The following is a 57,671-nucleotide window of genomic DNA, read 5'->3' as shown; positions in this document are numbered from 1 at the left end:
GTATGGTCAAGCAAGCCCTCGTAAACATGACCAATTTGTTCGATATCCAGCGCCCGAAACGAAAGGCGGCGCGGTTCCACCGTTCCCCCGACGCGGATTTGCAAAACTTGCAAAGCTTCCAACAAATGCAAGACAATGCGATTATTCACCGGAATCGGTTCCGCAGAGGCTGACTTCCACTCAGTTCCCAGCGCCCTTCCTTCCAAAAACGGGAATCTATCCGGGTCAAACAAACTCCCCCCATAAGCAGGAACATCCAGCAAATCGTGGCGAATCCCCCCAAAAACGGCGCGAAATGTCGCCAACAACCGACACCAAGCATCGCTGCGACGTTCCAACACTTCCTCGCCAAATTTATCCGCATCGCTGCGTAACTTCGCCGCAATGGTAGAAACGGCATAATATTCCTGATAAAGCGTTTCTCCCCCCGGCGAAGGAATCAACTTGCGTTCCTCAGCAGCAAACAAAAACACCAACCGCATCATCACCGTCAGCGCCGCTTCATAAAGCTGAGTTTCCGAGATATTTTGTAAAAGACTGCGATTTCTATCTTGGTCGATGCGGTCTAACGCCTGTACCAATACTTCCACCGCCCGCCGTACCTGATACCCCAGTTGGTCGGTAACTTCCTGTTGGTCGGTGATACTCTGAGTTAGCAAGGTTTCCAGCGTCTGGGAGTCATCCACGCCAAAAAACCGCCTCACCCCCAACAAACTGCGAAACGCCCGCAGGGTTAAATGTTCTTCCAACCAAAGGGTAGCGTACCAAGAAATAAAACCCGTCGTTTCCCCTCGTGGCGCATTGACTAACATCCAATGTTCGCCATTCGTCACCAATCCCAACCGCACGTTAGCAGCGTGCAATAATTCCATCATCCGAGTCGCCGGACTCGCTTTCCAACGTTGTCCTGCCAAAGCTTTCTCTAAATTTTGTTCTGCCGGTACAATCTGAACTAACAGTCGAGGTGTCCCGGCGTTGGGTGTGCCTTGAGGATTGACAATTACCCAGTCAGGACGGAGAATTTCGCCATGTTGTTCAACCGTAACTTGCAATCCCGGTGGAATCCGCTGCCCTTCTAAGAATACCTCATCGGGCAATTCCAAAGTCTGCCGCAACACAAATTCCACCCAAGCGCGATGAATGGCTTTTTCAGGACGCGCCCCCAATTGATTATCCTGCCATTCTTCATAAGCTAACCGTAACAGCTTCAAATGTTCTGGGTCATGGGCATCTAACCCACTGGGAAAAACTTTCAGCAATACGGGTAAACTTAAAAAAGGCCCGGAAGCTTCAACGAGGGATAACCATTCAGCGTGATGACGTGCGGTAGACATGATGGGTAATGGGGAATGGGTTTTTATTGCTGTTGAATGGCGCTGACTAAGATACCTAAAATTTTCTTGATATCCTTAATATAATATTCGCTTAAATCAATCGAAATTACTTTATCCTGTAACTTTAAAAATTGCCAAATCGTGCCGATGGTGATGACTCCATAAATACTTTTGATTTCATTTCCTTGTCGTTCATTAAATAACTGTGCTGCTACCATTTCCGCAATACACTGCGCCAACCCCGATTTTAAGTTTTCATTCTTCGTCTCCACCAGCGTAATTACCGGGGCGCGAACAAATAACTGTTCTTTCGATGAACTAATGATAAAATCACAAAAGCCATTTAAACCTTGTTGGACATCAACGGTAAAGTCCACCCCCGAAAATAAGCTAATTTGACCCTTAAATTTGCGCCTAATCTCTAACAAAACTGGACTAATAATCATTTCTGAACGGGCTTTTTCCGTATTAATCGCCACCGCCAAATCAACATTTTCACCTAGAATTGTGGTCAGTAAATCGCTACATTCTGCTTCCGGTACATCCGCAAACATTCCCGACGCTTCGTTTATTGTCAATCCAAACCGTTGACTTACTTCATTTAACTTAAAATCGCTGTATGCCATTTGCCTCACCTCCGTTTGCACTAAAGTGCTTACTACGAACTGTTTGTAGTAGGCACTTTAGTGCCTCATAATTAAGTTGTTCTGCATTTAAATTGCATATTTCGATCCCATATCAAAACTCGTCAAATCCTCTCCCCCTCTCCCCCTCTCCCCTTCTCCCCCTCTAATACCATAAACAATCTAGGTGCATAACAGCTTACCTCCCAAGTTTCTGCGGAACTAAGTAAGTAACCGCCAAAGGAAACAATCGCGGCGTTGGATTAGCAAATCTCGCCCTAATTACCGCCGTTTCCTGTTCAATCTCGCCAGGAATTTGCTCAATCCTCAACTTTAAACTATTGACATTTCGCTCAAATTGTGCCTGTTCCTCCGTATTAAATAACTCCAATTGCTTAAACTCCGGTTCATCAAACTCTTTTTCAATACTAAGCTTTAACTCAGTTAAAATAGCCGTAATATCCGCCACCTCCTTATCAGCGCGGTTTTGCAAATCCCGTTGCAAACTAGCAGTTCTATCACTCATCCGCCCCTGCAAACTCTTCAGCAATTCATCGGCATAATTCGGCCAAAATTCGGCTAATTTTTGTTGAATGCTATCTGGCGCTGCTGCTGGTAAAACTGCATTTAATGCCCCTTCCAATTGCTTCACTTTCAACCTGGTAAATTTGCCATCCTTCAACACTCCCCCCGCCGCAATCACCTCTTCATGTAACCGCTGTTGGTCGCTTCCTAAAATCACCAATCTACCATAAGCAACCACCGCCGGAGTTTCCAACCCAGAACTAGCAGAAACTAACCTCGCCGTCACGCGATGCAAGCATTTTCTTTCCTCCCCAGACCACACCTCAGCCCGCAACAAGCGCAAACACATTTGTACTAACCGATGATTCAAATGTGCTAACACCACATTATCTTTACCCTGGGCTAATTCCGGGTCAAAAACAATGGGGCGAATCTCTTTTGTATGGGGATGGGCTAACCCTTCGCTACACATTGCCCAACTGCTTTTTAGGGCGGGTAAATAAAAAGCTTTTCCCTTTAAACCTGCTATCTGAGTTTCTATCAGTGGCGGTTGTTCTGCTAACTCTAACCCAATTTTTACTACTGATTCTATATTATCAGGGGTTAACCGTAAATTCTGGCGAGTTTCGTTTAATTGTTCCCGCAATTTATCAATTTGTTCTCTCACTTTGCGCTCAAACTTTAACATCCGTCGCACAGGTTCCGATTCCCGTTCAGATTTGCTAGTATCTAAAGTAGTCCGATATCCTAACATTGCTTCTTCTACTTGCTGGGCAATCACCATGCCCACTTTACCCAAATCTTCTCTGATATTATTAACTTTTAATGCCGCCCTCATTAAAAATTCTAAATCACCTTCTAAATCACCCGGTTTAGTTCCCGTTACCGAATTTTCTTTATAATCTTTTCCGACAAAATGATAAACTAAAACCTCCTGAGCTTTTTGTCCGTGACGGTCAATTCTGCCATTCCGCTGTTCCATCCGATTCGGATTCCAAGGAATTTCATAATGAATCAATTTAGAACAATAATTCTGTAAATCTAACCCTTCCGAAGCTGCATCAGTTGCCAGTAAAATCCGCACAGGGGAAATATCAGGGTCGGTTTGAAAAGCGGCTTTAACTTTTTCCCTATCTTCCGAAACCATCCCGCCATAAAGAGTCATCAATCTGTCTCCTTCGATTAATCTTTCGGCTGCTAATAAATTATACAACCATTTTTGAGTAGCGCGATATTCGGTGAAAATAATAACCCGTTGATTTGACCATTTCCCATTAGGTTTGATCTGAGTATGAATCCAATTCAATAATTCTTGAGCTTTGGCATCCGGTCGTTTGGCGGCATCTTCAGCCCATTGTCGCATTTCTTGTAATAATTGTTGTTCTGCTGCCGAAAGTGGGCGAAATAATCTGCTAGTATTAGTAATTGCTTCATCGGTTGCTTCTTCGTAAACCGCATCATCGGCAAATTCTTCTTCAACTTGCTCTAATTGACGGCGTAAAATTCCCTCAGTTGGTCGTGATAAAGTGGTAGCAGTCCGGCGACGGGCTGAAGTTATAGATTTTTCGTGCTGGGCTAAGGTAATCGCAAAGGCTTCTGGGGAAGAAAACAAGCGTTTCTTTAACAGTTTTAAAACAAATTCTGTGGCATACTTTTCTGTATTATCTGCCACACCTTTACAACGTAATTCGGTGTAATGTTTTAACGCAGAGTGCGTCCTCCGTTCGGCGGCGGGATAATCTACTAAAATAGGGGCTAAATTCCGTACTGGAAATAAAGGCGAACCATCCCAGTTTTGCATTTCTTGTTTCAGTCGTCGCACCATGACAACTTGCAGTTGATTTTTGTCAGGAGAAACACCCCTAGCAAATCTTTGGGAGTCTAACAATTCTAATAAGGCGGTGAAACTTTCGGGATAACCGTTATGGGGAGTCGCGGTTAAAAATAATTTGTGTTCAAAATGAGGAACTAATAATCTAATTGTGGTCGTTCGGAGGGAGTCAACTGCATATTTTCCGCCGCCGGATGGGGCGACGTTGTGCGCTTCATCGACAATCAGCAAGTCAAAACGGCGGGGATAGAGGGGTTCGCCTTCGGCGGGGAGGAGTTCGCGAAAAAGACGCAGGGGGCGATCGCGCTTGATAAAATCGATCGAGGTAATCAACCTGGGAAAATGCTGCCAAGGATTGACATGAATTCCGCGAGAACGCCGTAACTCTTTCATCAAGTTACTATCAACAATCCGAAAATCTAAACCAAATTTATCCCGCATTTGGTCGCGCCATTGAATTTGTAGCGCTGAAGGGCAGATAATCAAAATACGACGGCAACGATGGCGAATTGTCAACTCCTGCGCGACTAATCCTGCCTCTATGGTTTTCCCTAATCCTACATCATCAGCAATTAGTAAGTTAACACGGGGCATTTGAATGGCACGCACAACGGGGTCAAGCTGATAATCTTCAATATCAATACCGCTACGAAAGGGAGATTGTATAGTACGAATATCAGCAGTTGAAGCGCCCCCCCAGCGTACCGCATCCAAAAAAGCGTCTAATTTAGCGGGTTCATCAAAACCTGTAGGTGGCGGTAGTTCCATCCGTTCGCGAATAAAAGCCCCAGGTTCTAATTCCCAGATTACCTGTAATTCTTCTCCCAAAGCATCATCTTCCACAGAGGAAAGCATCACCAGGTTTTGCAACTGCTGTAACCCTGGTAGCATGGGATTAACAGGTATGGCAGTTGGACGTATGTCGGTGACGACGTATTGGCGCGATCGCACTTTGACTAACTGACCGAGTTCTGGAATTGCTCTAGTTAAACTCATTACCATCCTCTGGGAAATTTTGACACTACTTCCGTCTGTGTGGCACTGTTTTAAGTTGGTGCAACTTTTTTGGTGAGATAAAGTGCGATCGCAACCTAACAATTTTCTCAGCTTTTAGTCCCGTATTGGTATTGTACTCCATTCTCTTGTTATATAATTATTGTCATCCCCCTTGAGTATGATTAAAAAAGTAGCACATTTCAAGGGCGATCGTCTTGTCAGACCGCAAGCGAGTGTAGCCAGCCACAGGCATCGCCCTTAAACTCTAAAAGTGCCATTCACCAAATATAAAATGGGTTCACTTAGTAACAAAAACCCGGTGCTTCGCACGACTACAACTCACGTACATAAGCTGATTGTGCGCTCGAATACTGTCGCGGTATTCTTTGAAAAATTGAGCTTTTTGACTAGGACAAACCTGAGCAAGATACAGCAATTTAGTAGCAACTTTCCTGCCGATGTCACTGCTATCAATTCCCACCTCCGTGAAAGTAGAGCCTTGAGAATTGTGAACAGTAATTGCCCAACAATTTCTCATATCGGCAAAGATTTCACAATGATTGTACCATGCCTTCCATAAGCTCGGATTGCTTTTAGCATTTCGCAGTAATCTACTATTATCCTGTTGAAATCGGCGAACATCACTTTCGTGCAGAATATAGATTTGGCGTTGGTCGCCTGCATCAGTTTTAACCTGAAGATTCCAGGCTTTATAGCCAGAGTACCTATCCTCTTGAAATTCGGCAATTTCCACTTCTGCTGATGTGGGCAGGATGACGGTTTTGCCGTCGGGAGCAATAACGGGAGCTTTAGCAATCAACCTCTCTCCAATAATAAATCTGGGAGCATTTTTCCCGTAGATTTTGGCTCGGATTTTGCTATTCCAGTAGGCGACGCGCTCGTTAGTGTAGCAGAGGATGCGAAAGCAATCAGGGTCTTGAGGGAAAGTAGAAGAGAACTTTTTTAAGGCGTATTTCAGCAGCGTTTTTTCTCTGACTAAGAAGGCTCCGTTTTTTTTATCAAAGCTGAATTTGGAGAAGGGTTTGAACGCCTCTTTGCTCTTGACAGCCGTGCGGCAAGCTGTTACGAATTCTAGCAGGGGGCTGCCCGCACCTTGCCTGACGACCTCTGTTAAAACGGCTTTTTCAGGCACGCTGAAGGATTGAGATTTTTTCTCTTCTATTTCGCCATTGTTAACAGGAGGCAATTGTGCGGGGTCGCCCATAACAATAAGCTGCCGATTGCTGCCGATGAGTAAAGCGCTAGCAATTCTTTCTTGAATGATATTCCAGAGTTCTGTTGTCACCATACTGCACTCATCGAGAAAGATGGTGTCGTACAGGTGAAGGAAAGAAGGAGAAACTTGTTTGAGGATTTTATTTTGCCCCTGTTTAACTGGAGCTAATCCTAGTAGTTGGTGGATGGTCATAAAGTCTACTCCTATGAGTCCTTTTTCAGCAGCCATCCGTCGCAATACGCCTACAGCTTTATTGGTGGGAGCGGTGAAAGCGACTCTCTTTCCGGCGCTGACTAATTGTTCTGCTACCAGGTTGACAAGGGTTGATTTTCCCGTACCTGCATATCCAAATAGCCCGAATACCCGTTTAGAACTTGCTACAAATTGTTCGAGGAGTTGGAGGGCGTTGTTTTGTTGAGAAGTTAATTGAAAATTCGGTTTTACCAGTGTTTGAATCATAGGGTTGGTTTCTTCCACTATCTTTCAAACACTAATCAGCGGTAGCTGAAATTTACACAATCATTAATTGATGGAGACGATAATAATAACTCTAACAGGACTTACGCATAACCGCTATATGTAGGGGTGAGCCGTAAGCACCTTACCGCTACCAATAGTGTATTTAAACACTTGGGGCGTAAGTCTTGTATAATTTGTTCTGTTGATTTGACTGTTACTCAAATTTTCCCTAGTTAGGACTTATGCACCCATCAAAAACTCTCCCAGTTATCAGTTGGATTGATAACTAGGAGAAATTGTGGATAAGCGGAGTTATTAATCTAATGCAGGTACTTTGACTAATTCGACTTCAAAATAAGTTTTGCCCATCAATCTTGAGGCAAAACTGGCTGTTCTTGACTATCAAAAATAATCACAAATGTGCGATGTTTAACCAACCGGTGCAAAACCCGCAGATGCTCATCTGCATCGTTTCTCTTGCGAAATCGCGCCACAACAATACGCTGGCAATTAGGAAGTAAGCGAATTAAGCACCACGGGTGCAACTTCTCAAAATAGGTCATTTTAACCTCCTGATAACAGTAACAAATTGTGTTTGTGTTTGATTACCTGCCATTACCTTAATTGAAACAATATTGTCGAAGACAGGTCACGGTGATATTGACAATTGACTATATTTGTGCTGAAACCAGCTCAAATTATTTTTTGATGCTGAAAAGGCTTGATGTATTTGACACTCACTCGGCCTGAAGGCGCGAGGATTCTTAAGATGTTTCCAACTTAATATCCCTGTTTCCAGGGTTCCCAAACTCCTCACGTTTGCTCAATCGAGCGTGAGGATATCTTTTGGGCGTTTAGGCGCTAACGCCAGGTTTCGCGGAGTCCCCGCGTACCAAATTCAAAGCTCGATCGCGAATAGTTTTTGCTGCACCGATATCGGCGTGTTCGTGGTATCCGCATTCAGTGCAGATGAACTTTTCGCCGTCTCGATTAGACTTATCGATATGACCGCAGTTTCGGCATTCTTGGCTGGAGTGTTTGGGATTAATTTTAATTGCGACCTTTCCTTGCTTTGCAGCCAGATACTCGATCTTCAAAATTAATTCGCCCCAACTGGCATCAGAAATAGAACGGTTTAGCCCCTTCTTTCTTGATTGCCCATTTTTCAGGAATCTACCTGTTTTTTCGTCAATCTTTACTCTACACCGACGCATCAGTTTGAGTCGATGTGGGGTATTATCCCCAGCACCTCTCAGTAAGATCTGGACGTGCCCGTTTTCGTGCATCCAGCTCCCGATATTCTTAGGGAGTGACCCTTTTGCCCATGTGTAAATAGTCATGACAGGATTTATGTATTGCTAGAAAATTTTCAGGTTTCCAGTGATCATGGTTTCCGTCGATGTGGTGTAAATGTACAGGTTCATCACTTATAAATTTCATTCCACAATGACCACATGAATGGTTTTGCTTTTTGAGAGCTTTAGAGGTAGCCCCATTATATAACTTACTATTGCGTTCGCTCCAGTAGGTTGAATCTCCGTCATAGGGGGATTTGTTCCCTTTGACGTTGATGTGTTTATTTTCGGAGTAAGGAACTGTTGGAAATGCCTTCTTAACAAGCTTAACGCTTGATTCTCTGGTATTTTTGGTTTCCTGGTTAAATACCGTGTATGTTCTGTGATTTAAGAACCAAAGTGAAAATCTTGCTCCTGACATATCGCAGAATCTATGGTAATTTCTCCATCCTCTAACTATTGGCGCTAGCTTTTCGGCTTTTACCTGAGAACCATAATTCGAGCAATTAACGATGTTCTTTACCTTCAAACGGAACTTTTTAAAGTTATCCACAGAGGGGTAGCTTTTAAATCTTCCGTCGCTTAACACTTTGAAATGCCAGCCGAGAAAGTCGAAGCCATCTGTCGCGGCGGTAATCTTGGTCTTTTTAGCACTTACCATCATTCCTCTTGCTGCTAAAAAATTATCAATTTCGGCAAGTATTTTTTCTGCATCGTCTTGAGGTCTAAGCATTATCACCATATCATCCGCATAACGGATTGATGTTTCGACAATGTTTGACGCTGGGGTTTTGTCCGTTATTCTAAATCCATCCTTATGGTATCTGTGAATACTTTCAATCCCGTTAAGAGCGATGTTAGCTAAAAGGGGACTCACCACCCCACCTTGAGGAGTTCCTTGTTCCGGGAAATCGGGGTTGACCCCAGCTTTTAGGCATCGGAAGATTCCGAGCTTGACACCTTTGGGCGCAATCAAGTTGTCCATTATGGTGGTGTGACTGATCCTGTCGAAGCATTTTTCAATGTCGAGTTCGATCACTCGTTTTTCCGTTCCATTGCAGTAGCTTCTTAGATTGTTGAACAGGATTTTCTGTGCATCGTGCGCGGAGCGTCCAGTTCTGAACCCGTAGCTGTAGGCATGGAATGTTGCTTCATGTGCTGGTTCTAAAGCGTATTTAGCGAGGCATTGCCAAGCTCTATCCGCGATAGTTGGGATTTTTAGCATTCTTGCTGTCCCGTCCTTTTTAGGGATTGGGATTTGCCGTAGTCCTTGATGATGCCAATTACCTGCCGACTCTTTGAGTATTGTTTCTAGGTCGAAACGTCCTGTAAAGTCCAGGGATTTTACACTATCAATACCTGCTGTTTTCTTGCCAGCGTTTAGCTGTGTTACTTGTCGAATTGCTAAAAATCTAGCTGCTTTGGATTTCAGAATAAGTCTTTGCAGAGACCGCGCTTTCCGCTTGTTTCCTGCTTGAACCGCTTTGAACACTCTCTTTTGTAGGCGAAATAAATCTTTGCGGAATTTCTTCCACGGTAGATTCTTCCAAGATTCACTGGTATTGCTACTGTGCCTAATCATGCTCTGCTCTGTTAAGTGTTTTCTGAATACCTTGCGAGAATTACTTCGCATCCTACCCGACTTGAGAGGGTTCCGTATCTCATCTTACCTACATGGAAATCGACGTATCCATGACTCTCAAGTCGTTTTTATTCGTTCCCTCAGATGATTAATTGTTCCGTTAGGTGTAGCCATTTTAACTATCAGAAACCCAGGATTCTGAACGCTATTCTGGCAAGATGCGTCGGGTTTTAGCTCTGATGAGGTCAGGGTTTTTTTAAGTTATGCCCTGCCTACGTTTAAGTTACTTTTCTAGGCTCGGTTTCACCGTAGGAACTCCCTGTTAGCACCAGTGTCAGCCCATAACAGCCGTCTGATTGCGCCTTCCAGCTTCACTCTCCAAGAATTGAACTTGGTCGGTGTGGGCAGATAAGGAGTCACGCATGAATCTTGCGGGAAGGACTTGCACCTTCATCAATCTGAGAGTTCAGTGCTCAACCTAGGGGTCAAGTTTCACTGGATTAGTTATTTACGGATTGATTACCGAGATTCACTAATCAACGAATCGCACTGCCGGAAATATTCAAGTCTTCCAGGGCAATCGCGTCAACGCGACGGGAAACTATTTTATTAGCAACTTTCCATTGGTAAGCTTGGCGTTGATCGCTAATTTTCTGATGAAAAAGCCCTAGTTTTTTAGCCGCTTTCTTGCGGTTATTGCTCCCTTTTGCTTTTCTAGTAACCCGCCTCTGCCTGATTTTTAAAGTGCGTTTAGTTTTTTTGGTGGTTGAGAACTTGGGATTTTCAATTTGATCGCCATCTGAGAGATAGACTAATTTCGTAATTCCCATATCGCAGCCAATGACTTTAACGACACCCTTAAGAGGTTTTGTGGTGTAATCAGGGATAGACTTATCCTCGATACGGATAGATACATACCAGCCATTTTGTCGCCTCCTCACCGCACAAGCTTTAATGGTAAAACTACCAGAAATTGGGCGCGATTTATGAAAACGCATCCAACCCAACTTTGGCAAGTAAATTTTATTACCCTGTATTTTTGCCCCCATCACAAAAGTGAAAGAAGTAAAGTTACTGCGGTTTTTAAATTTAGGAAAACCACGCCCCTCAAAGAAATTTTTGTAGGCAGTGTCTAACCGTTTGACGTTCTGCTGTAGAACTGTTGAATCTATCCCTGCAAACCAGGGTCTAGCTGCTTTCAGTTCGGGCAAAGCGGTGATTTGAATGTCACCTGGGTTGCGTCGAGGGTTTTTGACTTTCCCCTCTTTATCTGTTTTGCTTGTTTTCCAAGGCTCTCCGGTTGCACCGTTTTTACTGACACAACTGGTCAAGGGGCAGGCTTCACTTTTTGTCCTAATGTCGCAATAGTTACCTTGAATGAACTGTTGACTATATTGAGTGATTCTGTCACTGAGACACCAGTTGAAATGGCTTCGTAACATATCGACCCAATTGGACATTTTTAAAGTCTGTGTTTGATTTGGGCGCAACTTGTATACATAGTTTGTTAACAAGTTTAACTCCTCCTTTTTGAGCTACTGTTAGTATATTGTAGGACAACGTTCTATCTGATGTTGTCACATATCTTTATGGAAAAGATTCAATGTTTTTACTTCTGCTAACAAAGCCGTCCTATAAGGACGGGGTTTTAGACCCAATTTCTGTGATAAAATCAAAAACAATAGTGGCGCGTCTATTTGGAAATGAGGCATTAGAAATCTCCTCAGAAACTCGCAGGGGAGAAGGGGAGAGGGCGAGAGGGGGAGAAGGGGAGAGGGCGAGAGGGGGAGAAAGAGTTTCTTTGATCCATAACGGGTGCTGGGCCTCCGTGAAACGCTTTGAAGTTTATCAATTTGAGAAAACACGGGCAATTGTTCAATGCACTAATTTCAAGCAGACGCGCCACTACTAATGCACGCTCTTATCTTCAGAAAGCCGACATAGCAAGGTTGCCAGTGCCTCTGGAATTTCCTCAAAATGTTCCAGCAGAAAGTTCATTACTGCCAGATGACGCAAATCGACAGCGGTAGGAAACCTTCGGCTCTTATCCCGCTTAAACCAACCCCGCACTGTAGAATTAGAACGGGAACAAATAAAAGCGATTTCCTCATGAGTCACTCCCCATTTAGCATAAAACTGCTTCGGCGTCATTCCCAATTGGCATTGGCTGTAAGCTGCAATTAAATTGCGCTCTCTATCTGTCAAAGTCTGCGGCTTTTTCATCCTCAAACCCCTCCAAATCTTCCTCCCGCGCCGTATCAAACTGACACCAAGCTGCGCTCTTGGAATTAGCAGCCAGCCAAATTATGTAGCACCACATCCAACAGCACCGGCGCGGTTCGCAGTTGTAAAATTTGCCAATAACTATCCCCCAATCAGCTTCTTCGCCAACACCCGTCCAGCGCACCATCTCGCCGCACTCAAAGCGCGGCGTATGAATTTTTGCAAAATTAGCAGGCAATTCGATTGAAGGTGGCATCCCCTTCAAATCTCTTAGCGGCAGCGCCGAAATCAAATCTCGACTTCCTTTTAAGATTGACATAAGTTCATAGCTGTGAATCGATTGCACTTGACTTTTTTTGACAGGTTTTCAGGCCAATTTCTTGATCAAGAAATTGCGGCGCGATATTCCCCTAAATCAATCAACTGAAATCAAGCTGTGTAAATTCCTTTCTCCGGCATAATTGCCCAGTTTTGAAGTTAAATGCTAACCCGTGACCCGGGCAGGTTCCTAAATTAGGGTGCTTGGTATTTGGCAAAAGTTTATAACCTTTGTGGGGGCAAATATTACCAGGCAGCAAGGAGCAATTCGAGTAAGCTTCCTCCAAGCGTGGCAAGAAGTTGTAGTCGGCTGAAAGGATTGGTATATTGCGGTAGCACAAGCGCACCACTTGTTTTATTTCGATAACTTCACAAGCTAATTGAACTCGTGCTTGCCAATCTTCACCAGTTTCCCCATCTGTGAAGAATAAGTTGATAAGTCGGTCATGCCAAAAGCGAAAGTCAAAGTGATAGTGGAGCGGTTCAAACTTGAGAATTTCTGCATCAGAGTGCGGTCGCTCAGGAAGTATAGGAATCCAGAAAGGGATGATTCCCCCTGGAAATCTTGATTCAAAACTGGGAGGACACCAGCTTTTAACGCATTGTACAAGCGCTCTTTCTCCAATGGCTACTACTTGATTCTGTGTTTTATTTTTGTTACGGAAATAGGCAGAGTTTTTGGTCATTAATTAGTGTTGCTAGGAATTGGCACTAATACCAATCTCTCTCATAGTTACAAGGAAAGATTGCGTTCGCTTAATGGTAATGATTCTGTTGTCAAAAAATTTTAGGGATGCGTTGCAAAAATCTTTGCAGTACAGAAATCGCTGTCCAATTACCTTTATTAGCAGCTTCGAGATATCGCCGTAGCAACTCTTCAGTTACTTGTTGGTCAAGCCAATGCGCCAATTCCACTAGCTCCTGCTTTTGTTGTTGATTGTGTCCTGCCAACAACTCAAACATCCCCAACTTCTGGAAAGTGGAAATGTCAAAGTTTGCCAGTTCTTCCTCAATCCTTTGCCGTTGCTGTTCAACTTCTTCTGGTGACAGAGTGGGCAGCGGCGGGTGCTGGATATTGAGAAATTTCTCTACTTCTGGGTAATCTCCGACATACATCTTTTCTTCCCAGCGATCGCACACAATTGCATGGGTGGGAAATTCATCATCGGAACCGAGGTGGTATGGTTCCAGATCGAGGGCAAGAGCGGGATGTTCAGTAAGTGGCTCGTACACGGCATAATAACTGAAGGTCCCTAACCCTCTACCATCAGTCCAAGTAGCTTTGCTGCCCATATAAAACATGGCGAAGTATCGGGAATCACCAACGATACCCACCATTTCTGGCAGCATGGGCGGTAGTGGTACTGGCAGTAAATTCAAGTTGTGTCCGTTCATGGCGAGATAGCATCCCTCTTTGAATTTTGTGTGGTTAATTGAAAGGGAGCCAGTTAACTGAAATAGAAGTCAATCCTAATTCTTAACAGCTAACTGGCTTTTTTGAGGGCGATCGCCCGTGATGAAGGCTTTCCTAGGTGAATGCGTTCGCTATTGTTAAGAATGGATGAAACTTAAATGAGCAGGTCACTCCCAATAGCGGCGATAGCCGCTCTTTGACCAGCCCAGTAGGAGCGTGCGCTCCTCTTCGAGAGCTGCGCTAACGACGTATTTACGTCATCCTAGGTGCTCGCGATCGATAATCAACAAGATTTATTGTCGTGAGCGGTTGAAAAAAATCAGATCGAGCGATCCTCTTCGAGGGCTGCGCTAACGTCGTCAACCAAATTTCTGGTGTTTGAGAGCCTTCTTCACCACGCTCCTACTGGGCTGCCGCTCTTTGAGTGCGGCCAAACCTGTCTTGTACTGATAAATTTGTCAGTTCAATCTTCTGACTATCAATGAATGAATATCCCTAGATTTTTACAAGGGCTTTTCGCCCGAAAATAGCTTAATTATTTGATCTTTTTTTTAGTGATATAGTAGTCGCTACCAACCAAAATTACCCCAAATATCTAACTTTTAAGGGGTAAATATTGGCGGTTTGTGGGTGTAATGACAATCAGGATTCCGGTGTATTTACTGCTGGTGTCGCACTGATAAGTACCTTCTGGTTGTTGATTGGTGGAGTCATTTTTAATGATTTGGGCATTTCCTAGTAGTTGCAGCAGTAAGTATAGATCTATCCACCCTTTGACTGGTTCCGTCAGATAGTTTTTATGGAGTTATGGGGATTACGTCAATTACAGCTCAAGAGTCAGGAAAGCTTATTCACACCTCACTCTCGAGCAGGCGGCTCAAATCAGTCAGGAGTGTCGCGGATAGCAGTTGCCTTTGTTTTCGCTAAAATACGTTCGGGAAGAAATGGGTAGCCATTGCTTCCCGAGCGTCCAAATATCGCCAGAAGGCAAAGAAGACTTACGGGAGAGCCCTTCAACTGTTCAAACAATCTGGCGAACCAAAGTCGCGATCGCCTCATTTCAGAATCCCGATCGCCTTGACAAGCTGTTCCGGCTGCACTTCTAAATAGCGCTGGAGGCTCGACAAATTTTTGTGACCTGATATCTCCATAATTACCCGCAGCGGCACCCCAGCATTGCTCAAGTTCGTGAGTGCTGTCCGCCTCATGGAATGTGTGGAAGCTCCCTTAATTCTTACCCGTTTGCAAGCTTCTTTAAAAATCAAGTCTGCCTGAGAGCGTGTCAAAGGCTTCGTACCCTCTCGCCCCGGAAACAAAAAACCCGCATCTGGATTGTAAGCCAATAAAAACTTAGCCAACATGGGATGTAGCGGCAGCGTTCGCGTTGCTGACTTGCCCTTAGTTGTCGCTTTCCGCAGCGTCACCACACCGCCAACAATGTCCTGAGTTGTTAAAGCTAACGCCTCTGAAATACGACAGGCACAATAAAAAGTCACAGCAAACAAAAGCCTATCCCTTGCTGTAACAAAACCCCGGTCGAACAGCCTAGAGATTTCGGCGGGCGTCAAAATCTTAGCACGCCCGTTGCCTTGAACCTTCACGGCGCAGCCCTCCAAAATGAAAGCCCCCTTATTATTGGACGAAAGCACCCTTTCGTCAAGTCTGCCGAAAAGCTTTTATCGCTTGATGGGACACTTGCGGGGCGCTGCGCCGAGGATGCCTCCGCCCGCGCCCTTTATTGCAGTTAGATTGACTTTTATTGCTACTCAACTGACTTAAATTCTCAGGCAAATTGATAATTGGCAAGGTGGCGATCGCGTCTATGAGGTCTCGGAAGGTAACAGGTTCAAGGGCTGCCATAACAGCACGATCAAATAAAACTGGCGCTTGTAATAATTTGATTATACTATTTTTTGATTCACTTTGCAAGTTGTTTTGCTAGTTTTGTTCTCCTTTAATAAAAAATTAGGATTTTATTGGAAAATCGCTTATTCTGGTCAAAAGAACTGCCCAAGCCTTCGTAAGGCTTGGGCATTGTTATAAGTTTCGGAGGGTAAACGAGTACGCTGGTTGGTTGAGAAACTTTTCGTTCGCTGCTAGGACACTGAACGCGCACTTTCACCTAGTTCGGAAGTAGCAGATGCTTGAGTATTTGCAATCACCGCTTTGGGAGCAAGCTTGAGGATGATAGGCATCACAATTAGGGGAGAATTTTCCAGCCGATTTTTGATTTGAGCCTGCAACCATTCAATAGAGGAATCAGAGCCGTTAACTTTTTGCTTGAACCCCAGTTCTGGCGCAGCAGCTTTGATGGCGCTAGCAATTTTGCGAGCTTGCCTAAGTGAAATTATTGAAGTATTAACGGCCGGAACTGAGGTTGTGCTTGCGCCTGAATGTGCGGCAAAATCAATTGGTTTTGCTGGTTTGTTTGGTGTTTTTTTGCCTGTGGTCTGATGGCGAGTGTGATGGGATCTGGCTGGTTTCTCAATTTCAATTGTTGCTCCATTTACGGCACTGCCAATACCATCGGATGGTGTTGCGACTGTTGACACATTTACTTGGGTTCGATTGTCTGTGAGTTCTTCTTGGGCTGCTTCAGGTTTGTGCAGGAATACTGAGGCTAAGCAAAAGAGAGTGGTAAAAAGGAAAGGGGGAAATAGTACATCGTTGATAGTTTGGATAGTCATATTAACAGAAAACTCCCAATCAAAATTTTCGCGGTAAGCATTGCTAACCTTTTTTAGATTGCAACAGTTGACAACATGGTGCAGCATGGCTACACGGGCTGAAAAAACGGATAATTAACTTCAGCCTTTTGGATGATTAACTGAGGAGAAATACACCTCCTCTGATAATTAATTCAAAGGCTCCGACCTGCTGTACGAGGATCTAAGCGGTTTCAGGAAAGCGAAAAGTTGTGTTTTCTTTCTTTGCGATCGCCTCGCGCGTGACGGGCGCCAATGCGAGGGGACAGTGGCGGGTGAGCGTTCAGTCGCCACAATTAGCACTCTCTGCGGAAAGTGGTTTCAGTAGCTCGCTTTGTTTGTAGGCCGGGTGCGGGAATTGTTAGTTCAGCTGTCTTCCATTCCGCGACGGTAGGCGCGGAAATAAAAGTTAATCAAACTGCTTTCGTTATGGGTGAAGTGACAATTACCGAACTTATGTGACAAGTAGCAAGCGCGAATCAAGCCAATGGAAAAATTTCCATCATCGATTTGCTGGTCAGCGTCCTTGCGAACTCAGCTTTTAATAAGTGGCGATCGTTGTAGGAAGCCAGTGACAACTCCCACCGCTAAACGGAGTACCGTTCTAGCGGGAGCTTCTTAAACTCACGAATAAGAGTTCCTGCTTCACTGGCTGTCTACCGACTAAGCCTCCACAGGCAGCAAACGGTTGTCCTACCGTCCGTTTGAAAACATTAATACTCGCGTTTAAATCTCTGTCTATACTGACTCCACAATTAGGACAATTATGAACTCGAACAGACAAATCTTTAACAACTCTTTCTTCACAATTTAAACACTCGATACTTGTACCTCTAGCGTCAACTTCTTGACAATGCTTGCCGCGTCTTACCGCTACTGCTTGCAAAATATTCAAGAATGACCGCCAAGCGACATCAAGTATCGATTTAGCTAATCTGGTTTTAGCCAGTCCTTTGATATTTAATTTATCGAAGCCAATTAAATCGTAATTTGCACATAACCAATGAGCTGCCAAATAATGAAAATCTTTCCGCTGTCTAGCAATATGCAGATGCAATTTCGCTACTTTATTTGTCTGTTTTTGGTAGTTTTTAGACCCCTTCTCAAGTCTTGCTAATTTGCGTTGTTGACGGGCTAGAACAGCTTGAGCCTGGCGATAAAACTGAGGTACAACAATTGCTTGACCTGAACTAGTGGTCAAGAATTTCTCTAAGCCAACGTCAATTCCGCAAGCTGATTTAATTTCATCAACAGGTAAAGGAGAAGGAACAGTGTTATCTTCCAGAGAAAAACTCACGTACCAACCATCAGCTTTACTGATAATTGTGGCTTGTTTCATCTCAAAGCCATCAGGGATTGGACGGTGTAAGATAACTGGTATTTCACCAATCTTGGATAGCTTTAAATTGTTGCCAATTAAATGCGCTCCAGCTTTTGGGCTATTGACTCTAGGAAAGGTAAACGAACAAATGTCGCCTTGTTTTTTAAACCTGGGCTTACCTCCTCTTTTGTCTGATTTATCGGGAATTAACCAACGCTTCCAAGCCTTGTCTAACCGCATTAAGTTCTGCTGTTGGCAGTCAGCGTAAATGTCTTTGTATTCAGGAAATAACCTTTTAGTTTCTTTCAGGTCAGCAGCTTGTGAATAATAATCGACTTTTTCGGGGATGTCACCAATCGGCTCACCGATCAAACTGCAACGGTCAATTTGGCATCTGGTGCGACGCAACCAATCCAGCCTTTGACAAGCGGCGTAGTTCCAATGACGACGCAACAACTCACCCCAGTGGCTCAAGGTCGCCACCTGCTCGGCTGTTGGTTGCAATCGGTACTGGTAAGAAAGGCGCATAAAATCATCATATGACCAAGTTAAAAAAGTTGAAAACCAGGCTTCGATTGACACCTAATTGGCGATTCCTCGCCCACCCCTTCGCTGCCCTTGAGCGACGAAGAGTCAATTTACTCAGGGGTGGGACTCGTCACCGCCCTCCTATCCCCCTCACCGCCAAGTGCTATCCCACCAAGAGCGGGAGTACCCCGGAGGTCTAGATGGAAAATTTTCCATCATCGACAAGCTGACCTCGGCGCGCGCGAGCGCGGCCTTCCATCCCACAGAAATGGAGTTCAACTTGGACAGTCACGTTGTCTAACACGATCCGCAAATTGCCTGTAGGCGTCATTATTCCGTTTTTCGGCTACGCAAGTCGTTACGGGGAACTCGCCTCACTTTCGTCCAGGGTTGGGCGTTCGGTCAGTTCAACAGTGGGGCAAGGTTGGTCAGCGGGTGTTTTGGAAGTCTGCGGCTCGGTGGGTAGAATAGCGGGATTGGGCAGAAGATCGGGGCGATCGCTCACTGTGGCAGCCTCCTTGTCACTATTGCCCCGGACGCTAGACGCGCCTGGAGGTGCTAGTTCCGTACTGCCAATGCGGTCGGGCGGCGCAGTCGGTTTTGGCACGCGATCGCCATAAGGCGGGTCGCTATCCAAGTCTGAATCGTCACCTGGATCTAACTCACCCTCCCATTCGCTGTTGGCATCGTCACCTTCACCGCCTAACTCGTCGGAAATTCCGACTTCGTTCCGACTATTTTCCGACAAGTTTTCATCGCCTACAATTGGCTCTGGCTCAACCTCTGAAACCTCATCAATGTCTGAATTCCGACAATTCCGACACATTTGAACAGGTGGCGATTCCTCTTCTATTTCTGATTCGCTCACCGTCGGCGCTGCGGTAGCAGGTGGCGATTCCTCTTCTATTTCTGATTCGCTCACCGTCGGCGCTGCGGTAGCAGGTGGCGACTCCTCTTCTATTTCTGATTCACTCACCGTCGGCATCGCAGTAGCAGCTTCCGATACCGAGGCGCACATGGATGATGCCGGACTCACCCATTCATCTTGTAAATTGCCGGAGCGCCGCGCTGGAGTGTCGGAATTGCCGGAATAGCGGGTTAAAGGGGGTTCAACGTTAACCCTGGCAAGCGCTTGGGCCATTTCTGGGATGCCGGAACTTTTGCCGGAATCTGTCGGAATTCCGACGCGGGTTTTAGATAATGGAAGCGCTCGAATACGGAGGTCATTTCCCTTGCCAGAGAGAAGTGCATACCCGTTTTCTGTGAGAACGGCGAAGTTGGAGCGAATTTCAGCTAATGTGGGTTTGCGCTTGCACCGCTTGAAGACGCTGTTCTGGACTTGAGCGGCTGAAACCTCCTCCCCCTTCCGCAGGGCATAGGTGTAAATTAAGGAGAGATGGGCTCCGGCCGAATCGGAGGCGTGGTTATTCGTTTGCAAGATGCGGAATTGCCCGATGCTGAACTTAGCCGCCGCGATCGCCCGCTCTAAGGTATCGAGGCCGACGCGCAGCGGGTCTGGCTTTTCTTCGTATTTCAATTCCATGCAGTGCAGCAGGAGGGCTAACCTCAAGGTTTGAGACAGCATTTTGCCCAAATAAGCAAAAAATGCTGGCTCTTCAAATTCCACTGCTTGTTGTTTGCGCCTGACTTCTTCCCACCACCGCTGCCACCGCAGATGAGCCTCGGCCGTAAACGACAGCAGGACGGGAGGCAATTCTCCACCTTCACGAGCGGCAGACAACCCCGCTAGCTCTCGGAGATCGCCGTGGAGCGATCGCAGGTGGTCGTACAATTCTTGCAATTCCCCGGAGATTGCAACTTGCGAGTCTGACCAAACTGCAAAGTTATCAGGAGTTGACGGCACCGCTATTAAAAAGCGGCTGATTAGCCCGTCGCCGTCATCGGGGTCGCTAAACAATTGTTGGACTTTGGATAATTGAGTAGCCCCTGTCAAATTCAAGCACAAATCTTTAAGTTCAAAGGCATCTTTATCGTCAGCCCGTTCAAATTCAATATCTGCGGGCGAGTTCCACATTTGTAGCAGGATTTGCCGAGTATCTCCCCCTTTGTCTTTATACTGATCCAGCTTCAACAACCGCACCAATTCGTCGAAAACCCAAGCGCTGCCACTCCTGACCGGGAGTTCGCTCATCCGCCGCAGAACGCCTTCGGGACTTCCTGCTTCAATAAGTTGTTTGGGCACGGAGGGAGGCATTGAAGCTTTAAAGACTGCGGGATTTGACGGGCTATTGTTGAGTTTTTCTTTCTCTTGAGGAGATTTTTGTTGCCACGCTTCCTCTAGTTTTCTTAGCTGTTCTTTAAGCTGTCGATATGCGGATTTGGCTTGCTTGTAACGCTGTTTGACACTGCCAAAAACGGCTCGCATTGTCTGGCTTTTGCCAGCCGAAGCTAAAGCAACTACCATTGTCCAGAAGATAGGATACTCTACCCAACTGTCGGCTATTGTTGCTCCTTCTTTGCCAATCATTCCAATATGCCCCCCCATTTGGCTACCACAAGCGGAGAGGAGGTATTGGTAAATGTAAATGGGGTCAATGCGGTCAGAAGTGGCTTTAGTCAAAACTGCTTGGGCTAGAGGAGCGGGCAGAATTTGAGCGATGTCTAGTTGCTGTTGGCCGTAAGTGAGGATTTTTTTGAGTTTTTGAACTTCTTGTGCGCGAGTTTCTCCGTAGCTGATATGAGTTTCTATTTCGGTGGCTAAATCTTTGACTCCTTTCAAAGGAAACCTTTCACAGGCGGATAGTTCAATTAAAGCGGCTGTCTGTTGGGGCGGATTGATTTCACTATTAATAATGTCAGTGACGCGATTGTACAAGTAGTGATCGCTGTTGGATCTGTTGACACCGGAGCCGTTAGAAGAGGAACCAGGATTAGGTTCGCTGCCGCCCGTGCGATCGCTCTTTTGGGAGTTTTGGTTATTAGAATTTAGTTCGCTAGCATTGCTAATGTCCTGGGAGTTTTGAGTTGCTTTCTGCTGTCCATTTTTTTGACTGTCGGCTGCATTGTGCCCCTTAAATGGTGAAGTCCACCCATCCTGTTTCGCCCAGTGCGCTAGCGTGCCGATGCCCACCCCGCTGCTTTTGAAACTCCTCCATTTTTTGTCGCATTCTCCCGGCTTGTATTTGGGGGATTGGCGGCTCCACTTGTCCCATTCATAGAGGAGAGAATCATCGATGGAGTTGAGAACCATTCCCACCACGCACCATTCGTCGTAGTTATCGGCGCGGGTCGGAGACAGAGCGGCTAGGTAGGATAGCGCCCAATCGATATCAGTCCACTCCGGTTCTGGGCGGTGAGTGCGGTGTAGGTGTCGCCGGCGGGGGGCGGGAGCGGTAGAATTGGCTTCAGCTTCTTCTAGAGCTTTTTCTAGAGGGAGGAGTTCAGAATTTTCTGATTCCCCCAGCGGTTCGGCCAGCATTTGTTCAACGAGCCACTGCGGGGCTAATGCCACGCTTGTTTCATCGGGAGCGCAGCCTTTGAGCCAAATGTACTCGCCAGTAGTCGGGTGGACGCTGGGAGGCAGGCAAGATTGTAACCCCGCCCAGCGCAGTTCGAGCTGTTCGCCTTTGCCGTCGTCTTCGATAGCGCCTGTGGGGAATTTTTTGGTGCGGATAGCTCCGGCGTATTGTTCTGGGACTAGGAATAGGTATTGGCAGCGGCCGGGTCGATTGGAGGTAAATGCGACGGTGTGGGGTAATTCTTCGCCATCGGACAGTTCAAGGATTTTCGCTCTAGCACTAGCTCCGTCTTGGTCTACTGCCATTAAATAGTAGGTGATCCCGTTGGCTGCGATCGCAGTTCCAGTGATCAGCCCATATCCTTTGGGGTAGCAGCGGTATTGAGTGCCGTCGGCTCTATCTACCATTTGTCCAAGAGTTACAGCTTCTTTCATTTGGGCGGGACTGAGCGGTTTTTGCTGCCAGCCCGTGCCTTGAGGGACTTTCTTGCCGTCGAGCAAGCAGAGTTGCCAGTCTTGAGGAATCCGCGACAAGCCTTGAAAAAGACGAATATTTAGATCGCTAGCGGATGAGTTGTTAGGCATGGAAAGCTCCTACACTAAAGGGTTTGCGGGAGCCGGAGTTTCAAGCAAAAAGGGTTTAGATGTTAGAGTTACCAGAACATATCTGTTGATTCAGAGCTTCTGATTTGGTATAATTGAAGGACTAACACTAAAATTTTTGGCTCCCAAAGGGGCTAAAAATTTCGGCAAGGACTAACACTAAAATTTTTGGCTCCCAAAAGGGCTAAAAATTCCGGCTCTGAAAAGGGTTAAAAGCTTCAACTCCAAAAAGGGTTAAAAGCTCCGGCTCTGAGAAGGGTTAAAAACTCCGGCTCTGAGAAGGGTTAAAAGCTCCGGCTCTGACTAGGATCGGTGGTCATAACTGTCAAAAGACCCCGGTTATTTGATTTGTAAGAAGCGTTCTGGTTAAAGAAAAACGTTCAGAATGGGGATTCTAAGGTTGTTTTTCTGACTAACTGTTCGCTTTGAGTCATCCAACAGCCTCACTTGCGACTCGGCTAGAGTTTAGAGTGAGGCAATATTTTTATCAGAAAGGGTATACTCTCAGAAAAGCCAATTATTGGCTTGTATTGGAATGATGGTCATAAGGTTGACCATAAACTATCTTATAACCGATCATAAATTTGATCAAGTAAAGATTTGTTAAAGTTAGGTTGAGGCCTCACCCTCAGTTACTTCTACACCTAGGGCAATCGCATCTAATTTCTGCTTGACGAAATACCTTAAATGTGTAGTTACTTCAAACGAGGGATTTACGACGGCCGTTAGATAAGTTATCCTGGTATAATGTAGGCCGTCTAATCACCTCTGTCGTTACTACGAAGGCTAGTTGGAAACTGGAATGTCAGCAAAAGTAGAAGAAAATGTAGTAGCAGATAGTCAAATTCACAAACGTCTCGGTCAGTTAATTACGGCGTTGGTGGAAGATGAGCGCGTGGGTAGCTCTAGGGAGTTAGGGAGACTAACTGGAATTGCATTCAACACGCTGGCTAACTGGTGCGATGGAAAAGCCGATCCAAGGCTGCAAAAGTTAATGCAGTTTACCTATGCAATAGGTTGGTCGATGACAGAGTTGATGCAGTTTGTAGAAGGGGATGAAGACCCCCACGAGGCGATCGCTCGTAAAAAAAAAGCGCAACAGCAGAAGTACCGAAAAGCGTCTTAACAAGAGAAAAAGATCCATTTATTGAATATTTCAATGCGACGGTGACAGCCGAACAAATCCAGAAACGCGATTTGTTTTTAGAACGTATTAAAGCTGATTTATTACCGGACATAACATCCCGCAAAAGGCTTTATGTCTTGTTAATAGACAGCATGGCAGTTAAGGGTATTTCAGAATTAGATATCTTTGAAAAAATTTCCATTTCAGAGAAATTACTGTCAAAGATTCGGAATCTCGACATGGAATTTCAGTTCGGTCGTTCCTACTTAGAACAGTTAGCGCCCTATCTTTTTCAAGTGGAGGATTGGGAAGAGTTAAGACCTGTTTTTAAGGTGCCATACATCTCTTATCAGGGGTGGGTTGATAATCTTATTGAAGACTTGCAATACAATCGATCGATATGCAGATATACCTCTAGCTTACGAAATCTTTAATAAACCAGAAGTTATATAGCCTTTCTCGCTTTAGTGAGGTACAAATTTTACCTAAAAAGCTTGACTATGTAAGGGTTACAGCCTACCTCAGCATACCTCATCTTTGTGAGAAAGGCTATACAGCACAGTTTCGATGTTGAAAGACGAATGCCAATGGACAATGCTAAAGAGGGTGCATTGATCATGCGTAAATTACTAAGGTTTACGTGGAATTGAGTTTAAAAGATTTGAGTTGGAGGGAATAGGAGGAGAAGGTGTTTGTGGTATCCCAAACAATAATTCACGACTAATTCCTAGCTGCCCTAGTGAAATAACAACAGACATTGATAGATTAGTTTTCTCAGCAGCTTTAGCAATAGCTGTGCCATTTCGAGCTAGAGCGATGAACTCTCGAACTTTGAAGACAACGGGGTCATTGGGAGGCGTGTAACCTCGAAGGATGGCAATGTCTAATCCCCGTTCGATGTCGCTGAGCGCAGCCGTTCGATTGTCTGCTAAAGTTACGCTTGGCTCCTGCCCAGGCACTACCGTAGAGATGGCAATGCCATTATTAGTAGGTTGCCCATTCTGGTGAACGATATTAAAGGTATAAAGGCGTTCAATTCCTTCTGGAGAGCGAGTTTTAACGAATAGGTTAGTAATGTTTGCTGTTGTAGCGCCAGGGAATTGTAAGGGTTGAATTGGTTGGACAAATATGGTTCTAGCTTGGTTAGTTTTTAATTCAGCATCAGTGTTAAAGACAGCCCTGGAAGGATCTGCTAACCGGATGTAAATAATGACTTCACCAGTCTGGCTAAAGTCAATAACGCTGGAACGGCCAGACCATACTTGAAGGTTGGTAGTTGTATTGATTGCTGCATCTCTTCCAACAATTTTTAGCGCTGATGTTTGAGCTTGCCCAATATTAACTGTAGTGAATACAGTGGCAATTATTAAGGCAGGATAAATTAAAGCCAAACTAATTTTTCGAGTGAGTTTGTTCATGGTTATTTTACCTCCGTTATCTTTGCACTGTGACAAAGGCATTGACAAATACTGAAACTTGAGTTCCTTCTGGTACAATCGCTACATTTCCTTGCTTTAAAAGTTCTTGGGCGTTGCGATCCGATCTTTCTCGCAGCCGTTGGGCAGTAGGTGTAAAGAATCCCTCTAAAGCGGCGGCTAGGATGTTAGGTTTAGGCGAGGTTGTGGTTTTAACAGCCGTACTGCCCAAAAAGCCGCTTTGCTGGCTGAAAGTTTCTTGGGCTGGTCGATTGATTATTTCTCCTACCCGCCCCAAGCTGCCAAGAATTCCTACTAAAATATCAGCCTTGGCTATTTCAGAACCTCTGTCAAATAAACTGTCGGCAATGAGAGGTTGGTTATCGGTTCCGCGAACGATTAAGTTTCCGGGAGGAATGGGTACTTGTTGGATGCGGCCAGCAGCATCGGGGTAAACAAGCGCTACTACGCTTTGAGAAACCAGTCGATTTCCGCGCGTGACATTTTCTACTTGAGTGATTAAGACGGTGCCAGATGGTAAGGCGATCGCCCCGTCAGTTGCCATTATGTCTTCGGTCAATTGGACGGCAAACCTTCCGGCTGTCGGGCTTTGACCTGCTTCGTCCCAAATCATCGGCACGATTACAAGAGCTTGACCCGATGACCCGATGGCTATCTCTTTGATTGTTGTACTGTTTTCGGTGGTCGTGCGGTTGAGGATTCCAGCTTCTCCAGGGGTCATTCTATTGGCGTTTGCAGAGGAGCCCGGAACTCCAATTGCGATCGCGGGTATCTCTTGCATTGGTGCAGCAGATTGTGGGCTTTTTGGCGAACTGACTAGCACTGGCTGCGGGTTTTGAGAAATCGGTGGCATCGGCTGCTGTTGGGGCAATGGCACCGGCGCAATTGCTACTGCACTGGGGAGCGATGCCTGTGCTGCTACTGGCGCAATTGCTACTGCACTGGGGGGCGGTGTCGGTACTGGCATTGCTGGCGGCACGGCAGGGTAGCTTGCCGCTGTCATCCCCGGCGCGATCTGGCTAGGGAAAGTTGCGGAACTAGCAGAAATACCTCCAGCATTTAGCTCTTTAACTGCTTGACTTCTGCTTTGCCCCAGAGAAGCTAATTGCGCCCAGCGCTCGTAAGGGTCTACTTTTTCTGGTGAGGGCGACGGGGGTGGTGGCGCAGGTCGAAGTGCCAGCAGTGCGGGTTGCGGCACAGGGCGCGGTAATGGCGTCGGACGAGGGCGAGGCGGGGGCGGTGCAGGCTGCTGTGCAGGGCGCGGTAATGGCGGCTGTGGAGGAGGAATGGTCTGTACCGTCCTTGGTGGCGGATTAAAGTTTTGAACCGGTCTCGGGGGTTGAGACCTTCTAGCGGCTGGTGCAGGTTTTGGTGCAGGCATCGGTTTGGGAGCAGGGGTCGATCGATTTTTAGGTTCAGGCGGCTGAACTTCTAGCGCCCGCTGCTGATCTTGAAATGCCAGCCGACTTTTTAGTTCTCCTGACTCGTCTTCAGAAACTTGAGCAGGTTTAGGGTTCGCCGTCTTTGCCTGTTGGCGGACGGGCTTAGGAGCAAAGAACACAAACCAAAAAAATCCCAAGATGCCGAGAACTGCGCCAGTACCCATTAATACTGAAAACGTCCGAACTTCGGGCTTCTCAGAAACAGAACGGGTTTCTGCTCCTTCGTTGTCCTGTTTAATTCTGTGTTCAGAGGTCAATAATTCATCGGTTTCTCCGTCATGTCCAGCTAATTCTCTTTCCTCCTCACGGCTCAACGGCTCAACTGAGCGCAAGCCGAACGTCTTTTTACCATTGCTGCCAGCGCCATCAGGAGCGTTAGCTGCCTGAAAACTGTTAGAACTGTGGGAAAAGTTATTGGCTTCATTAGAGGAGTTGTTGCCATTAAAACTGTGGGAAAAGTTATTGGCTTCATTAGAGGAATTGTTGCCATTAAAAGGATGGCTAGTTGTGCTGTTAGGTGGCGTATTGTAGGAAACTTCTTCAATTTCATCGGGTTCGCCATCAAATTCCTGTCCATTTTGAAGTTCTTTTTCACTCATGTTTTTATATCCTCTTATTTGGACTTTGAGCCTATTATTTGGGTTGGAATTCAGTAATTTTGTTGATTTCTAAACCGGCCGAGCGAAGGTCGTAAACTTTCTGTTCAAAAGCTGAGGCTTGGCTACCTAGTGGCGGGGTTTGGATTTCTACAGCTTTGATTCTGAAAGTGCGATTGAAAGGAATTCTTTGATCGATTCCTGACGTGCGATCTACAAGCAACCGGGTGGCAATCATGTCAATTTCCCATTCGCCGGGACGGACTTCTCTGGGTTCGGATAAAAAAGAAATGATGACTGTTGCTCGCAATTGACCCGTAAAAACTTTATTGGGGACGAGTTCTGCTATGTCAGGGAGGGAAGCTTTGCCAAAATTGGGTTCTAGGAGTAACGAAGCAAAATAAGTGCTGGTAGGAACTCGTTTAGAATTGACTTTAATCCCTGAATCTGTATCGTTAGTTCCCGGTATTTTATTGTCCCAGTTGAAGGTTAACTCGGCCCAAGTTTTGACAAAGTTTTGGATGACTGAGGGATAACGAAAAAACCGATCTCGTTCCGCTACGTAGTAAGTCTGACCGTTGATTAGCTGGACTTGTGTTGTTTTCATAGCCGCTACTGAGTTGATTCGGTAGGCGATGAAGAGGTGCAGAATGAGGGAGAGGATATTTACTCCAGTTAGGATGAGGAAGCACAATGCCAGTAGATTTTTAGCTTCTGGCAACAATGCTGGTTGTGAAAATCTTTGCAGCTTCATAAAACATTTCGGTAAGTGTGAAAAATCGGTACTTTTAAGAGTGACATCACTTAAATCCTTTGTTCATTGCCAAATTAGCGGCTGCTCCTATGGCGTTGCTCAAAACATCAACGAGTTGTTTGGCATTGCTAGCAATGCCGTTGTACAGAGCAATTCCACCACCACCAGCAATTAATAGAGCTAATCCGGGTGCAAAAATGCTGATTAAAAAGAGAAAGGCAACATCGCTAGCTAATTCGGCTCCAGAATTGATTAGCACGGTGGCTGCTAGTCCGACGACGATGTTGTATCCAAGTTGGACACCAAATAAGCTCAAGAATCCAGTTGCCCAAGCCCAAATAGGCCTGCCCTGTAAGGGAAGTAGGGACAGCCCCATTGCGATTGGGGAAAAGAGTGCTGTTAGTAAAAGCGCTGCTTCAAGGATGTTGACAAACGCCCATTGGATGCTGTACAAGATGAATCGAATGATTGGCACTGCTTTTTCTCGAAACACTGAACCGGGGTCAGTTATAAAAGTTGTGGCATCTTGAGCAGCACCGAGCAAGCTATTATTCCACAGGGTTTCACCAAAAGCCCGCAGCGCTTGCAGAGGGGCAGAGCCGGCGGCTTGCCTTTCAGCTTCGCTAACGATTTTCTGAGCAGCTTCTTGCTTGGAATTCCAGCAAGTAACCAGTTCTTCTCCGACTTTATTTCGGCATTCACCGTAGAGATTTTCTAGTTGTTGGCGGCCGATATTGCTGATAGTGACGTTAGCGATTGCGTCCCTAAATGTCATTTCTCCTAGTTGCGCTTCTAGGACACTCTGGACTTGTCTGTAGGCAAAACTTCTGGTAAAAATGACGGTATTGGCTAGCAATTTGCCGTTAGCGCCGAGGAACAGCATGATGACGAGCGGCCAGACGAACAGTGCTGCTAGTTCTGACCATGATTGTTTTTCGATAATGTCTTTCCCGCTGCTTAGAGTTAAGAACAGGATGCTGACGGCTGCTAGGGTGATGCCGAGGGATACTAAGCCGACCCACAGCCCAGAAGCGATTGGGTCAATAGTGCTAATCCAAACTTTGTCCCAAGATTCTGAGGTAGTCTTAGCTAGGTTAATTGACTCGCTAACGATGTCTAAGGCTGACCCTTCTGCGCCACTTGTTGTTGGTGTAATTTGTGCTAAGAATTCTATCATTTGTTTCTACGAGAAAACTTCGACTTTGTATTGGACAACACTGTCTGTATGCACGCAAATTAGGCAGATAATTGGGGATTCAATTTAACTGCTCGGAGCATTAATCGGGAGCGACGAACCTGTTAGTTGAAATCGGGGTTGTGCTGCTGCCACTCGGTTTTCCCAAGTAGCCGCCGCCGGGGAGCATCAGCATTCCCGCCTGATAGCTGGCTTGATTTCCAGACGCAGTGCTGCCTCGGCGCTCTCCCGTGTTGATCGCGGATATTTCCTTAGCAGCTTGCGACAGCAGCACGTTATTAATGGCTCGATCTGTGCGAGCTTGCTGAGCTTCCTGTAAATTTCGCATCTGGACTTGTGCGCTCAATGCGGTCTGTTGGGATAGGTTTTGGAGAATTTGTTGAGTAACGTCGAGGCTCTGGGATTCTTCGCCCAATTGGACGTTTTGTTCGGTATCTTGGCGAGTGGCTTCTAATACTTGGAAGCTGTTGTTTTGAGCTTCTTTGCTGAGGGTTGCTCCGTCAGCTATGCCGATAGCGGCGCTGCGCTGAGCTTGAGCGTCTAAGTCAGACATGATGTTATATGAACCTTTGCCGTCTAATTTGCTCGATTTAGTTTCGAGTAAATCTGATAGTTTTGTTCCTTCTGTCTGGGATGTTGGAGCTTTAATAATTTGGCTGCTGACTTGGCTCAAATCAGGAATTTGGATAGCTCCGAGAGAGGAGGAAAGGAGTTCGTTTAAGGAGCCAAATAGCTCGTTTTGCACGAACCCTTGGATGTCGCCGATAAAATCGTTGACTTGTTTGAAAACATCTGCAATGGGAGCTAAGAAACTTCCCGCAGTTGGGGCTGGAGCTTTCACAGCCGCTTCTTGTGTACTTGGCAGGAAAATGTTTTGGGCTGGAGATTTCACAGTCGCTTCTTGTGTACCGGGTACGAAAACGCTTGGGGCTGGAGTTTTTACAGTCGTTTCTTGTGTACCGGGTACGAAAGGAGGAGTTGTTTGAGCTAAACTTGGCCTGATTTGAACGATTAATTCCCAACTGGCTAACAGGGAAACTGCTGCTAGTTTTGTAGCAGGTTGCTGCATTAATTGAAGTTGATATTTCATGGCAGTTATTTGGGGATTTTTGCAAAAACTTGAGACTTGTTACTGCGAACGTCGGATGCTACTTTTGGCTGAGCATTGCCAGCTATGGTGGCAATTTCTAAATTTTGACCAATGTGGTCGAAGCCTTTTCCTTCTTTCACCGCTGCAATGTATTCTTGGGTGAAATGCTTTAGCCCTTGAAGCTGCCCTTTGAGGGTAGGAGGATATTGAGCCATGATGCGATCTCGGGCTTCTTTTTCATTTTGATTGTTAGCAACTGATGCCAACATCATCTCTCCGGGGTAGAATCGCGATCGCCAAAATCTTCCTCCTTTCTCAATTAGCCAGCAGGAGTAGAGGTCAGCAGCTCTGGGTAGAAAAGATTCCGTTGCATTTGAACTGATAATTTGCGGGTCGTACCCCAAATATTTGTGAGCGGCTGCTACTCCAGAATTGGTGATTCTGCCGCTAATTCGGTAGACCATATTTTGTAGAATTTGCGCTCCTGCCGAACATTCGCAGATAGCATCAAAATCTTGGCTCAATAGCAAGACGGCTATGCCATCTTTTCTACCAGTGGCGCAGAGTTCACCGACAACTGATGCAAAACCATCTTTTTTGAGTAGGACGCTCAATTCATCTCCAATAAATAAGCTTTTGGGGTGAGAAAGAGCGTTGCGGATGCAAGCAGCATGGGCGTTAATTGCCATTAAATAGGCATCTTGTTCGTTAGAAAGTCCCGATAGGGCGAAGAATTTAACAGCCGGTTCAGGGGAAAATGTGCTGGGCTGACCGATGGCTTTTCCTAAGCGGGATGTTAGCAAAGCATTTCCTTGGCTGAGGATTTGATTGATGGCTAGTCTGTCTAACTCCTCAAAGGACTTAAGATTGAGCCTTTCTTTGCTGCAAAACCTTAGCAAGTCTTGGAGAGTTGGTATTTGCTGCCATTCGGGCGATCGCCACCCTCTTTCAAATGCCTTGTTGTAGCGAGCGATGATTTCTGGATCTCTGAGGTACATATCGAGCATTCGTAGGATAATCGAATCTACCCGCTGGGCTAAGTGGGGATTGTGAATTTTGCCCATTGCGATCGCCACCACAGCTTTGCGGATAAATTCTTTCCAAGATTCCATCCGCCGTTCTCTTTCAGCTTTGTCGAACTTGCGGAGGTCTGGCGGTTCTACTAAATTGCTAGACCCTTGGCTGATATCGTAATATGCGCCTTGGTCGCCCAAAAGTTCGATCGCGGTTTTGAAGGTACTGTTACCTCCGCTGCTGATGTCCATCCCGACAACAGGGATGTTATTAGCTAATGCTTCAATGGCAAAACGCCACCCTAAAATGCTTTTGCCCGAACCCGATTCGCCAGTAATTAAAGCGCGGCTAATTTGGCTGTAGAACAAGTCAATAAAAATTGGCTTGCCGCCTCGATGGGTGATAAATTCAACTCCTTTTTTATCCAAATCGCGGGGAACTGTGAGGGGCAGAATTCCAGCGGCAGTTTCAGTGTCGAGGGTAAGGCGACGTTCGCTCAAAAATGAACCGCTATGCAGCAACCATTTCCAAGTAATGGGCAGGCATTGCAGCCAAATATCCCAGGCAACGTTCCGCTCGCGGATGACTTTTGCAGTTCCAAAACTATTAGAGAGTACGTTGCAGGCTTGGCTCAATTCTTCCGCTGTGTTTCTGTACACTAAAAAGGCAACGGCTGCATTCAGGGGTACTGCTCCTTGGTAAAGCCGGCGCTGGGCATCGAAAGATTCCTCTTGTTTAATTTCAGCGCCAATATCGCGCCCTTGCCCTTTAGTTACAGCTCTACTACTAGCGGCTTTTGCTCCTTTTGCTTGTCGGGCTAAGTTATCATTAATTACGAGGGAATTTCCGGCGCTAATTTCTACCCAAGCTTCTGTATCGCGGACGTAGCTTGAGGACATCACCTCCCAAATCCATTTCAATTGCTGGCGGGTATTAATCCAGCCTGCGGGCGCGTCATACATTGTCAGGACAGCGCATTCTTTTCCCTTTCCCGTTAGATAGACACGGTTGTTGCTCTTGCGGTGTTCGGGGCAGGAGGATACGCCATTCGTTCCTTCAATTAAAACTGTACAAATGTGTTTTTCAGTTGTCTTAATTTCGCTGAGTTGATAGCCAGAAGGCGTTTCTTCAAGTTTAACAATTTGAGGGATTTGCGGTGGTTTACTGCTGTTAAATCGCAGCCACAGCCACTCCCAAAGCTCTGACGAATTCATGGGACTGATTTCAAGTCCCATTTTGGTATTCAGGAGAATTTCCCAGCGGAGGAATCCTTGTTCAAAAGAGTTGAGGATCAGCTTCGTGTAAAATTGCTCTCTGTAAATTCGCGTGTTGCCCGCAATGGTTTCCACAATCGAATCGCACAATTTTTTGACCCCATCAATGGCTTTGCCAATGAAATCCCTGGAGATGGTTTCACCTTCGTTATCGGCCGTCCAAGTACAGAAAGCAATTTGCTCCCATACCTGCCTGGTACCTTGATGAGTTTGTTGGCGGAGGCGGCGCTGTTCATTTCTGAGCAGTACAGATACGGGTTGGAGTTCAGCGGTGTCAGCTAGTTGTTCTAATTCTTTTTGCCGAGCAGCATCGCTACTGTAACAACCGGTGCAGAAAGTGATTTTTTCACTGGGTGGGATGTCTTTCATTCCTTCTTCAAGAGAAGCTGCAAATGCCGATACTTCGCTCCTAAATAGTAGGTTATGAAGTCCTCGGAGGCGGAATCCAAATACCAGTTGGTAGCTAGTTCCGTTATTGAGGAGCATCCCAGACACTTGCCTGCCATCTTTTTCAATTTCCACCAAACAGCAGAGGTTGATTTCATTTTGGAAAGGCATAAATTTGCTCCTTCCACCATATTGATTGGGTACAATTTTGGGCTTCAATTTGATTCGGATTTGCGAATCGTAAGGTTTGCCTTGGATGCTAGGAGGGCGCAGGGAAGAGATGGGAGAAATATAGAAGCTGTCGCCGCTACACCACTCATCTCCGGGGGGCTTGCGGAATTTGTCAGTAAAAAGGTGGGGTTGATTTCCTGTTAGGAGCCACCAGCTTACAATCAGCCAAAGCGAGACAGTGAAGAACCAACCCAGTCCCAGGCTAAATAGACCCATCGTCAAGATGTATGCAATGGCGGTTAAGAAGCACCAAGGTAGAATTTGATTGGCAGGGATGAACCCGATACTTGCTTGTTTGCCCAGGATTTTATTGACTCTGATAAAGTCTTTTTCGGGATCTTGCAAAGCCATTGGTGACTCCTTTTTCTTAGTTCCAAAAGGTCAAACTTGTAATCACTCCCAGCGGAGGAAGGTTGGGAACCAAGCCGGCTGTAGTACCGCTGCCGTCGCCGACGAACAAGAAGGTAACAACGTCTATGGCAATTACAATGCCGAAGGCGAGGGCAATTTGGGTGACAATTGGCCGCCAATCATTGCCTTGCTGCGCTTGGTTGTAAGCGAATAAAGCTGCGGCGGCTACTAATAAGAGAAATACGCCTCGAATGGCATTGAAAATTAAAACGATGGTTGATTCGTCAATGGCTGTTCCTCCTCCGGCGGCTCCCGCTTCGGTTGCGAGATTGGTCATAAATGCTTGGAGACCGCTTAGAAAAATGGCTTGGGCTGGGGTTTGAAAGTTATTCAGGAACATTGTTACTGTGATGACGGCAACGGTTAAGTGCCAGAAGCGAATTTTGCTGCCCAGCAGTTTTTCGAGGATGGGAATGCTGCGGGCAATTTGCCACAGTCCGAAGAACACCAGAGATGCACAGCTAAATACGCTGACAAATAAGGGCTGGACAAGAGTTAGATAAATGGTTGCCATTAGGCAAATTGCGATGAATGCCAAGTCAGCATTATTTAGCTGGAATTTACGCATGAATTTGCTAAAATTGCTGCGGCGTTTGTGGGTAATGCCTTGGTTAGCAACGCTGGTGCGATCGCCATGAGAGCGGTAGTTGTTGTTCAAGTAATCGTTTTGCATTGGGTTTCTCCTCAAAGTAGTTTAAGCTTGCAATTCGTCGCGGTCTTCTCGCGACTGTTCTTTGCGTTCTGGCGAGGTATAGTTGTAGTTTTTAGATGCTTGAGAATCTCTAAATTGAGTTTTTTCTTTCTCTGGCGAGCCGACTACAGCCTCCATTTCTTCAACAGCAATGTGACACTGCCGAACGTCTGGCGGCTTTCCTTTGACCAGAACGGCATCGAACACTTGTGCGTCACCTTGGCGGGGGTCAGTTCCTATCAGTTGTTTTGACCCGTCCGGCAGATCCAGTATTTCAAATTCGTATTTGACTGCTCCTGGAGTGCCGTCTTCGCGGCGCGATTCTTTCCAAGGAAACACTGGATCTTTTTCCCCGTTAAAGCGTTTGGGGAAGGTGTCCTGAAACTTTTCAACTAAAGCCTGGGCAGTTGCTAGCTTGTTGTATTCTTCTTCCGACTGAGGCAATTTGAAAATGGCTTCTCTTTCTTCTGGAGTTAGCTTGTCCCGATCCGGCTCAAATTTCCAGCGTTCGCCATTCTTGGTTCCCGAAAAGATTTCGGTATGATCGCTGCCTTTTACGACAACTTTAACTTCGTTGTTTTCAGCAGTTACATTCAAGCTGCCGCCACCATCAAAAGCAATACCCGATTGGGGAGGCTGCCCCGTAGCGAAAGCATAATTGACTAAGCAATCTGCTACAGTTTCTCGTTGCTGCTGTACTTTTGTTTGAGCTACCATTTTACTAAGAAGATCCTCTGGTTCGCTTTCCTCCTTGTCGATACTGTTAGGTGCAGTAACTGTGGGCTGAATTTTTTGACGAGTTTCTGGCACTTGTGAATTAGGATTAAATTCTGATTCCAGAGGCATCTGAACGGTCATTTTATGTTCCAGTTTGTCAACGATGCTTTCAAGGCGATCCAACCTTTTTGAGAGGTTGCCTAAATAGTCTTGAATTTGGTCTAACTGTTCGCTAATGCTGGTATCTTTATCGAGCTGTAGAGGTCTAGATTTCTGGGAGTTTGGGTTGAGCTTGCTCTCTAGCTCGCCAATTTTTTCGCCAATTTGAGCTGCCTTGGCTTCGGGATTGTTGATTTTAACTTTCTCGGTGCCCTTGGCTTCAATGTCGCGATCGCTTCTCTGAGGCTGGCTCGTTTCCAATTCCTCTGGTTCAGTTGCAGCAGGCGGTTCTAATACCTGCTTAGCCCGTTCAGCAAGTTTTTCAGTGCGGGTATCTATTGCCTCTATGCCCGAAATGACATCAGCGTGTTTAGCACGAGTCGCAACTTGGTCAGCGCGATCGTTTAATGAGTCAATTTGTTCGAGAATTTTTTCGAGTTTTTCTGCCTGTTCCTTTTCCCTCGCTCGTTCAATGTAATCAATTAGCTCCCCAATACTCTTTGCTCCAAGTAGACCCATTAAAGAGGCAGTTTGAACGGTTAAGCCACTTACGGTTAATCCGTTAATTTCGCTTCCCATAGAAGCGACACTTGCTCCTTGGCGATCGGTTTCTTTTAGAACAGTTTCAAGGGTGTCGAGTAAAGGATATTTTGCTTCGGGCTGTTCAGCCACTTTTTGCTTTATTTGTCCGTTATCATTCTGATTGTGAACGCTGCGATTTTTAGATATCTTGCCCAATACACCATTGGGGATAGGAGCATCATCATCATCAGAAAGTAGTTCTTCAATATTATCTTCTTCCTCCTTTTTTTGCGTTCTGCTGGTAGCATTTTTAGAAGCTACTGACTTTCCTAGCTGCCGTTTGGACTGCGATGACTTGCGAGTTTGCGTATTTTGGCTGGGAAGGTCTGCATCTTCTTCTAGATCGCTTAAGTCATCCTCCAATTCATCATCTAGTTCTTCATCAAATTCTTCGGAAATGCTGTCCTCCTCTAAATCATCAGTGGCATCCAGCCCGATTAAGTCCATAATTTGGGATGGAGTATAGTAATTGTTATTGTCTTTGGTTTCAACGTCAGCCTGTTTCAGATTTTTTACTAAATAGACACCGCTGGTTCTTTGGCTGGGGTCTTTAGTTAAATAGAAAACAAAGCCAGACACTTCACCTTCTTTTCCTTCAGTAACTAAATCCATGCTGACACTAGCTTTGTGATTGCCAGATTCATTGATTCTGTCGGGTCGTTTGTTGAAGGATTCAACGAAGTTTTTGAAATCCTCCCAGTCCTCAATGTCGCCTTCTTCTTGGATTGTTTCTATGGCAGCATCGAGGGTTTCCTGAATGTGTTCTAGCTTTTTGACGTGCTTGGGATCTGTGGCTGTTAGGACAGACCAAGTACGCTTTGGGGCAGAAAATTGTCTTTTGGAGTTTGGCTTAGTTGAGAGTTTGGCAGCCATTTTTTCTCACCTCCTACGAGGAAATTAGATGCGACCGTTAGGTTCGATATTGAACTTTCAGCAGTGCTTTAGATTGTCAAACAGTAATACTTCGGACAGTTTTTGATGATCAACGACAGAATAAGGGTTTGAGGCTAGTTAGGGCTAAGGAAAAATCAACCATTACAACGATTTTTTCCCAAGGTGTCCGAACTATTGAAACAGGACTATTGGCTAGTTGCGCGATCGCTTTATTGGTAATCCACAAGCGGGGGTATTGGTTCGCGGGTTTCGCTCAAAAGTTCTCTCCTGACTTTGCCTCTTAGTTCTTGGTGATATTCGCCTAGCATTCTGCTGAATTCTTGCAGAACTTCTAGGCTTTGTTTGGGTAACTGTCCTGCTTTTACTGCTGTCTCTACACCCCTGGTCATTTGGCAAATGTGTATGCTCATTTTTCGCAGTTGGGCACAAGTTCCTTCATTGATAGCGGGAACTGTGTGGTTAAGGCTAAAAGCGCGTTTACGCAAGTAGTCTGACAGGCTTTTTTCACCTGCTTCTGCGGCACGTTTGACTAATTCTGCCTTTTCAAAGGTGGTTAGACGCACTCGGACGACTTCAGTCTTTCCATTCGGTTTATCAAGTTGGTTTTTGGGGAGAGTTGCAGTTGTAAGCACATCAATTCTCTAGGGCTAACTAATGGTTTATTACGGCTAAGTTGAAGAGCAAGGGATTAGGTTTGAGCGGTTGTTGGCATCAAGTTAATTTAATGCTGAGCAACCGATGTTACCTAGAATTTCCGAACCTTGATGGCAAGGTTTGAGCGGTGACTCATCCATTGCTTTGATTGATTCAATTGTCAGCAATTCTGTTGGAGATGAGGCTGTTTCTTTCGGTTTATGTTTTGTTCGGTCACAAGTCGCATTAGTGAGAAGCTACCAGAGTAGTTTTTATCATCCAAATGGCTGATTCAACGGTAGATACTGCTGCCTGGATTGCTTGTAGCCAATGAAATTATCAAAGTCGGACATTGTTGTATGGAAGCCTGCAAATTACATCATTGTTGAGCATGGTTTACAGCCAATAGCGCTTATTTGTTGAGGACGGTTCTTAGTTTGCGATCGCCGTCGCTCAACAAAGTCTTAATATTTAGTGTTGGAAGTTTAAGCAAGTCTGAGTTGATATTCCCAGAAGAATCGCTCTGTATTGTTCGGGGTGCGACACAAGTATTTCCAAATGTCCAAGTGTGTGTCCATTGCCAAACCTATGACGATATAAGATTCTTCATTGTCTGTCACCGTATCCCCAAAGTTAAAATCCGGTTGCGCCCAGTAGTCAGGCAGGGCGATCGCATTCGCTTCAGGGGCAGTAGTATAGGTTGGATGCGATATTTCAGTGGGCGCGTAGTGTTTTTGTGGCATTTGGTCGATTTTAAGGGTAAGCGATCGCCCTGCTAACTGGCGGTAGCCAGAGGAGAGCTATTCGTCAGCTACTTGTGCTGAAGCGAGGATATGTCGTTACCCTTTGCACAAATTCTGACAATTGGGCGGTTTGGGCGATTTACTCATTTTTACCCCCCTCTTACGTCTATTTGACATGGCTTGCTATGCGACTAGCGCACTAATTAGGAGGATTTAAGAGGTGTCGGAGTACAAAAAAGCTATTAAAAAGCAGCTAAAGTTAATTTAACTTAATTAAAATTTGTGAATTTTGGAGGAAATAAGAGGAAATTTTAGGGAGAAGTAGGAGATATTAGGAAATAAGAGGAAATAAGAGGAAATATTAGGAAATAGAAGGGTTAAAATATAAAGTCTTTTGTGGTCTTCAGTAACAATCGTGGTGCGTTCCTTCTCACAAAAAGTTGCACCCTCTGTGTGGAGGATGCAACTTGCGCTTCTTGCCGACGGATATTACCTCTTAGAAGAACCTGACTTTTGTCGTAACATCAGCGATGTTAGTACCTGAACCAGCGCGGCGACAGAGCGGATTAAGATAGCGATCGAGCGATTTATTTCCTTCAACTGGCAGCAAACTCAGTAAATTTACGTTTATATGGAGCTTTAAAACCCAAAACTATATCTTGTTTAGAAACCCCAGCTTCTACTAATTCATTAGCAACTCCGATTTCCGTTCCATCCCGTTCGATCCAAATTTTGCCATCTTTAATTTCCACGTAGATGATACAACCAAATACTCGTGTTAAATCTTGCCAACCAATATTAAGAACTTGATAGCGATCGCGTTCCGGATCAAATATCAGTTGGACTTCAGTCTGGCTATTTGACCGATTTTTGACATGATTTTTAAGAATTGTTTGCACTACTTCACGGTAATTCATTCCTTCCATAGAACAATCTCCTCTCGTTCGGGGTTAAAAATAAGCAATTTGAGTTGATGTTCTGCAATTACTCTTTGAATAAATTTACGACTAAAAAATTCATCGTAAATATCTACGGTAATTGCTAAATACAAAGTTCTCTCTGGCTCTGTCAATCTTAAAGCTGAACGGTAGTTAAGGCATTGACCAAGTGCTATGTGAAACTCAGTCACGTCTGACGCTCCTAGAAAAGATTTTACCTCGACTGCTATCTTTTGACCAGTTTTTTCAGCAGCTAGGATTCTCTCTGCTGCTAAGTCTATGTAAAAATCAACATCCTCAACTTGAATAAATAGAGGATCGTCTGTAATTGTCCACTCATCTTTTTCGAGAGATGTTTTAACTGTCTTGTGAAAGAAATCTTTAGCTGACATTAAAAAACTTTGTTTTCAAGCTAATTGTTAGGATAGCACAAGTATACTACAGAGATTTGCGAAGCGAAGCGTTCATTTAGGATGACGGGAAAAAGTGGTTTAAGTATAACCCATAACATACTTTTAGTTGTGCGTACAACAGAAGCCAATGGAAAATTTTCCATTGACTCCTGGGCGATCGCCCTCAAATCCCCAACCACCCCCACTCAACTAAACCATTTCCAGTTCTCTCGGTTTCGATTCAGTCGCAGGTGTGAAAGTAGTTCGGGACTGGGACAAAGCTTTTTCTCGTTCTACAATCATCTCTTGGAAACGAGCCGCAGCTTGCTCTGTCAGGGGAATTTGAACGTCCCCGGTGTTAACGTTGGCTTTAAACACGGTGCGCTTGGACTCGTTTCTGACAAAGCAATCCCCGTTCGGCTGCACGTAAGCCGTCCACTGGTTGTCACCAAACTTGAAGTGCTGAGTGCTATCGGAAGGAGACTGCGATCGCTCCGCCACCTTTTGGCATTGGCGTTGCTTGTATGTTTCCGACACGACGCTAAAGAGCGTGTCTTGCAGAGAAAGCCGCCAGTTGTCAGCTTTAGCGTTAGTGGTGTCGCCCTTTCCGTTATTAACTGCCGTTTCTGGTTTTGAAGCAGGTTCTTGTTGGAATTTTGGCGGTTGGGGCGTGTTATCGTTTTGAGCGATTCCGTTTGGGCAGATCGCTTCGCGAATCGCGTTTCCCGCAGGCTTTGCCAAATCTGAACTTTGAGATACTTCAGGTGAATCGATCGATGGCAATTGAATTTCAGGCAACCGAATCGATTCGCGATCGACTTTCAGCATAACCGACCTGCCGCCTTTGTCGGGGGAAAGCATTGCCTCAAAAGTGGTTCCAGGGGGCAACTTAGGACTTTGGGGGGAAAATGTACCCAAGTTTTTCTCGTCAAGCTGGATAATGGGAGTGCCTTGAAATCGGTAATACTTCTCGTGAGTGGGAGGTAAATCGATCGTTCCCACTTGCACAGTGACTTTCCGATCTTTCCATTTTGACTTGGAGAAATCTTCCTCTGAGTAGTCGTTATCGGGATGTTTGACATTGACCACTTCTATCTGATTTACCCGATAGTTTGACAAAGCATCGGAGATTTCATCCATGAATAATTTGTAGACAAGTGCGCCTCTACCTGCTTTATCTTGAGACTCAATCCAGCGACAATCGACAGGAGGAACGATGAGGAGTCTGGTTTCATTACCAGAGTAGTTTGTTACCTTCAAAGAATCGGTATCGATGCGATCGTTAGAATTGTCTCCGTATTTGGCATCCAGTTTCGCCACCATGCTCTGAGGTAAGTTTTTAAAGGCGAATTCGACTAGAGGCAATTCGGGATGAGCAGTGGCTTCGTATGCAATGCCTTTGCTATCGAGTGCGTCTTTCCATTGATTAGGGAGGTCAATGGTTCTGCCATCTTTTGTTTTCACTTTTTGGAAAGGAACTTGCAGAACGTAGACATCTCGCGGTAAGGCTTCGTGGAGCAATTCGTAGTCTTCCTGGAGGGAAAAGGTAATTTCCAAATCCTCTGCTACTTTCTGGCAAATTGTCCGGTGTTTGCTCAAATTATCGGAAGTGTGGGTCGCTTGGAATAAGGCATGAGCAGCGCTGGTTTTTCTGTCTGGAGTATCCCAAACTTCGTCAATCTCCGCTCGATAACTGTCATAAAGTTTGCCCATTTCCTCTTTTCGAGCTTTGATATCGCTGCCAGTGCGATCGTAGATAATGCTTTTGTCCTCTTGAAAGCGCTGCACCAGGTCTTTTGCCCATTGTAATTCGTTTTCTGACCAGGAAAGCTCATTTTCTTTGCTGTGGCGGTACTCGATTTCTTTTTCTAATAGGGTATCTTTGTACTCATAAGAAACGTGCAATTCCTTGCCTTCTTTTTCGTACTCAATGCCTGCTGTATCCAGTTGTTTGCGGTCGTCTTTCGACACGATTAGATAAGCGGGAATTGGGGGTAGAATGTGCTGAAATTCATCTCGGTTACGGTGAACCAGTCGGGTTTGTTCCCAATAAGGGTTAACGGCTTCTTTGGCTAGAACGTAAACAGCATTGGGGAAGTCGGCGGGCATGGGAAATTGTTTGTACAGTCGGTCATCTCCTTTGTACTGGAAAAAGTAAGTGCAGCTTTTATGTTTCTCGCACCATTCATCTACTTTTTCTAGTAAACTTTCGGGATTTAGACCTGTTTTCTCTTTCACTTCTTTGGCATCTTTACCCCGCAGCGAGTTTTTCTGGTAGTCAACTTCGTACTGTTCCATGATGCTGAGAGCGGCGATGAATCGCTTTTGCTGCTTGAGAAATAGCTTTTCATCTTCGCCGGGGTTGGGGATAGCGGCTGCTACTTTGCCAATGGCTAAGGCGACGATTCCGACTTCATTTTGAGAGCTGGCAACTCCAATTTGTTCTAGGGTGGTAAATTTGCGATCGCCTGCTTTAACTTTACCTTGTCTGACTTCAGAATCGTCTTCTCGATACCGAACTTTCGTATAGGGAACTTTCTCAGCTTGTACGACTTCCCCGAAGTCAAATAACCCGTCTTGTGCTGGTAATATTTGTTGGGCAATGTGAGGGATTTTTCCAGATTCGATTCCAAAGGGTTCGTCACCGTCAAAATCACCTTGATGGAACTTTTCTAAGTCTTTGGGATGGAACCAAATTACACCTTTAATTTTCGCCATCACAGTGCGGGTTTCTTCTGGAATATTTTCCAGGTTTTTTGCGTGTATATTTTGATATATTCTCAGACCATCTTTGTTGAGAATTGGGAATCGACCTTGAACGCATTCTCCTTCTTCTAAATGGTTAGCGCAAACCGTGCCTTTGGGTAAATCTTCGCAGGGTAAAGCCATTGCTGAAGTCATTGATAAAGCGCCTCTGGTTGCCAGATTTCGCCATTTGGATGCCAGCCACCTTTCTGCCATATTGGTGAATTCGGGACTGCCTATCATCAGTCCAAATTTATCGGCTTTGAGCATCTGGATGTCTTGTCTTTCCCGCTTTTTATCTTCGGTACTTTCCTCGCTATCACCGTTGATTTCGTCCTCAATTGTAGTTGATAGTTTTTCCGGCTGTTCCTTGAGTTTTCTTTCGTTCAAACGCGCTAAAAATGCTTCGCGTTTATCGTAATCTTCAATCATGGCTTGGCGCAATTTCATCGGATCGCGCTGTAGTGCTGCCAGTCTTTGGGCTGCGGTTTTAGCTGCTGGCACGAGGTCTTGTCTTTGGGCTTCTTCGTCGAACCAAACCCCGGTGGACTGCCAGCTTGTTTGGGTGATGCCGATTTGACTGTTTTTGCGATTGCCAAGGATGGCTTTGGGTAATTCGTAGTCGCCACAAGGAATGAGTTCTTTGAGTTGTTTTTTATTGATGCCTTTGATGCTGGAGCGGTCTAAAATAAGTTGAGGTTTGTTCCCTTCAGAGTCGGCTAATGAGTCGAGTAAATTGTCATCGGGACGGAGGGTTCCTTTAGCCAAAAAGCTGACTTGGGGTGAGGATTCTGTATTTTCTGAATTCCAACTGCGTAGCCAAGCGAAACGGAATTGGCTGGCTCGATTTTTCTCGCCGCCGATGCTTTTGAGTAATTCGGAACTGATGGCACCGTGACAGTCTCCGGTTCGATATTTAGCATATTGCGGGTCGGTGAAATCAACAATTTTTACTCGCAGGTTGTCGCATTCTGATACCCCGGACATACAAGTGCTGACTAGAAGGGAACCGTAGCGACAGGCGGTGTCTTTTTCGGTTACGAATAAGTCTCCTATCTTTTTGGCTAGGGTTTCGTCACCAAAGTAATAACTGTTTCCAGATTGAAATATCATGCGTCGCTTGATGCCGTCTTCTGGGTCGTGGATGCTGGCGCGTAATTGGTGAGGGTCGGGATTGGATTTGTCAAGTTTGACAATCATTAATGATTGCAGTTTTTCTGGCTCAAACATCGCTTGCAGAATTGAGTGGCGCAGGATTTCTGGGTTGTTGAAGAATTTGCCGACATTTCGACCTTTGGCATCGGTGTAAGCGGCATCGAAAACGGGAATTTTGAGTCCTTCTTCGGTGGCAATTGTGGCGACCATGAGTTGATTTCTCCCTAGAATTGAGGTGTTAGAATAGGAATTGTTGAAACAGTTGGTAAGGCTGGTAAGAAAAGTCTATCTAAGCCTTAACAGGTTGAAACTCGGTCAAGTGTTGACCGTTGGAAGTGTTTTTGAGGTGATGGAAATGGAACTAAAGGTTGATACAATTGTTAATCCGGCTCTGTTTGAAGATGAAGATACTGAGCTGGTGGAATTGGCGATTGCGCCGGAGGATGAGGAGAAATATCCATTCGTGCGTCCCAGTAGCGCTCCGGCGGATTTGATGGACAGACCGGGGAGAGTTATTACAGAATGGGAGAATATGGAGTTTGATGAGCGAGTTCAGGCTGACCCTACATATATAGATAGGGTTTAGGCGTAGGGGGACACATAGCAGAGGCATGGGGTGTTTGGTTCGATGGGGCGGCGGTAGCCGCCCTTTAAACGTTTAATATCTTTTAGTTTTGACCTATCCTTAATGGAAAACCCTTTATAATACAAAATATAATACAAGTACCATACAGTAAAGAATGAGCCCCTATCCCCTTAACAATCAACAGCAAGAGCAAATATACCACTGGCTAAACTCACTTGTAGGGCCTGGTTCTGCTGCCTTCTACCGCGATGCCTGTCGCCTCATGGAAATGGAGTCGCCGTTAGAGTCCACAACACATTATGTAGCTCACTCATTGCGAGAAATTGAGAGTGCGTTACGCGATGTGTTAGAGCCATTAGCAAAACCTGTGGTAAGCAACCCCAATTTGTCTAAGTGTCCAAGCTGCGGGGATAAATTTTCACAATCTAATCAGGCTCCTTCTCATAAAGATGAAATTAGTGCTATTTTGCAAGCACTGGGCATTCCTGAAACAGAGACAGTAGCTCAAACTTGGCTGAAGTTAGCAGGTAGACAAAATGAATATGGTTTGCATGGTCGCGCACATCGTAACGATCTTGGCCCGCCACGTCCACTTGATGAAAGATTCAAACAAATTTGGAGGGAAATTCAGACAGTATTGTATATTATCCTTGACAAATTTGAAACTCGCTATTCGAGAGTCTATATTCTTCTAAATGAGCTTTTATCCAAGCCTGAACCTACAAAAGATGATTTAAAAAACCTTCGCCTTAATGTTCCTAATAGCTTTGTAGCCATCAGCTACTTTTTTGAACGGTTGTCTTTCCCAGGATGGATCGACAAACTTCGGGACAAAGATTTTTTCAAAAGTCCACCTGAGCCAGAAGTTGATACAGATACAGGAAGGATTCTTTTTAGGCAATGGCCTCAGTCCCGCTACTTAGCACGGATGGCTTCTCAAGAACCAGCAAAAGTTCTAGATATTGCACTAGAGATTCTAAAAACAGGGACAAAAAATGCTTTCGTACACGAAGATTTGGCTGAAGGAGCCCTTGCAATGCTACCAGATTTGGCGACTCGTTGGGTAGAGCAAGAAATAGAATGGCTCAAAGAGCAGAACTATCTGTACTTGAGATTACCAGAAAATTTGGGTAAACTGATTGTTTATCTAGGAAACAATCACCAAATTAATGCAGCAGTCCGATTGGCTCACGAGCTTCTCAATGTACAGCAAAATCCTCAAAGCAATGGTTTGTTTCTAGGAATACGCAAGCGCTGCGATGACCGGAATTATCAAAAAATTCTTACAGAACACATACCACAATTAGTGGCAGTAGCAGCCAATGAAACATTGAAACTTCTCTGCAATTTACTAAATCATGCTATTGCCTTCTCGCAGATACCTCGCCAGGCTGGAACTTTTGAAGATTACTCATATAATTGGTATCCCAGTTTTGAAAGTAATCAGCCAAATGTTCCCTATGACGTAAGGAACTTTTTAGCAACTGCGGTATGGGAGACTATAGAACAAATTGCTAGAAATCCTCCCGAGCAATTGTCGCCACTGCTGCAAGTTATTGATGGCTATCATTGGCGAATTTTTCATCGTATCAGACTTAACCTACTTCGCCGCTTTCCTAACCAGTTTCCCGACATGATGGCACAAGCTTTAGCTGACAAACTGCGCTTGAATGAGCCGATACTTTACTGCCATGAATATGCACTTTTGCTCAGAGAGCGTTTTGCTGACATTGGTTCTGAAGTACAGGAGACAATTCTAAGTTGGATTGCAGAAGGGCCAACCAATCAATTAGAGGTTTGTGAAGAGGACACAACTGGTTACGTAAAACAATGGCAGCGAGACAGGCTAGGAATTTTAAGTGGTAGTCTTTCAAGCGAGTGGCAATTGCAATATGAGCAGTTGGTTACAGAACTTGGTTCTCCTGCGCCTTTAGAGGCTGTTAGAGGTACTGGGGTATGGCAAGGGCCTACCAGCCCCAAGTCTGCTGAAGAACTATCTTTCATGACTATTTCAGAGCTATTCGATTTTTTGAGGGAATGGGAACCTTCTGGAAGATTATTCACACCATCCCGTGCGGGTCTGTCGATGGAGCTTTCTAAAACTATTGCTCAAAATCCAGAATTTTTTGTAAGCGAAATCGAACAGTTCAAAGAAGTGAACTTGCAATATAGGGGCGGATTCTTAAGTGGTCTGACTCATGCGTTGTCAACTCACGGACAACGGCAGGCATTCTCTTGGTTACAACCGCTTGAATTTTGCGCTTGGATACTAACACAAAAGTCAGAAATACTTGGAAGTCGAGACCAGGTTACAGATTGGCATCAGGACTGGAATTACATCTGCAACGAAGTAGTGACGCTTATCAAAAGTGGTCTGCAACCAATAGGGGTAAATGAAATTCCTATTGAATTCTGCAATCTGGTTTGGACAATACTAGAGCAGCTGACTGACGATCATTCCGTTACACCTGGTTTTGAGGCACACTATCGTTACTCAAATGCTACAAATGCTGAGACTGCTGTTAATACTGTTAGGGGCAAAGCAATGCACGCAGTTTTCCAATATGCTCTATGGATAAATCGGCATACCAAGGCAGATAAAAACCTAGAGGAGCAGGCAGAATTAAGCTTTGACAAAATTCCTGAAGTACGGGAAGTTTTTGAGCGCCATCTGAATCCAGCACACGATCCTTCCGTCACAATCCGCTCTGTTTACGGCGCATGGTTTCCGCAGCTAATAAATCTCGATTCAAACTGGACTACTCGCAACTTGAATAGGATTTTTCCTAGAGACGAGGTTTTCCAAGATTTGTGGGATGCGGCTTGGGAAGGTTACATTACTTTCTGGTATGATCCTAACTCTATAATCTTTGTAATTCTCAGAAAAGAGTACAACCATGCCATTGAGCAAATTGGTGCTGCTACTCCCGAATCGCAAAATCCCTCAAGAACGGATGAAGCTTTAGCTGCACACCTACGATATCTCTACTGGAATGGGGATTTAGAGCTTGGTGATTCTGATATGTTGCTAGAAAAATTCTTTGCAAAAGCTTCAGGCAAACATCATGAACAGTTCATGAGGCAGATTGGAGAGCAGCTACGTTATGGAAATTCTGAGGTAGAACTTGATTTGCTCCAACGATTGAAAAGACTTTGCGAATGGCGTGTTAGCCAAGTCAAGAATGCAACAGCAAGTAACTTACAAGCATTAGATTTGAGATATTTTAGCTGGTGGTTCGCTTCAGGAAAGTTTGATAGCAATTGGGCTATCGCTCAACTAAAAGACGTTATCAGACTGGTTAAAGATATAGACTACGATGACCAGCTGCTAACTCATTTGGTTGCACTTGCTCCCTTAATGCCGCTCTCTGTAGTTGAGTGCTTGAGTTTGATGGCTGATGAACTCCGAAGCGAGGACTGGTCTTTTTCCTGTTATCAGGAGGACAGCCGCACTATTCTATTGACCGCTCTTCAAAGCGGACATGAGGCCAGTCATAGGTTGGCAGAGGATTTGATCAACCGTTTATTAGCTCGGGGAATAGCAGACTTTAGAGATTTGCTGACAAACATGGACAACTGAAATTATTTGAGCGACAGGCGATAAAGTTTTGAATCGTGATATGGCTCATAGTAGATTCAATTGCTAAAGCTACATTTTTTTAAAGCTTAATATCAGGTTAGCATGGTGTTATTGGTTCACTTGCGATCGCTTTTACCACCGCGCACACAGACTGCTGAGTAATGTAAAGCGATCGCGCCGTCCCACTCTCCAAATCAAAATAGGTCGCAAACCGCTTGAGATTGCCCGCAGCCATCCGGTACAAATAATCCGCCGCCTCAGCCGCCACCCGAACATTCACGCTCTCGCTCTGCACATTCAGCACTGCCATCTCAGCACAAGATAGATTATTTGTCAACTCTTGAGGTTTCGGTTTCAAAAGGTCAGGAGCCAGGAGCACCGGAGATGGCAGCCTAGCACATCCCAGCCCCCCAAAATTATAGAAGTCCGGGTCAGTTTCCAAAGAACTGCCCAGCAAGATTTGTCCGGCTGCTGCATGATTTCCGCAATCCAGGTACCACACGCGGGGAATTTCAGAACGGCTGTAAAATTGGTTTAACTCCAGAGCCTGATTAATTGCCGCTCTCCCGGCTGCTGTATCCACGCACCCCACCAGGATGGTCAGTTTGTCGTAGGCGTAGCGGATTAGCTTGGGGTCAAATACCTGCACGAAAGCCGTCGTGTCAACTCCCCAAGCGATAGAGTATCTCAACGCTAGAGCCTGCGCCTTGGGCAGTCCAATTTCCTTATCGCAGAAAGCTTGCCTGCTGATGTTGGCTTCTTCAACTCGATCGGGATCTGCGATCGCAAATTGCACCTTTTTCCCCGACTTACCCAAACTCCGTGCCAGCCGTGCAATATGGTAAGACAGCCAAGAACCCGTTCCTCCCGCCCCAATTAGCCAAAAATCAATCGAATCAGCTTGTCTGATAATCAAAGGCGAAGCTTCCAGATAATCATAATTAAACATCAGATAATTCTCCATTTGTTATTACAGTTCGATGGGCTCATCTAACAAAGATGGCGCAACAGAACTAGAGTAAAATTTAGAAATCGAATCGTCTTTTTCTACGCCAACTGTGACATCTACAATGAAACTCGGTAATTCAAATATCCAGTCAGCCGGAACGTGCCAGAACTGTCGATAAACTCCCACGCGGCAAATAATTTCAGCGCTCGATTCAGTCACTCTCCCTAAAACTACGAAAATGCGGAAACCCCCTTCATCGGCATCATCTGCACCAGAGAAGAAAGCCGCCATCCGATTGTGCGAATGTACCTCTACACTAGCGTTAATGTAGGAGGAATTTAAACCGTATTCAATCGCTCTGCATTTACCAGAACTTTGCGTTTGTTCGGGAACTACAAGTTGCCATTGTCTTTGTTCCTGATGAATGTGGAAAGTGATTTCTAACGGCGGTTTGGCAAGCGCGGCGATACAACTTTCTTTCCACATTTGGATGAGTATCTGCTGAGGGATTCGTCCGGGAGTTAATCGGACTAAAGGCTCAATCGGTTCTAATCCTCTAATTGACGCGGTAAAAAGTTCCACCGGAATTATCACTTCTAACCCCGGTCTAACTGCTCTAGCAAAGATACCATTGCCGCCAATTAGATACTCGAACATACTGCTAGAGTGAGGCGGCAAATTATCTCCGAGTTTGACAATCTTATAATCGACCAATTCTAGGTGATAAGGATTCAAGTTTGGTTGTTCAATCATCAGTTATTGCTGCAACTAATTTGGCAATTGTTTGGTTCGTACCGATTAAATCTTTAACTGGGTAAGATGAACGTTTAACCGCTTTTTCGAGTTGTCCCCGTACATCACTGGGTTGCGCCTTAGATTTACCGTCACTCAAATGTCCGTTGAAAGGACTAGAAATGAACAATTCCCAAGCTTTTGTAATCGTATTGGGTGAAGCTAGAGGTGGTTTATTATCTCCCCAGCAGATGCGTCCGCAGGGTTGATAGGAATGCAAATAGACGTTGGGCAGGGGAACGTGAAAAGCATCTGCTTCCGGGTCAAATTTCGAGCCTTTAATTGCCCAAACCCAGTAATCAGATTTCAACCCCAAAAATACCATTCCTGGTAAAGGAATTAAGTGCTTTGATTCCAACAGATTTATTTCGTGTTTCTGAGGCGGCACAAATTTAATTGTCCATTCCCCAGCGCTACCAGTTCCCCAGCGCACTATCCCCAATTCTGGGTTTATCCAACCCGAATCAATCGGGGTATTGGCAAAAGCTGCTCGCAGAGTGGCTGGAGACAAACATTTGTACTTAGAACCTTCCCCCGATTGATAGTGAAAAATGTAAGTACCGCCCTCAATAAAGAGAAGTTCGGCTTGAATAGCAGACAATTTTCGGGGGGCAACCTCCAGAATCTCTCGAATTATTTCAGATGCAATGTCATATTCCATAATGCTAAGAGTTTCGAGAAATTGGTGTTCGGGTCGGATTCAATCCAGTCTATTAATTCGTCAGCCTTATCTAGTAACTGAGTGGCTTTCTTCCATTCACTTGTTAGGAATTTAATGTCCTCAATTGTCCAGGGTCTTGATTCAAAATTACGATTCCAATAACTTTCGCAGCAAACACTTTGGTCTAGCCAAATATTGCCTGTTTCTAAGTCAAGGAGTGCTAATGCTGTAGGCAAAGCGCTGATGGGAAATGCAGCACGACGGGCTAATCTTTTGAGAAGTTTGAAATTAGCTTTTTCGGGATGTGCAATGTCTTTCAAGCTGTATCCAAAAGTGCCTTCGTACCACGATTCCCCTTCATCACCTGCTACCGATTCCAACCACCATCGACCTGATTGCGAAAGTGGGAGCAATATCTGCCATCCACTCCGCAATGCGTCAATTCCTTCTTCATGGTCTTGCCAATCTACTCCTTTAGGCGAGACAGGAATTTGATAGAGACGTTCTTCATAAGCGCCCTCTATCATCATGTCGTCAATGGGAAATAAATGTTCGCTAACTAGCGAAATAAACTCCAACTCCTTCGGACTGTGATTTTCATCTTCAAAGTAGAGTTCGGATTGGCTTTTTTCCCATTCTAAAGGAAACAATTCTTGGTAAAGAGTAAGTAGCTGATAGGTGTTCAGCTTAGTCCACAAATAATCTGTTGCTGATTTAAAGTCGGTGATTGGTTGACATTGCTGCAATATTTGCAGAGCAGATTTAGCATTCCAAATAGCTGACATATCAAAACCCCATTGGAACTGCCGCAGCTACAGAGCGACTATTTAACAGTCGTTCCTTAGTTCGCTCAACTGCTCTCACATCGTCTGTTCCTTTTTCAATAGCTAACTCAATAGCTTTTGCCATTTCTTTCATAGTCGCGCTATCGAGTTCTCCTGAAAGTTCCAAGCGTTGTAATTTTCGGCACATATAAAGTGCTGGATTGACTTCTTCTGGCGCATTGATGAGAAATTTTAAAGGAGTCATTTTCATGGTTTTATTGCTCCTTTAGAGCCATTGCGTTTGGCTACTGTAATCAGTTCTCCCGGCTTTCTAATAATGTCAGCGTTGGCGCAATCTGGGTAATAAGTTGTTAGCAATTTACGCAGTTCTTTATCATCATTTGCTATATCCTCATCAACAGGATGCTGTTGTCCCTCAAAGGAAATTAGCACTTTCTTTTTTGCAGTCATTCTCTTTTTTCCAAAACTTAGTTTGATTATTCAAATCCCAAATAATGTCAGTTGCGTTCCGGTCGTTTTAGACTCAGTAGAAGTTGTAGACGCGGTGGTGCTACTTGCTTCGCTTCTGGGTTTATTTGAGTTAGTGGTTCTTTTCTTTTGGTTTCGAGCATTAGCAATCTGTCGCCGCACCTGGCGATTGGGAAAATCTGCTACAAGTTCCTTCAGTAGCACTTTTAGAGGCGGTACTAATTCTCCCAAGGATGACTCTCTTATCTTTTCACTAACAGGAAAGTCACCGTGACTGCTTGCTGAAATGATTACAATCCGTCCCTCTGAATGACCGTCATCTGGTTTAAATGTCAAGTGCAGTTCGACAGTACATTTCTCGAAGATATAAGGTTCTTCTTGTTGTTCGGATTGTAAATTGTTGGATTCTTCAGTTTCAGAAAGAGTATTTCCTTCATCTTCCTCCGCCCAATTTTCATCATCTATTGAGTCTGAATCGCTTGTAGAGGTTGATGATTTAGTATCGACTTGTTTTTTGACCTTAGCTGGCGAGAGTAGAGCTAGATAAGGTTTTTTTGCCTGCCAGCGAGCGCGGTCAAATAGTAGCCCAACTTTTTGAAATCTTTTCTCTATTGATTCTTCATCTTCTGACTGAAGAGTGTATTCGATTAACTCTTTGCTCGTTACCGATAAATTAGCAGCGGCGACTGCATCTTCTGGTGTCAACCATTTCATTTTTGCTATAGTATTTAATAGCTTGTCATAGCGCTTATGGGCGTTAGCCCCCCTTATCGGTGTTAATTAAACTCATTTTTGCCTAAACCTCCACTTAGTAGTAGAAGCGGCTCATCCGCGTAGGCTTCTATTTCCAAGTAATCGGTCATAGCTTCAGCTACAGCGGCTCTGATAGAACCAAGGATTACGAATAATCTCCCATCTTTTATGGGAAATGATATATCTAGGTGATTGTCTCCTTCTTCAATCAATATGACAATTTTCCCTCGATAAATTCGGTAAGTAATTCTGCCAAATGTTGAAATGTCGAACGAATGATTGTTTTGTTTTTTCATGGATAAAGTTATCCTAGATTAATTACAAAGAATGTGCAGCAGATAGCCATATAACAGCTATCTGCTATTAGTGAAACCTCCCATATTTGTCTGAGAATTTACTACTAACCGACTCGTGCTTTCACCTTCTTGTTAGAACCATCAACGTTTTTAGCGATCGCTTTTTCTTTTCGCCCATTATTGGGTGTTACAGTTGAATGATTCTCTTCAGTATTTGATGCAGCAGTACGATTAGAAATTACCTCAGTAGCAGCAGTCAGATTTGATGGTACTATTCCGTATTCAACTCTGAGTTTACGCTCAATTCGAGTACCATCAACGGGAATGCCTTGTTTCCAGTCAGCTACGATTTTGCGTTTGTTGGGTGTAACAACTAGCTTTTCTGTTCGGTATTCTGTTGGCAAATCGCAAGGATTGATTAACACTTCGCAACTTGGGGGATTTTCCTTGAGTCGGATGTGACGAGTTCGCCCTACAATCTCTGTGGGTATTACTCCCATTGAGTGAAATTGTAGGAGAGTTTTATCTAGGCTGTTGCGCCACCGTTCCAGTTGTTCAATCGCCTTATTATGCAATTCTACTAAATGTTTTAGGCGTGCTTTAACGGCACAAATTTCAGCATCTAGTTGGTCTGCTAGTTCGGCTTGAGTGTCAGCAGCAATTTCTTGGTCTGTCTGAATTTCCCAGAGTTCTTTGAGGATAGTTTCCTCATCTTCGGGAGTTTCAGCAGTTTCCAATTGATTCCAGAGTTCGACTGCTTGTATCGAATATCTGGCTAACGAATCTTTGGCTAAATACATTAGTTACCACCTTCCGCAACAATGAAAATACTCATCAAAAATTTCAAGGCTAGCGAGTATGGCTAGCGTTCCTGGCGTTAGTTCTTCTTCCAAACTATGAGAGTCAATGTCATCATCGCATACTTCCCAAATTTCCGTTTCTGGGATAAATTCTAGGGAGTCCGATTTGAAATCCACTCTTCCAACCAAAGAAGTGTTAGTGTAGGATATGAGCGTATTTGTTGTGTCGTCAGATTCACATTGTTGTAGGGACACGGTTGTATAAAACCTCCTCTAGTATTTCAAATTCAACAATGCTTAATAGTGCTTTCCATTTCGCGTAGAAGCCCTTAAGCTTTCAACTTTTTTCAAAGCAGGAACCCGCTGCTTGCGAGAAGGAACTTTTTCTTCAGATACGTCTGGTAATTCTTCTGAAAAGTCATCTTCGTCGTCTTCAATATCGTCGTTAGTGAAATAAGCATGGTTATCCTCATCCGTCTCGTCCACTTCGCTTTTGTCTGTCGGGACTTCTGGTTCTTGCGATGCTGCGGCAGGTGAGGTAGTTGAGGTAGCGATGATATCATAGCCGAGTTCTAGGATTAGCGATCGCACGACGCTTTCCATCTGCTGTTCCGATAACCCAGGAGTCGTTCTCTTGAGTTCCTGCCGTTTCATCAACATCCACACTTCCAGAGTTTCTTCGGGCGTTGCAGTTTTCAATGCCAATTTGATTTTTCTTGTCAGTTTTTCCCGCGTGGATTTTAGACGGTCTGTGGCAATTCTTTGTGTATTATTGGGCTGATTTGTAGGCATAAGTAGTGGAGTACCAGATTATTATTTCCACTCCAAAATCTGGGCGTTAGCCCATTTATAAGTGGATGACATCGGAAATTAGGTAGAGAAGTTTGTAATTCCTTGGCATGATGTGATACGACGCGCATATTTAATAGGTTAAAGGCTGAAAATACACATAGCATGAGCTTATAGGTCGCCTACAAAAAGCATAACCATGAGCCAAATAAGAGGCTTTTACCCAGTTATTGTTATCCCCGATTCCATTCGTCAGTTCTGCGCGGATAACCCGATACCTATTTTGGAAGAAAGTGCTTCTTCTACAAAAAAAATGCCTTTTCCGCCGCGACCGCCAGTTTCCAATAATTATCGTTATTCTCTGGTAATTCAACTTTGGATAGCCAGTTTTGTGGTGGTAATGTTGGTTAACTGGCTGTTTGGCATGAGTGTTATGGCTTTCTGGTCATCGCTGACGTGTGCGTCAGTTAGTGCAGTAGCGGCTTTCTCTTATCTGCGGTTTGCTGATTTTCAAGTGCGCGATCGCTACAAGCAACGACTGGCTGACTACCAACAACAATTATCCAAATACGAAAGTTATCAATTGTGTCGCTTGCCGCCCAATCGCCAGGAAACTGAGCAATATAATTCTCTGTTGCAGGAGCGATCTAAGCTGCTTAATAATTTGTTGAAAAAGATTGTTCAACCGCCAGCAAGTCAGGGTAAGGGAGGAGTACAGCAAGGGGTAAGTGAAAAGCAGTTTTTTGTTTACTTATGTCGTTATTTCTCTGGTTTTTATGACTTCTGTATGGGTGGTGAATTTCCTATACCCGGTACATCTTTTCGTTACACCGCTGACTTTATTTTGGTTCATAAATCGACTGGTTTAGCTATAGATATCGAGATTGATGAACCTTATGAGGGGCGAACGGGAAAGCCTCATCATTGTGTGGATAAGAATAAAGATAGTCAGCGCAATCAGTTTTTTTTAGAGAGAAATTGGGTAGTGATTCGGTTTTCGGAGTTGCAAGTTGTCAAATACCCGGATTCGTGTTGTAAGGCGATCGCTACAGTCATTTCTCAAATCACCGGTGATTATAGAGGATTAGTTCGGCTACAAAATTTTGATAATTTGCTTCCCCATAAACAATGGAATACTAAACAAGCTATTTATATGTCTCAAATAAAATCTCGCCAATCTTACTTACAATACAAAAGACTTTATTAATTTTACCTAACATATTATTTGAACTTAATCAACTTGCTAATAGTATTTTTATTATGCTTGAAAAAATCCATTAAACCGCTGACGTTTATTAATTAATAAAATTGCTGTAGCGGCTGCCTCCTTTATTTCAGAGTTTGTATCTCTTAAAGCTGGTTCTAGGTAGTCAATTATATCCATACTAAGATCGCGAACTATCCCTAAGCCCTCAACTGCTTTCTTACGTTCAATCCAGTTCTCACTCTTTAGCATTGGTTCTAGCCTTTGCTGAACTATAGCAAGTCTAAATGATTCACAAAATTTCATTAAATATAATACTTATGGAGTATAATAATACTTGTATACTGGAGATTTGCGAAAAAAAACAATATGTCTGAGCAACAATATTTACAAGAGTTAATTGATTTTATAGATAACAACCCCGATCCTAGAGAGCTAAAGCGAGCCTTAGCAGTAATGATGTGGATTGAGGGCGTACCTGGTCCGGAAATTCAAAAAGTATTAAATGTATCAGCAACATTTATCAGTCAATTCAAAATGAAATTCATCGAAAATGGAGTTGAAGAATTAAAACTCAAGCATCAAGGGTCAAAAGCATATCTAAGTCCAGCACAACGCCTAGAAATTATTAATTACTTAGACACTCTTGAGTATTTGAACTTACAGGATTTTCGGGAATATATAGAGGACAAATATGATGTTCGCTTCAAATCAAATCAAAGTTATTATACATTACTTGATGAAGCCAAGATTAGCTGGAAGAAAACCAGAAAAAAAAATCCAAAAAAAAACGATGAATTGGTAGAAACAAAGAAGACAGAAATCGAGAGAATACTCGAAGAAAACAGAGCGGAGATAGAAGCTGGAAGACTTGTGGTGTATATGATTGATGAATGTCATCTGCTGTGGGGTGATGTGTGTGGATATGTTTGGGGAAAGAAGAATAAAAGAATAGAAGTACCAATGACAAATCAGAGAGAAAGGCAAACATATTTTGGTGCCCTCAACTATCAAACAAAAGAATTTTTTGTTCAAGCATACGAAGCGGGAAATTCAAAAAATACAGTTTTGTTTGTAAAATACCTCGAAAATCTCAATAAAGGAGCTAGAATTTTAATATTTTGGGATGGAGCAAGTTATCATAAATACGCAGAAATGCGAGAGTATCTAGGCGAGGTCAATCAAGGTTTATAAAAATCTGAATGGTTAATAATATGTGAATTATTTGCACCTAATGCACCCGAGCAAAACCCTGTGGAAGATATTTGGCTGCAAGGCAAAAGATTTCTGAGAGAACATTGGTATCTCTGTAAATCTTTTGCACTTATTAAAAAACTATTTATGCTGGTAACTCATTGTCAAACTTTTGATTTCCCTAAGTTAGATATGTATGGTTTTTTTGCAAAAAAGCCTGAATTAATACTAACTTAATCACGATTAGTAAAGCCTGATTTGTTTGCAAATGATTTAGGATCGCTATATATCATTTACATAGTTTTCTATTGTTTCAATACATAATTAAGCAAGAGCTGTTGCTACAAAAAACTCCTGAAATGTTTGATGGGCAAATCCCAGGCCGCTTTCACCTATTAAAATCCCGCTTTTTTGAATAGTATCTAATAATAAAACACTGAAACATTAGCTTGAATATTTTTCAGGCTCTCGTTAAATATAAAAATTACTTCCTGGTAAGACAAGTATAATGTTTTCTGTTTGTGCATTGCTAGTGCAAGATTACTTAATACATAATTTTTAAGCCGTTTAATAGTAGTTGTTTGTCCTTCTATTTTTGAAGTTTCACGTATGAAAAATTTTTCCATAAATCGTTTGTAAAGCTCTCCCCTATTTTGTGGGGTAAGTTTTGACGCTCCTAAACTAACTTCATCAATTACACCCCCCAGGCTTTCTAAGTTTAATTTTGTTTGATAAACGTCTTCCTTAAACATCCCTAGAATTAACGGCAGTCGTAGCAATTTTTTAAATTTTGCCGACACTTCACTGTATGCCATTCGTCCAATTTTTTCTCCTAAATGCAGCGATAAATATCTAACTGTATCTTCATAATCAATAGGTTGAATTACTAGGTTAATTTCAATGTCCTCAGGAGATAGCATTCGCCAAAGTTCATCTTGGGGGCGACTGGTAATTACATATTTGTGATTAGGATATGTAATTAAAAATTGTGCGATGTTTGATATGACTGTGCTGCGCTGTGTATTATTAACTTCATTAAGACCATCAAATAAAATTAAGCAGGGGAATGTTTGTAAAATATTATTGAGCTTAAAAGTATCTTCTTCTAACTGAAACATCCCCATAGAATTTAGGCTGGAGCGAATGGATAATACGATTGAATCAAGCTTTGGCGACTTGGTTGAGCCTTGTGGGTTATGCCGCAGGTCTGTTACTAAAATCCTTACGGGATAAGGCAGAACAATGGTGGTATTTTCTCAATGACCCCTCGGTTCCTCCGGATAATAATTTAGCAGAACGTTCTCTACGGCTAGCTGTAACTAAACGGAAAGTTTCTGGCGGCTCTGGTTCGATGAAACGATTTGAGGAAACGGCCGATCTATTGAGTGTGATTCAAACCTGTCGTTTTCAAGCTCGTTCAGTAATGGCTTTTTTCCGTGAGGCTATTTCTGCCCATTCTTGTCACTTGACTATGCCTGAGCTTATTCCCCTTTTTCAGACCTGAATCCTTACGAGTTTTCTTCTTCTGCGACAGTAACGGCTCGATAATTTCCCACTCTTTGTCTGTCAAATCGCTTGAATATCTCATGAATATCCCTTGGATACTGGCATTACCTCAACTTTGTCGATTCTACTCGATCACCCGTTGTCTGTCGATCGTCCGTTGTCTGTCGATCGTCCGTTGTCTGTCGATCGTCCGTTGTCTGTCGATCGTCCGTTGTCTGTCGATCGTCCGTT

Annotated in this window: 48 protein-coding genes and 2 pseudogenes (1 of these 50 cut by a window edge); 8 read left to right on the top strand and 42 right to left on the bottom strand. The window is 44.5% G+C overall.

Annotated elements, in window-relative coordinates; all coding sequences use genetic code 11:
• The 13 genes from QUB66_RS08805 to QUB66_RS08745 all read right to left on the bottom strand — a co-directional run.
• Positions 1-1,334 carry the 5' portion of an Eco57I restriction-modification methylase domain-containing protein gene (locus QUB66_RS08805; RefSeq protein ID WP_332968501.1) on the bottom strand. Its footprint begins 2,833 nt before the window's first position, so the window shows 1,334 of its 4,167 coding nt (coding positions 1-1,334); it begins with the start codon at positions 1,332-1,334; its stop codon lies off the left edge, out of view.
• A gap of 23 nt (positions 1,335-1,357) precedes the next feature.
• Positions 1,358-1,960, bottom strand: a complete 603-nt coding sequence (locus tag QUB66_RS08800) for a hypothetical protein (RefSeq protein ID WP_332968498.1) — start codon at positions 1,958-1,960, stop codon at positions 1,358-1,360.
• Positions 1,961-2,156: 196 nt separating this feature from the next.
• On the bottom strand, positions 2,157-5,309 hold the full coding sequence (gene drmD / locus QUB66_RS08795) for a DISARM system SNF2-like helicase DrmD (protein WP_332968496.1): 3,153 nt from the start codon (positions 5,307-5,309) through the stop codon (positions 2,157-2,159).
• A 298-nt stretch (positions 5,310-5,607) separates the two neighbouring features.
• Entirely contained in the window at positions 5,608-7,005 is a 1,398-nt protein-coding gene (locus QUB66_RS08790) for an ATP-dependent DNA helicase (protein WP_332968494.1), read from the bottom strand.
• A 368-nt stretch (positions 7,006-7,373) separates the two neighbouring features.
• A complete protein-coding gene (locus QUB66_RS08785) occupies positions 7,374-7,568 on the bottom strand; it encodes a hypothetical protein (RefSeq protein WP_332955146.1) in 195 nt (64 codons plus the stop codon).
• 291 nt (positions 7,569-7,859) lie between these two features.
• A complete protein-coding gene (locus QUB66_RS08780) occupies positions 7,860-8,219 on the bottom strand; it encodes a transposase (RefSeq protein WP_332968492.1) in 360 nt (119 codons plus the stop codon).
• A gap of 88 nt (positions 8,220-8,307) precedes the next feature.
• On the bottom strand, positions 8,308-9,882 hold the full coding sequence (locus QUB66_RS08775; protein ID WP_332968512.1) for a group II intron reverse transcriptase/maturase: 1,575 nt from the start codon (positions 9,880-9,882) through the stop codon (positions 8,308-8,310).
• Positions 9,883-10,418: 536 nt separating this feature from the next.
• Positions 10,419-11,396, bottom strand: a complete 978-nt coding sequence (locus QUB66_RS08770; RefSeq protein ID WP_332968489.1) for an RNA-guided endonuclease InsQ/TnpB family protein — start codon at positions 11,394-11,396, stop codon at positions 10,419-10,421.
• Between the two features lie 394 nt (positions 11,397-11,790).
• Positions 11,791-12,105 carry a helix-turn-helix domain-containing protein gene (locus QUB66_RS08765; protein WP_332968488.1) on the bottom strand — a complete coding sequence of 105 codons (315 nt, stop codon included), beginning with the start codon at positions 12,103-12,105 and terminating at the stop codon, positions 11,791-11,793.
• Entirely contained in the window at positions 12,077-12,424 is a 348-nt protein-coding gene (locus QUB66_RS08760; protein ID WP_332968487.1) for a hypothetical protein, read from the bottom strand. Before QUB66_RS08760 ends, QUB66_RS08765 begins: the two co-directional genes overlap by 29 nt.
• A 100-nt stretch (positions 12,425-12,524) precedes the next feature.
• Positions 12,525-13,109, bottom strand: a complete 585-nt coding sequence (locus tag QUB66_RS08755) for a hypothetical protein (protein WP_332968485.1) — start codon at positions 13,107-13,109, stop codon at positions 12,525-12,527.
• Positions 13,110-13,200: 91 nt separating this feature from the next.
• A complete protein-coding gene (locus tag QUB66_RS08750; RefSeq protein WP_332968484.1) occupies positions 13,201-13,818 on the bottom strand; it encodes a hypothetical protein in 618 nt (205 codons plus the stop codon).
• 1,074 nt (positions 13,819-14,892) lie between these two features.
• On the bottom strand, positions 14,893-15,438 hold the full coding sequence (locus tag QUB66_RS08745; protein WP_332968483.1) for a tyrosine-type recombinase/integrase: 546 nt from the start codon (positions 15,436-15,438) through the stop codon (positions 14,893-14,895).
• 16 nt (positions 15,439-15,454) lie between these two features.
• On the opposite strand from QUB66_RS08745, the gene QUB66_RS08740 reads away from it, so the two are divergent.
• On the top strand, positions 15,455-15,616 hold the full coding sequence (locus QUB66_RS08740) for a hypothetical protein (protein ID WP_332971225.1): 162 nt from the start codon (positions 15,455-15,457) through the stop codon (positions 15,614-15,616).
• 317 nt (positions 15,617-15,933) lie between these two features.
• Here QUB66_RS08740 and QUB66_RS08735 read toward each other — a convergent pair whose 3' ends face one another.
• From QUB66_RS08735 to QUB66_RS08720, 4 genes are all read right to left on the bottom strand, one after another.
• Entirely contained in the window at positions 15,934-16,524 is a 591-nt protein-coding gene (locus QUB66_RS08735; RefSeq protein ID WP_332968481.1) for a hypothetical protein, read from the bottom strand.
• A 622-nt stretch (positions 16,525-17,146) separates the two neighbouring features.
• Complete coding sequence (locus tag QUB66_RS08730; protein WP_442923472.1) at positions 17,147-18,445, bottom strand: RNA-guided endonuclease InsQ/TnpB family protein; 1,299 nt, start codon at positions 18,443-18,445, stop codon at positions 17,147-17,149.
• A gap of 142 nt (positions 18,446-18,587) precedes the next feature.
• Positions 18,588-18,722, bottom strand: coding sequence for a hypothetical protein (locus QUB66_RS08725; protein ID WP_332968479.1), 135 nt, complete (start codon positions 18,720-18,722; stop codon positions 18,588-18,590).
• 27 nt (positions 18,723-18,749) lie between these two features.
• A complete protein-coding gene (locus QUB66_RS08720; protein ID WP_332968478.1) occupies positions 18,750-22,454 on the bottom strand; it encodes a DUF3987 domain-containing protein in 3,705 nt (1,234 codons plus the stop codon).
• Between the two features lie 820 nt (positions 22,455-23,274).
• On the opposite strand from QUB66_RS08720, the gene QUB66_RS08715 reads away from it, so the two are divergent.
• Positions 23,275-23,598, top strand: coding sequence for a helix-turn-helix domain-containing protein (locus QUB66_RS08715; RefSeq protein ID WP_332968477.1), 324 nt, complete (start codon positions 23,275-23,277; stop codon positions 23,596-23,598).
• Between the two features lie 41 nt (positions 23,599-23,639).
• Entirely contained in the window at positions 23,640-24,032 is a 393-nt protein-coding gene (locus tag QUB66_RS08710) for a lipase (RefSeq protein ID WP_332968476.1), read from the top strand.
• 195 nt (positions 24,033-24,227) lie between these two features.
• Here the strand turns inward: QUB66_RS08710 and QUB66_RS08705 are convergent, their stop codons facing one another.
• From QUB66_RS08705 to QUB66_RS08645, 13 genes are all read right to left on the bottom strand, one after another.
• Positions 24,228-25,016: a hypothetical protein gene (locus QUB66_RS08705; protein WP_332968474.1), complete on the bottom strand. Its 789-nt coding sequence runs from the start codon at positions 25,014-25,016 to the stop codon at positions 24,228-24,230.
• Positions 25,017-25,032: 16 nt separating this feature from the next.
• Positions 25,033-27,075, bottom strand: coding sequence for a hypothetical protein (locus QUB66_RS08700; protein WP_332968472.1), 2,043 nt, complete (start codon positions 27,073-27,075; stop codon positions 25,033-25,035).
• Positions 27,076-27,109: 34 nt separating this feature from the next.
• Positions 27,110-27,826: a hypothetical protein gene (locus QUB66_RS08695; protein WP_332968470.1), complete on the bottom strand. Its 717-nt coding sequence runs from the start codon at positions 27,824-27,826 to the stop codon at positions 27,110-27,112.
• Positions 27,827-27,872: 46 nt separating this feature from the next.
• Positions 27,873-29,003 (bottom strand): hypothetical protein, encoded by a 1,131-nt coding sequence (locus QUB66_RS08690; protein WP_332968469.1) that lies wholly within the window; start codon positions 29,001-29,003, stop codon positions 27,873-27,875.
• Positions 29,004-29,103: 100 nt separating this feature from the next.
• Positions 29,104-30,111, bottom strand: a complete 1,008-nt coding sequence (locus QUB66_RS08685) for a hypothetical protein (protein ID WP_332968467.1) — start codon at positions 30,109-30,111, stop codon at positions 29,104-29,106.
• A gap of 5 nt (positions 30,112-30,116) precedes the next feature.
• Positions 30,117-33,368, bottom strand: coding sequence for a hypothetical protein (locus tag QUB66_RS08680; RefSeq protein ID WP_332968466.1), 3,252 nt, complete (start codon positions 33,366-33,368; stop codon positions 30,117-30,119).
• Between the two features lie 16 nt (positions 33,369-33,384).
• Positions 33,385-34,101, bottom strand: coding sequence for a hypothetical protein (locus QUB66_RS08675; protein WP_332968465.1), 717 nt, complete (start codon positions 34,099-34,101; stop codon positions 33,385-33,387).
• A gap of 21 nt (positions 34,102-34,122) precedes the next feature.
• Positions 34,123-36,450, bottom strand: coding sequence for a hypothetical protein (locus QUB66_RS08670; protein WP_332968464.1), 2,328 nt, complete (start codon positions 36,448-36,450; stop codon positions 34,123-34,125).
• Positions 36,451-36,680: 230 nt separating this feature from the next.
• Positions 36,681-37,103 (bottom strand): plasmid mobilization protein, encoded by a 423-nt coding sequence (locus QUB66_RS08665; RefSeq protein WP_332968463.1) that lies wholly within the window; start codon positions 37,101-37,103, stop codon positions 36,681-36,683.
• Between the two features lie 486 nt (positions 37,104-37,589).
• A complete protein-coding gene (locus tag QUB66_RS08660) occupies positions 37,590-37,847 on the bottom strand; it encodes a hypothetical protein (RefSeq protein ID WP_332968462.1) in 258 nt (85 codons plus the stop codon).
• 596 nt (positions 37,848-38,443) lie between these two features.
• Positions 38,444-38,773, bottom strand: a complete 330-nt coding sequence (locus QUB66_RS08655) for a XisI protein (RefSeq protein ID WP_332968461.1) — start codon at positions 38,771-38,773, stop codon at positions 38,444-38,446.
• The gene (locus QUB66_RS08650) at positions 38,761-39,177 is read right to left on the bottom strand and encodes a XisH family protein (protein WP_332968458.1); all 417 of its coding nucleotides are present in this window, start codon (positions 39,175-39,177) and stop codon (positions 38,761-38,763) included. Before QUB66_RS08650 ends, QUB66_RS08655 begins: the two co-directional genes overlap by 13 nt.
• 210 nt (positions 39,178-39,387) lie before the next feature.
• Entirely contained in the window at positions 39,388-43,287 is a 3,900-nt protein-coding gene (locus QUB66_RS08645) for a hypothetical protein (protein WP_332968456.1), read from the bottom strand.
• Between the two features lie 145 nt (positions 43,288-43,432).
• On the opposite strand from QUB66_RS08645, the gene QUB66_RS08640 reads away from it, so the two are divergent.
• On the top strand, positions 43,433-43,663 hold the full coding sequence (locus QUB66_RS08640) for a hypothetical protein (protein WP_332968455.1): 231 nt from the start codon (positions 43,433-43,435) through the stop codon (positions 43,661-43,663).
• Positions 43,664-44,006: 343 nt separating this feature from the next.
• Positions 44,007-47,243, top strand: a complete 3,237-nt coding sequence (locus tag QUB66_RS08635) for a hypothetical protein (RefSeq protein ID WP_332971224.1) — start codon at positions 44,007-44,009, stop codon at positions 47,241-47,243.
• Between the two features lie 97 nt (positions 47,244-47,340).
• On the opposite strand, the gene QUB66_RS08630 is transcribed toward QUB66_RS08635, so the two are convergent.
• The 10 genes from QUB66_RS08630 to QUB66_RS08585 all read right to left on the bottom strand — a co-directional run bounded on the left by QUB66_RS08630 (position 47,341) and on the right by QUB66_RS08585 (position 53,452).
• Positions 47,341-48,192: a ThiF family adenylyltransferase gene (locus QUB66_RS08630; RefSeq protein WP_332968451.1), complete on the bottom strand. Its 852-nt coding sequence runs from the start codon at positions 48,190-48,192 to the stop codon at positions 47,341-47,343.
• 21 nt (positions 48,193-48,213) lie between these two features.
• On the bottom strand, positions 48,214-48,945 hold the full coding sequence (locus tag QUB66_RS08625; RefSeq protein WP_332968449.1) for a hypothetical protein: 732 nt from the start codon (positions 48,943-48,945) through the stop codon (positions 48,214-48,216).
• Positions 48,938-49,645, bottom strand: coding sequence for a hypothetical protein (locus QUB66_RS08620; RefSeq protein ID WP_332968448.1), 708 nt, complete (start codon positions 49,643-49,645; stop codon positions 48,938-48,940). The genes QUB66_RS08625 and QUB66_RS08620 overlap by 8 nt, the downstream gene beginning before the upstream one ends.
• Entirely contained in the window at positions 49,618-50,430 is an 813-nt protein-coding gene (locus tag QUB66_RS08615) for a hypothetical protein (protein WP_332968446.1), read from the bottom strand. The genes QUB66_RS08620 and QUB66_RS08615 overlap by 28 nt, the downstream gene beginning before the upstream one ends.
• Before the next feature lies 1 nt (position 50,431).
• Positions 50,432-50,680 carry a hypothetical protein gene (locus QUB66_RS08610; RefSeq protein WP_332968445.1) on the bottom strand — a complete coding sequence of 83 codons (249 nt, stop codon included), beginning with the start codon at positions 50,678-50,680 and terminating at the stop codon, positions 50,432-50,434.
• Positions 50,677-50,880 carry a hypothetical protein gene (locus QUB66_RS08605; RefSeq protein WP_332968443.1) on the bottom strand — a complete coding sequence of 68 codons (204 nt, stop codon included), beginning with the start codon at positions 50,878-50,880 and terminating at the stop codon, positions 50,677-50,679. Before QUB66_RS08605 ends, QUB66_RS08610 begins: the two co-directional genes overlap by 4 nt.
• A 30-nt stretch (positions 50,881-50,910) precedes the next feature.
• Complete coding sequence (locus tag QUB66_RS08600; protein ID WP_332968441.1) at positions 50,911-51,612, bottom strand: hypothetical protein; 702 nt, start codon at positions 51,610-51,612, stop codon at positions 50,911-50,913.
• Between the two features lie 62 nt (positions 51,613-51,674).
• Positions 51,675-51,947, bottom strand: a complete 273-nt coding sequence (locus tag QUB66_RS08595; protein ID WP_332968440.1) for a hypothetical protein — start codon at positions 51,945-51,947, stop codon at positions 51,675-51,677.
• 104 nt (positions 51,948-52,051) lie between these two features.
• Positions 52,052-52,747 carry a siphovirus Gp157 family protein gene (locus QUB66_RS08590; RefSeq protein ID WP_332968438.1) on the bottom strand — a complete coding sequence of 232 codons (696 nt, stop codon included), beginning with the start codon at positions 52,745-52,747 and terminating at the stop codon, positions 52,052-52,054.
• A 297-nt stretch (positions 52,748-53,044) separates the two neighbouring features.
• Entirely contained in the window at positions 53,045-53,452 is a 408-nt protein-coding gene (locus QUB66_RS08585) for a hypothetical protein (RefSeq protein WP_332968435.1), read from the bottom strand.
• A 283-nt stretch (positions 53,453-53,735) separates the two neighbouring features.
• Here QUB66_RS08585 and QUB66_RS08580 point away from each other — a divergent pair, with 283 nt between their 5' ends.
• Entirely contained in the window at positions 53,736-54,743 is a 1,008-nt protein-coding gene (locus QUB66_RS08580; protein ID WP_332968433.1) for a hypothetical protein, read from the top strand.
• Positions 54,744-54,794: 51 nt separating this feature from the next.
• Here QUB66_RS08580 and QUB66_RS08575 read toward each other — a convergent pair whose 3' ends face one another.
• Positions 54,795-55,046: a HEAT repeat domain-containing protein gene (locus tag QUB66_RS08575; protein WP_332968430.1), complete on the bottom strand. Its 252-nt coding sequence runs from the start codon at positions 55,044-55,046 to the stop codon at positions 54,795-54,797.
• A gap of 63 nt (positions 55,047-55,109) precedes the next feature.
• On the opposite strand from QUB66_RS08575, the pseudogene QUB66_RS08570 reads away from it, so the two are divergent.
• A pseudogene (locus tag QUB66_RS08570) lies at positions 55,110-56,171 on the top strand (IS630 family transposase).
• 185 nt (positions 56,172-56,356) lie between these two features.
• Here the strand turns inward: QUB66_RS08570 and QUB66_RS08565 are convergent.
• Entirely contained in the window at positions 56,357-57,052 is a 696-nt protein-coding gene (locus QUB66_RS08565; protein WP_332968428.1) for an NACHT domain-containing protein, read from the bottom strand.
• Positions 57,053-57,069: 17 nt separating this feature from the next.
• Here QUB66_RS08565 and QUB66_RS08560 point away from each other — a divergent pair.
• Positions 57,070-57,438, top strand: a pseudogene (locus QUB66_RS08560) (IS66 family transposase); the annotation flags it as partial.
• Positions 57,439-57,671: the final 233 nt, after the last annotated feature.

It is taken from the genome of Microcoleus sp. A2-C3 (assembly GCF_036706065.1).
In the GTDB taxonomy this organism is placed as follows: domain Bacteria; phylum Cyanobacteriota; class Cyanobacteriia; order Cyanobacteriales; family Microcoleaceae; genus Microcoleus.
Note: the sequence above shows the minus strand (reverse complement) of the source record. Positions and strands in the feature narration are given on the sequence as shown.

Excerpts from the sequence above, each read along its gene's own strand:
- QUB66_RS08800 (WP_332968498.1), bottom strand. The coding sequence starts at position 1,960 with ATGGCATACAGCGATTTTAAGTTAAATGAAGTAAGTCAACGGTTTGGA.
- drmD (WP_332968496.1), bottom strand. The coding sequence starts at position 5,309 with ATGAGTTTAACTAGAGCAATTCCAGAACTCGGTCAGTTAGTCAAAGTG.
- QUB66_RS08790 (WP_332968494.1), bottom strand. The coding sequence starts at position 7,005 with ATGATTCAAACACTGGTAAAACCGAATTTTCAATTAACTTCTCAACAA.
- QUB66_RS08785 (WP_332955146.1), bottom strand. The coding sequence starts at position 7,568 with ATGACCTATTTTGAGAAGTTGCACCCGTGGTGCTTAATTCGCTTACTT.
- QUB66_RS08780 (WP_332968492.1), bottom strand. The coding sequence starts at position 8,219 with ATGCGTCGGTGTAGAGTAAAGATTGACGAAAAAACAGGTAGATTCCTG.
- QUB66_RS08775 (WP_332968512.1), bottom strand. The coding sequence starts at position 9,882 with ATGATTAGGCACAGTAGCAATACCAGTGAATCTTGGAAGAATCTACCG.
- QUB66_RS08765 (WP_332968488.1), bottom strand. The coding sequence starts at position 12,105 with ATGAAAAAGCCGCAGACTTTGACAGATAGAGAGCGCAATTTAATTGCA.
- QUB66_RS08760 (WP_332968487.1), bottom strand. The coding sequence starts at position 12,424 with ATGTCAATCTTAAAAGGAAGTCGAGATTTGATTTCGGCGCTGCCGCTA.
- QUB66_RS08755 (WP_332968485.1), bottom strand. The coding sequence starts at position 13,109 with ATGACCAAAAACTCTGCCTATTTCCGTAACAAAAATAAAACACAGAAT.
- QUB66_RS08750 (WP_332968484.1), bottom strand. The coding sequence starts at position 13,818 with ATGAACGGACACAACTTGAATTTACTGCCAGTACCACTACCGCCCATG.
- QUB66_RS08740 (WP_332971225.1), top strand. The coding sequence starts at position 15,455 with ATGAAAGCCCCCTTATTATTGGACGAAAGCACCCTTTCGTCAAGTCTG.
- QUB66_RS08735 (WP_332968481.1), bottom strand. The coding sequence starts at position 16,524 with ATGACTATCCAAACTATCAACGATGTACTATTTCCCCCTTTCCTTTTT.
- QUB66_RS08725 (WP_332968479.1), bottom strand. The coding sequence starts at position 18,722 with ATGACGCCTACAGGCAATTTGCGGATCGTGTTAGACAACGTGACTGTC.
- QUB66_RS08720 (WP_332968478.1), bottom strand. The coding sequence starts at position 22,454 with ATGCCTAACAACTCATCCGCTAGCGATCTAAATATTCGTCTTTTTCAA.
- QUB66_RS08715 (WP_332968477.1), top strand. The coding sequence starts at position 23,275 with ATGTCAGCAAAAGTAGAAGAAAATGTAGTAGCAGATAGTCAAATTCAC.
- QUB66_RS08705 (WP_332968474.1), bottom strand. The coding sequence starts at position 25,016 with ATGAACAAACTCACTCGAAAAATTAGTTTGGCTTTAATTTATCCTGCC.
- QUB66_RS08700 (WP_332968472.1), bottom strand. The coding sequence starts at position 27,075 with ATGAGTGAAAAAGAACTTCAAAATGGACAGGAATTTGATGGCGAACCC.
- QUB66_RS08695 (WP_332968470.1), bottom strand. The coding sequence starts at position 27,826 with ATGAAGCTGCAAAGATTTTCACAACCAGCATTGTTGCCAGAAGCTAAA.
- QUB66_RS08690 (WP_332968469.1), bottom strand. The coding sequence starts at position 29,003 with ATGATAGAATTCTTAGCACAAATTACACCAACAACAAGTGGCGCAGAA.
- QUB66_RS08685 (WP_332968467.1), bottom strand. The coding sequence starts at position 30,111 with ATGAAATATCAACTTCAATTAATGCAGCAACCTGCTACAAAACTAGCA.
- QUB66_RS08680 (WP_332968466.1), bottom strand. The coding sequence starts at position 33,368 with ATGGCTTTGCAAGATCCCGAAAAAGACTTTATCAGAGTCAATAAAATC.
- QUB66_RS08675 (WP_332968465.1), bottom strand. The coding sequence starts at position 34,101 with ATGCAAAACGATTACTTGAACAACAACTACCGCTCTCATGGCGATCGC.
- QUB66_RS08670 (WP_332968464.1), bottom strand. The coding sequence starts at position 36,450 with ATGGCTGCCAAACTCTCAACTAAGCCAAACTCCAAAAGACAATTTTCT.
- QUB66_RS08660 (WP_332968462.1), bottom strand. The coding sequence starts at position 37,847 with ATGCCACAAAAACACTACGCGCCCACTGAAATATCGCATCCAACCTAT.
- QUB66_RS08655 (WP_332968461.1), bottom strand. The coding sequence starts at position 38,773 with ATGGAAGGAATGAATTACCGTGAAGTAGTGCAAACAATTCTTAAAAAT.
- QUB66_RS08650 (WP_332968458.1), bottom strand. The coding sequence starts at position 39,177 with ATGTCAGCTAAAGATTTCTTTCACAAGACAGTTAAAACATCTCTCGAA.
- QUB66_RS08645 (WP_332968456.1), bottom strand. The coding sequence starts at position 43,287 with ATGGTCGCCACAATTGCCACCGAAGAAGGACTCAAAATTCCCGTTTTC.
- QUB66_RS08640 (WP_332968455.1), top strand. The coding sequence starts at position 43,433 with ATGGAACTAAAGGTTGATACAATTGTTAATCCGGCTCTGTTTGAAGAT.
- QUB66_RS08630 (WP_332968451.1), bottom strand. The coding sequence starts at position 48,192 with ATGTTTAATTATGATTATCTGGAAGCTTCGCCTTTGATTATCAGACAA.
- QUB66_RS08625 (WP_332968449.1), bottom strand. The coding sequence starts at position 48,945 with ATGATTGAACAACCAAACTTGAATCCTTATCACCTAGAATTGGTCGAT.
- QUB66_RS08620 (WP_332968448.1), bottom strand. The coding sequence starts at position 49,645 with ATGGAATATGACATTGCATCTGAAATAATTCGAGAGATTCTGGAGGTT.
- QUB66_RS08615 (WP_332968446.1), bottom strand. The coding sequence starts at position 50,430 with ATGTCAGCTATTTGGAATGCTAAATCTGCTCTGCAAATATTGCAGCAA.
- QUB66_RS08610 (WP_332968445.1), bottom strand. The coding sequence starts at position 50,680 with ATGAAAATGACTCCTTTAAAATTTCTCATCAATGCGCCAGAAGAAGTC.
- QUB66_RS08605 (WP_332968443.1), bottom strand. The coding sequence starts at position 50,880 with ATGACTGCAAAAAAGAAAGTGCTAATTTCCTTTGAGGGACAACAGCAT.
- QUB66_RS08600 (WP_332968441.1), bottom strand. The coding sequence starts at position 51,612 with ATGAAATGGTTGACACCAGAAGATGCAGTCGCCGCTGCTAATTTATCG.
- QUB66_RS08595 (WP_332968440.1), bottom strand. The coding sequence starts at position 51,947 with ATGAAAAAACAAAACAATCATTCGTTCGACATTTCAACATTTGGCAGA.
- QUB66_RS08590 (WP_332968438.1), bottom strand. The coding sequence starts at position 52,747 with ATGTATTTAGCCAAAGATTCGTTAGCCAGATATTCGATACAAGCAGTC.
- QUB66_RS08580 (WP_332968433.1), top strand. The coding sequence starts at position 53,736 with ATGAGCCAAATAAGAGGCTTTTACCCAGTTATTGTTATCCCCGATTCC.
- QUB66_RS08575 (WP_332968430.1), bottom strand. The coding sequence starts at position 55,046 with ATGAAATTTTGTGAATCATTTAGACTTGCTATAGTTCAGCAAAGGCTA.
- QUB66_RS08565 (WP_332968428.1), bottom strand. The coding sequence starts at position 57,052 with ATGTTTCAGTTAGAAGAAGATACTTTTAAGCTCAATAATATTTTACAA.